Annotated in this window: 48 protein-coding genes and 1 other RNA gene; 27 read left to right on the plus strand and 22 right to left on the minus strand. The window is 42.2% G+C overall.

What is annotated here, in order from left to right; genetic code table 11:
* Positions 1 to 163: 163 nt before the first annotated feature.
* The 8 genes from purD to FTV14_RS11575 all read right to left on the minus strand — a co-directional run bounded on the left by purD (position 164) and on the right by FTV14_RS11575 (position 8,252).
* Entirely contained in the window at positions 164 to 1,447 is a 1,284-nt protein-coding gene (purD, locus tag FTV14_RS11540) for a phosphoribosylamine--glycine ligase (RefSeq protein ID WP_180053917.1), read from the minus strand.
* 147 nt (positions 1,448 to 1,594) lie between these two features.
* On the minus strand, positions 1,595 to 3,169 hold the full coding sequence (purH, locus tag FTV14_RS11545) for a bifunctional phosphoribosylaminoimidazolecarboxamide formyltransferase/IMP cyclohydrolase (RefSeq protein ID WP_004786185.1): 1,575 nt from the start codon (positions 3,167 to 3,169) through the stop codon (positions 1,595 to 1,597).
* A 94-nt stretch (positions 3,170 to 3,263) separates the two neighbouring features.
* Positions 3,264 to 3,533 carry a DNA-binding transcriptional regulator Fis gene (fis, locus tag FTV14_RS11550; RefSeq protein ID WP_001086304.1) on the minus strand — a complete coding sequence of 90 codons (270 nt, stop codon included), beginning with the start codon at positions 3,531 to 3,533 and terminating at the stop codon, positions 3,264 to 3,266.
* 401 nt (positions 3,534 to 3,934) lie between these two features.
* Positions 3,935 to 4,795: a DUF3426 domain-containing protein gene (locus FTV14_RS11555; RefSeq protein ID WP_104426212.1), complete on the minus strand. Its 861-nt coding sequence runs from the start codon at positions 4,793 to 4,795 to the stop codon at positions 3,935 to 3,937.
* Positions 4,796 to 4,812: 17 nt separating this feature from the next.
* Positions 4,813 to 5,718, minus strand: a complete 906-nt coding sequence (gene prmA / locus FTV14_RS11560) for a 50S ribosomal protein L11 methyltransferase (protein WP_159122777.1) — start codon at positions 5,716 to 5,718, stop codon at positions 4,813 to 4,815.
* A gap of 123 nt (positions 5,719 to 5,841) precedes the next feature.
* Complete coding sequence (locus tag FTV14_RS11565) at positions 5,842 to 6,741, minus strand: bile acid:sodium symporter family protein (RefSeq protein ID WP_180053918.1); 900 nt, start codon at positions 6,739 to 6,741, stop codon at positions 5,842 to 5,844.
* Positions 6,742 to 6,828: 87 nt separating this feature from the next.
* Entirely contained in the window at positions 6,829 to 7,716 is an 888-nt protein-coding gene (locus tag FTV14_RS11570) for a bile acid:sodium symporter family protein (protein ID WP_180017656.1), read from the minus strand.
* A gap of 146 nt (positions 7,717 to 7,862) precedes the next feature.
* A complete protein-coding gene (locus FTV14_RS11575) occupies positions 7,863 to 8,252 on the minus strand; it encodes a hypothetical protein (RefSeq protein WP_051065385.1) in 390 nt (129 codons plus the stop codon).
* Positions 8,253 to 8,501: 249 nt separating this feature from the next.
* On the opposite strand from FTV14_RS11575, the gene mnmG reads away from it, so the two are divergent.
* Positions 8,502 to 10,382 (plus strand): tRNA uridine-5-carboxymethylaminomethyl(34) synthesis enzyme MnmG, encoded by a 1,881-nt coding sequence (gene mnmG / locus FTV14_RS11580; protein ID WP_076753428.1) that lies wholly within the window; start codon positions 8,502 to 8,504, stop codon positions 10,380 to 10,382.
* Between the two features lie 44 nt (positions 10,383 to 10,426).
* Here the strand turns inward: mnmG and FTV14_RS11585 are convergent, their stop codons facing one another.
* On the minus strand, positions 10,427 to 12,250 hold the full coding sequence (locus tag FTV14_RS11585) for an SIR2 family protein (protein ID WP_180053919.1): 1,824 nt from the start codon (positions 12,248 to 12,250) through the stop codon (positions 10,427 to 10,429).
* 128 nt (positions 12,251 to 12,378) lie between these two features.
* Here FTV14_RS11585 and FTV14_RS11590 point away from each other — a divergent pair, with 128 nt between their 5' ends.
* Positions 12,379 to 12,705, plus strand: a complete 327-nt coding sequence (locus FTV14_RS11590) for a hypothetical protein (protein ID WP_004786177.1) — start codon at positions 12,379 to 12,381, stop codon at positions 12,703 to 12,705.
* 56 nt (positions 12,706 to 12,761) lie between these two features.
* On the opposite strand, the gene glnG is transcribed toward FTV14_RS11590, so the two are convergent.
* A complete protein-coding gene (gene glnG, locus FTV14_RS11595) occupies positions 12,762 to 14,243 on the minus strand; it encodes a nitrogen regulation protein NR(I) (RefSeq protein ID WP_034702648.1) in 1,482 nt (493 codons plus the stop codon).
* Entirely contained in the window at positions 14,230 to 15,339 is a 1,110-nt protein-coding gene (glnL, locus tag FTV14_RS11600; protein ID WP_125278343.1) for a nitrogen regulation protein NR(II), read from the minus strand. Before glnL ends, glnG begins: the two co-directional genes overlap by 14 nt.
* A gap of 350 nt (positions 15,340 to 15,689) precedes the next feature.
* Here glnL and rimO point away from each other — a divergent pair, with 350 nt between their 5' ends.
* The 12 genes from rimO to lpxA all read left to right on the plus strand — a co-directional run bounded on the left by rimO (position 15,690) and on the right by lpxA (position 28,053).
* Positions 15,690 to 17,033: a 30S ribosomal protein S12 methylthiotransferase RimO gene (gene rimO, locus FTV14_RS11605; RefSeq protein ID WP_180053920.1), complete on the plus strand. Its 1,344-nt coding sequence runs from the start codon at positions 15,690 to 15,692 to the stop codon at positions 17,031 to 17,033.
* A 46-nt stretch (positions 17,034 to 17,079) separates the two neighbouring features.
* Positions 17,080 to 17,808 (plus strand): UMP kinase, encoded by a 729-nt coding sequence (gene pyrH, locus FTV14_RS11610; protein WP_004786170.1) that lies wholly within the window; start codon positions 17,080 to 17,082, stop codon positions 17,806 to 17,808.
* A gap of 79 nt (positions 17,809 to 17,887) precedes the next feature.
* Positions 17,888 to 18,442: a ribosome recycling factor gene (gene frr, locus FTV14_RS11615; protein ID WP_005235283.1), complete on the plus strand. Its 555-nt coding sequence runs from the start codon at positions 17,888 to 17,890 to the stop codon at positions 18,440 to 18,442.
* A gap of 7 nt (positions 18,443 to 18,449) precedes the next feature.
* Positions 18,450 to 19,202 carry a polyprenyl diphosphate synthase gene (gene uppS / locus FTV14_RS11620; protein ID WP_180053921.1) on the plus strand — a complete coding sequence of 251 codons (753 nt, stop codon included), beginning with the start codon at positions 18,450 to 18,452 and terminating at the stop codon, positions 19,200 to 19,202.
* Between the two features lie 5 nt (positions 19,203 to 19,207).
* On the plus strand, positions 19,208 to 20,032 hold the full coding sequence (locus tag FTV14_RS11625; protein WP_034702638.1) for a phosphatidate cytidylyltransferase: 825 nt from the start codon (positions 19,208 to 19,210) through the stop codon (positions 20,030 to 20,032).
* Positions 20,033 to 21,229 carry a 1-deoxy-D-xylulose-5-phosphate reductoisomerase gene (gene ispC / locus FTV14_RS11630; protein ID WP_180014140.1) on the plus strand — a complete coding sequence of 399 codons (1,197 nt, stop codon included), beginning with the start codon at positions 20,033 to 20,035 and terminating at the stop codon, positions 21,227 to 21,229.
* Positions 21,230 to 21,232: 3 nt separating this feature from the next.
* Positions 21,233 to 22,588 (plus strand): RIP metalloprotease RseP, encoded by a 1,356-nt coding sequence (gene rseP / locus FTV14_RS11635; RefSeq protein WP_104426204.1) that lies wholly within the window; start codon positions 21,233 to 21,235, stop codon positions 22,586 to 22,588.
* Positions 22,589 to 22,671: 83 nt separating this feature from the next.
* A complete protein-coding gene (gene bamA, locus FTV14_RS11640; protein WP_373688485.1) occupies positions 22,672 to 25,131 on the plus strand; it encodes an outer membrane protein assembly factor BamA in 2,460 nt (819 codons plus the stop codon).
* Positions 25,132 to 25,211: 80 nt separating this feature from the next.
* Positions 25,212 to 25,703, plus strand: a complete 492-nt coding sequence (locus tag FTV14_RS11645) for an OmpH family outer membrane protein (RefSeq protein ID WP_034592588.1) — start codon at positions 25,212 to 25,214, stop codon at positions 25,701 to 25,703.
* A gap of 3 nt (positions 25,704 to 25,706) precedes the next feature.
* The gene (lpxD, locus tag FTV14_RS11650; protein WP_008305277.1) at positions 25,707 to 26,777 is read left to right on the plus strand and encodes a UDP-3-O-(3-hydroxymyristoyl)glucosamine N-acyltransferase; all 1,071 of its coding nucleotides are present in this window, start codon (positions 25,707 to 25,709) and stop codon (positions 26,775 to 26,777) included.
* A gap of 5 nt (positions 26,778 to 26,782) precedes the next feature.
* The gene (gene fabZ / locus FTV14_RS11655) at positions 26,783 to 27,268 is read left to right on the plus strand and encodes a 3-hydroxyacyl-ACP dehydratase FabZ (RefSeq protein ID WP_171064833.1); all 486 of its coding nucleotides are present in this window, start codon (positions 26,783 to 26,785) and stop codon (positions 27,266 to 27,268) included.
* Entirely contained in the window at positions 27,265 to 28,053 is a 789-nt protein-coding gene (gene lpxA, locus FTV14_RS11660; RefSeq protein WP_180014148.1) for an acyl-ACP--UDP-N-acetylglucosamine O-acyltransferase, read from the plus strand. Before fabZ ends, lpxA begins: the two co-directional genes overlap by 4 nt.
* Positions 28,054 to 28,122: 69 nt before the next feature.
* On the opposite strand, the gene FTV14_RS11665 is transcribed toward lpxA, so the two are convergent.
* Positions 28,123 to 28,926 carry a YbgF trimerization domain-containing protein gene (locus FTV14_RS11665; RefSeq protein ID WP_180053923.1) on the minus strand — a complete coding sequence of 268 codons (804 nt, stop codon included), beginning with the start codon at positions 28,924 to 28,926 and terminating at the stop codon, positions 28,123 to 28,125.
* Positions 28,927 to 29,221: 295 nt separating this feature from the next.
* On the opposite strand from FTV14_RS11665, the gene ffs reads away from it, so the two are divergent.
* Positions 29,222 to 29,318, plus strand: an RNA gene (ffs, locus tag FTV14_RS11670) — signal recognition particle sRNA small type.
* 309 nt (positions 29,319 to 29,627) lie between these two features.
* On the opposite strand, the gene FTV14_RS11675 is transcribed toward ffs, so the two are convergent.
* The 4 genes from FTV14_RS11675 to FTV14_RS11690 all read right to left on the minus strand — a co-directional run bounded on the left by FTV14_RS11675 (position 29,628) and on the right by FTV14_RS11690 (position 32,626).
* Entirely contained in the window at positions 29,628 to 30,242 is a 615-nt protein-coding gene (locus FTV14_RS11675; RefSeq protein WP_180053924.1) for a regulatory protein RecX, read from the minus strand.
* 75 nt (positions 30,243 to 30,317) lie between these two features.
* Complete coding sequence (gene recA, locus FTV14_RS11680; protein WP_004786150.1) at positions 30,318 to 31,361, minus strand: recombinase RecA; 1,044 nt, start codon at positions 31,359 to 31,361, stop codon at positions 30,318 to 30,320.
* A 145-nt stretch (positions 31,362 to 31,506) separates the two neighbouring features.
* Positions 31,507 to 31,947, minus strand: coding sequence for an RNA-binding S4 domain-containing protein (locus FTV14_RS11685; protein ID WP_125278333.1), 441 nt, complete (start codon positions 31,945 to 31,947; stop codon positions 31,507 to 31,509).
* On the minus strand, positions 31,940 to 32,626 hold the full coding sequence (locus FTV14_RS11690) for an HAD hydrolase-like protein (RefSeq protein ID WP_180053925.1): 687 nt from the start codon (positions 32,624 to 32,626) through the stop codon (positions 31,940 to 31,942). The genes FTV14_RS11685 and FTV14_RS11690 overlap by 8 nt, the downstream gene beginning before the upstream one ends.
* A 12-nt stretch (positions 32,627 to 32,638) precedes the next feature.
* Here FTV14_RS11690 and FTV14_RS11695 point away from each other — a divergent pair, with 12 nt between their 5' ends.
* From FTV14_RS11695 to FTV14_RS16075, 3 genes are all read left to right on the plus strand, one after another.
* Positions 32,639 to 33,490 (plus strand): 3'(2'),5'-bisphosphate nucleotidase CysQ, encoded by an 852-nt coding sequence (locus tag FTV14_RS11695; protein WP_180053926.1) that lies wholly within the window; start codon positions 32,639 to 32,641, stop codon positions 33,488 to 33,490.
* A gap of 60 nt (positions 33,491 to 33,550) precedes the next feature.
* Positions 33,551 to 34,300: a histidine phosphatase family protein gene (locus tag FTV14_RS11700; RefSeq protein WP_104426195.1), complete on the plus strand. Its 750-nt coding sequence runs from the start codon at positions 33,551 to 33,553 to the stop codon at positions 34,298 to 34,300.
* 120 nt (positions 34,301 to 34,420) lie between these two features.
* Positions 34,421 to 34,543: a hypothetical protein gene (locus FTV14_RS16075; RefSeq protein WP_004786141.1), complete on the plus strand. Its 123-nt coding sequence runs from the start codon at positions 34,421 to 34,423 to the stop codon at positions 34,541 to 34,543.
* Positions 34,544 to 34,680: 137 nt separating this feature from the next.
* On the opposite strand, the gene rpsT is transcribed toward FTV14_RS16075, so the two are convergent.
* Entirely contained in the window at positions 34,681 to 34,950 is a 270-nt protein-coding gene (gene rpsT / locus FTV14_RS11705) for a 30S ribosomal protein S20 (RefSeq protein ID WP_004786139.1), read from the minus strand.
* A gap of 213 nt (positions 34,951 to 35,163) precedes the next feature.
* Between rpsT and FTV14_RS11710 the strand changes: the two genes are divergently transcribed.
* The 5 genes from FTV14_RS11710 (at position 35,164) to FTV14_RS11730 (ending at position 40,078) form a co-directional block, all read left to right on the plus strand.
* Entirely contained in the window at positions 35,164 to 35,829 is a 666-nt protein-coding gene (locus tag FTV14_RS11710) for an NAD-dependent epimerase/dehydratase family protein (protein ID WP_005235308.1), read from the plus strand.
* Positions 35,830 to 35,841: 12 nt separating this feature from the next.
* Positions 35,842 to 36,351 carry a ribonuclease E activity regulator RraA gene (gene rraA / locus FTV14_RS11715; RefSeq protein ID WP_125278329.1) on the plus strand — a complete coding sequence of 170 codons (510 nt, stop codon included), beginning with the start codon at positions 35,842 to 35,844 and terminating at the stop codon, positions 36,349 to 36,351.
* A 101-nt stretch (positions 36,352 to 36,452) separates the two neighbouring features.
* Positions 36,453 to 37,250 (plus strand): glutathione S-transferase N-terminal domain-containing protein, encoded by a 798-nt coding sequence (locus FTV14_RS11720; protein WP_180053927.1) that lies wholly within the window; start codon positions 36,453 to 36,455, stop codon positions 37,248 to 37,250.
* Between the two features lie 222 nt (positions 37,251 to 37,472).
* Entirely contained in the window at positions 37,473 to 38,156 is a 684-nt protein-coding gene (locus tag FTV14_RS11725; RefSeq protein ID WP_034702603.1) for a response regulator transcription factor, read from the plus strand.
* 59 nt (positions 38,157 to 38,215) lie between these two features.
* Complete coding sequence (locus FTV14_RS11730) at positions 38,216 to 40,078, plus strand: ATP-binding protein (protein ID WP_180053928.1); 1,863 nt, start codon at positions 38,216 to 38,218, stop codon at positions 40,076 to 40,078.
* An 86-nt stretch (positions 40,079 to 40,164) separates the two neighbouring features.
* Here the strand turns inward: FTV14_RS11730 and FTV14_RS11735 are convergent, their stop codons facing one another.
* The 3 genes from FTV14_RS11735 to FTV14_RS11745 are packed head-to-tail and all read right to left on the minus strand — an operon-like array spanning position 40,165 to position 42,335.
* Complete coding sequence (locus FTV14_RS11735) at positions 40,165 to 41,334, minus strand: cupin domain-containing protein (RefSeq protein ID WP_180053929.1); 1,170 nt, start codon at positions 41,332 to 41,334, stop codon at positions 40,165 to 40,167.
* Positions 41,335 to 41,358: 24 nt separating this feature from the next.
* A complete protein-coding gene (locus tag FTV14_RS11740; RefSeq protein ID WP_034702599.1) occupies positions 41,359 to 41,952 on the minus strand; it encodes a nucleoside triphosphate pyrophosphatase in 594 nt (197 codons plus the stop codon).
* Positions 41,952 to 42,335, minus strand: coding sequence for a DUF2237 family protein (locus FTV14_RS11745; protein ID WP_034170328.1), 384 nt, complete (start codon positions 42,333 to 42,335; stop codon positions 41,952 to 41,954). The genes FTV14_RS11740 and FTV14_RS11745 overlap by 1 nt, the downstream gene beginning before the upstream one ends.
* A 141-nt stretch (positions 42,336 to 42,476) precedes the next feature.
* Between FTV14_RS11745 and FTV14_RS11750 the strand changes: the two genes are divergently transcribed.
* From FTV14_RS11750 to FTV14_RS11765, 4 genes are all read left to right on the plus strand, one after another.
* Complete coding sequence (locus FTV14_RS11750; RefSeq protein WP_034702596.1) at positions 42,477 to 43,664, plus strand: phosphoglycerate kinase; 1,188 nt, start codon at positions 42,477 to 42,479, stop codon at positions 43,662 to 43,664.
* Between the two features lie 149 nt (positions 43,665 to 43,813).
* On the plus strand, positions 43,814 to 44,092 hold the full coding sequence (locus tag FTV14_RS11755; RefSeq protein WP_180053930.1) for a hypothetical protein: 279 nt from the start codon (positions 43,814 to 43,816) through the stop codon (positions 44,090 to 44,092).
* 120 nt (positions 44,093 to 44,212) lie between these two features.
* The gene (gene fba, locus FTV14_RS11760; RefSeq protein ID WP_104426189.1) at positions 44,213 to 45,250 is read left to right on the plus strand and encodes a class II fructose-bisphosphate aldolase; all 1,038 of its coding nucleotides are present in this window, start codon (positions 44,213 to 44,215) and stop codon (positions 45,248 to 45,250) included.
* Positions 45,251 to 45,335: 85 nt separating this feature from the next.
* Entirely contained in the window at positions 45,336 to 46,190 is an 855-nt protein-coding gene (locus FTV14_RS11765) for a DMT family transporter (RefSeq protein ID WP_180053931.1), read from the plus strand.
* Here FTV14_RS11765 and FTV14_RS11770 read toward each other — a convergent pair.
* Positions 46,153 to 46,380, minus strand: a complete 228-nt coding sequence (locus tag FTV14_RS11770; protein ID WP_004786112.1) for a hypothetical protein — start codon at positions 46,378 to 46,380, stop codon at positions 46,153 to 46,155. The genes FTV14_RS11765 and FTV14_RS11770 overlap by 38 nt on opposite strands.
* Positions 46,381 to 46,487: 107 nt before the next feature.
* Positions 46,488 to 46,823, minus strand: a complete 336-nt coding sequence (locus tag FTV14_RS11775) for a nitroreductase family protein (RefSeq protein ID WP_373688486.1) — start codon at positions 46,821 to 46,823, stop codon at positions 46,488 to 46,490.
* Positions 46,824 to 46,893: the final 70 nt, after the last annotated feature.

The raw sequence follows: 46,893 nt of genomic DNA on the forward strand, positions 1-46,893 counted from the left end.
AGTGAAGGTAAAGAATGTTGAAGGGTGCAATCTAAATTTTCAGATAAAGTCATAAAAAAATGAGCGTATTTACATACACTCATTTTTACTACATTTTACTAATATTTGCTTAACTGACTGGCATTACGCACTCAGCGGGGTTTTTATTTAATCTAAATATAGATTAAGCATTTTCACGCGCAATTGCACGGTAACCAATATCTTTACGGTATTGAACGCCGTCGAATGTTACTTTTTCACAAAGCTCTAATGCTTTCGCTTGTGCTTCACCAATGGTATTACCCAAAGCAGTCACACAAAGTACACGACCGCCAGCAGTGACAATATCACCATTTTCATTGGCTTTGGTGCCTGCATGGAATACTTTGGCATCGGTCATTTCAGTATCTAGACCTGAAATCACATCGCCATTGCTAGAAGTTTCAGGATAGCCTTTAGATGCCAGTACGATCCCGACAGTTTTACGCTCATCCCATTCAGCTTCTGCAGGTAAATTACCTTCAAGACCTGCTTGGACTAAATCAACCAAAGATGATTTTAAACGCATCATGATTGGTTGAGTTTCTGGATCGCCAAAACGACAGTTGAACTCAATCACTTTTGGTTGGCCTTTGTCGTCAATCATCAAGCCTGCGTATAAGAAACCTGTGTATACGTGACCATCTTTTTTCATGCCTTCAACAGTCGGACGCATCACTTCATTCATGGCTTTTTCGAATACGTCAGCAGTCACAACAGGAGCAGGAGAGTATGCTCCCATACCGCCAGTGTTCGGACCTTGGTCGCCTTCAAAAATACGCTTATGGTCTTGTGAGGTCGCCATTGGCAGGATGTTGTCGCCATCAATCATACAAATGAAAGATGCTTCTTCACCAGCAAGGAATTCTTCAATGACTACACGAGAACCGGCATCGCCAAACTTGTTGCCAGCCAGCATGTCATCAATCGCATCAAATGCTTCTTGATTGGTCATGGCAACAATCACGCCTTTACCGGCAGCAAGACCATCAGCCTTGATCACGATTGGTGCACCATTTTTCTCTACAAATGCTTTTGCTGCGTCTACTTCAGTAAATACATCGTAGAAAGCAGTTGGAATGTTATGGCGTTTTAAGAAGTGCTTAGCGAATGCTTTAGAGCCTTCCAGCTGAGCAGCAAATTGAGTTGGACCCCAAACTTTCACGCCTGTTTCGCGGCAAGCATCAACCACACCATTCACAAGCGGTGCTTCAGGACCTACAATAATCATTTCAACTGCATTGTTTTTTGCAAAATTAATGATGGCAGGATTGTCGAGAATGTCCAAAGCGACATTTTCACATTTATTTTCAGTTGCGGTGCCTGCATTGCCCGGTGCAACAAATACTTTTGCTACTTGATCGTCTTGTGCGATTTTCCATGCAAGTGCATGTTCACGGCCGCCACCACCTAAAACTAAAATGTTCATCTTTAGAAAATTCCCTCGAAAATGAAATTCCACAAACCCAATGAGGTTTAAAAATCTTTTAACATCTTATAGCAAGATATTAAACAATCTACTGATGTAGCAAACCCTCCTTATGAAAAGGAGGGTTTGAAATTTAATACTTAAAAATTAGTGGCGGAAATGACGCATGCCAGTGAATACCATTGCAATACCAGCTTCGTCAGCTGCTGCAATTGTTTCTTCATCACGCATAGAACCACCCGGTTGGATAATGCATTTGATACCAGCTTTGGCAGCGTTATCAATACCATCACGGAATGGGAAGAATGCGTCAGACGCCATGACTGCACCTTCAACCACAAGACCTGCATGTTCAGCTTTGATTGCAGCAATACGAGCAGAGTTGACACGGCTCATTTGACCTGCGCCCACACCAATGGTTTGACGATTTTTCGCATAAACAATCGCGTTAGATTTCACGTATTTAGCAACTTTCCAAGCGAAGATCATGTCATCGATTTCTTGTTCAGTTGGAGCGCGTTTAGTCACAACTTTCAGGTCATCTTTAGTGATCATGCCCAAGTCTTGATCTTGAACCAATAAACCACCGTTTACGCGTTTGTAGTCAAGCTGTGGAGCACGTTCGTTAATTGCTGGAAGTTCACCACATACGAGTACACGTACGTTTTTCTTCGCGCCAGTCACTTCAAGTACGCCGTCAGCGATGCTTGGTGCAATGATCACTTCAACGAATTGACGATCCACAATTGCTTGTGCAGTTGCAACGTCTAATTCACGGTTGAATGCAATGATGCCACCGAATGCAGATTCAGGGTCAGTTGCATAAGCAAGATCATAAGCAGCTTTGATGCCGTCTAGAGAAACTGCAACACCACATGGGTTCGCATGTTTTACGATCACACAAGCAGGTTTCGCAAATGATTTCACACATTCAAGTGCAGCATCAGTATCCGCGATGTTGTTATAAGAAAGTTCTTTACCTTGTAGCTGCTTAGCAGTCGCAACAGAAGCTTCTTTCGCAGCAGGATCTACATAGAAAGCAGCAGACTGATGCGGGTTTTCACCGTAACGTAAGTCTTGAGCTTTGTTTAATTGAGTATTGAAAGTACGCGCAAATTTGTCTGCCTGACCTTCTTCTTTACCTACGCGAGCGCCTAAGTAAGATGCGATCATACCGTCATATTGAGCAGTATGTTCGAATGCTTTAACCGCAAGGTCAAAACGGGTTGCATAAGATAAAGCACCATCAGCTTTAAGCTCAGCAATTACAGTTGCATAGTCAGCAGCATTTACTACGATACCAACAGACGCGTGGTTTTTTGCAGCAGCACGAACCATTGTTGGACCACCGATGTCGATGTTTTCAATTGCATCAGCCAGTGAACAGTTTGGTTTCGCTACAGTTGCAGCAAATGGATACAGGTTAACAACGACAAGATCGATCGCATCGATGTTGTGTTCAGCCATCACAGCTTCGTCTAGACCACGACGAGCCAGGATGCCACCATGAATTTTCGGATGTAGCGTTTTTACACGGCCGTCCATCATCTCTGGGAAACCAGTGTGCTCCGAAACTTCTACTACAGCAACATTATTGTCTTTCAACAATTTGTATGTACCACCTGTAGATAAAATTTCTACCCCAAGAGCAGCAAGGTCTTGTGCAAATTCCACAATACCGGTTTTATCGGAAACAGAGATTAAAGCGCGTTTAATAGTCATGATCTTCGTCACAGTTACCAAGGAACAGATTAAATCTAAATAGCTAATTAACAGTCAAAAAAAATGCCTGCGGTAGCCGCAAGCATTTTATCATTTATTCACTCATTAAACCGTGAGCTTTTAACTTTTTACGTAAAGTACCGCGGTTTAGTCCGAGAATCTCGGCAGCGCGTGTCTGATTACCACGCGTATATTCTAGAACGACAGATAATAAAGGCTTCTCCATTTCTGCCAGCACCATGTCGTACACCTGAGAAGGTTGCTCGCCTTGCAGTTGTGCAAAGTAGTGGCGAACTGCGCGATCTACGTGAATACGAAGAGCGACATCAGATTGTGCAGTAAAAATAGGAGATTTGCTATTCATGCGAATTAATCCGAAAAATCAAATATCACTTGGGTAAAGCGATATATAAAAGTGGTCTAGAAATTGAAATGAACTCCATTTTAGATCCTAAAACTGGAGTTCTAAAACTTGGTCATTACATTGAGCTTGTAGCTTGCCACATCTCGACGATTTGGTCGAAAAATAAGCGTAACAATAGTTAAAGTTTTGTTACTGACCAAAATCAAAACAAAAAAATCTGCTCGATACGCAATAAGTTTTATAGCGCATTAGGCAAGACTGTATTTGTTGTGAAAAATTAGCGAGGAGTTTGCAGCACATAGCTTTCGTGGCGCGTATAATACCATTGTCTCGGGAAAAGTGAGCAAGAAAACTGCATTTTTTTTAACTTTTTTTTCGTTTTTTAATAGTTTTTATCAATATTAAGGTCGAATTATTTCCAAACTGTAATTATCGAAGTCTTTACGGTCGACAGGAAGCACAAATTCAAATTTAAATGGGCTGTTTTGGGGAATACGTTGAATCTTAACCAGGCTTTCGATCAGGTATTCCTGAGGTTTTAAATTATAAGTCGCCAAGACTACACCCTGATCTTTAAGGTGAACTCTTAAGTTTGGCATTTCCAGACTGCGCTTGTGGAAATTGATTAGCTCACCACTAAACTGGGTTTTATCTGTGGCAATCGCTTTGGCTTTGACCTTATTGGTATTGATCAGATTGTAATGTTCTTCCAGATTGGAACAGTTGAACACTTCACAGATATTGTTAAAAGCCACACTCATCACATGACTATTCTTAATATAGTGTGGATTGAACCAGAAGAATTGAAATAAAAGTAAGCCAAATAAGAACAGGTTTAGGCTGGTCCAGCCTAAATAATAAAGCGGGCCTTTATTGTGCTGTTTATCAGCCTGATCATCCCAGTTCATGCTAGGCAGTACTGCAATCGGTTCAGTACTGAAATAATTCAGGTTGTTCAGATAGGTCTTCAGATCAATATTTGAGTTTTCAACTTTTTCATCAAAGATGTTCAGTAAATAGTGCTGATCTGAAGAATTAGCTGAAGAAGTAGATTCGGTGAGGTTTCTATTAATATAAGAAACATGACTTGGCGTATGGGTAAGGGCGACCGAATTCTGTGCTTCGGTCACCAGATGCGATAAAGCATTAAAGGTCGTACTACATTTTGGGCAGCAAACCATGCCTTGGGCAATGGTTAATTGCGCAACCGTAACTTTATAGGTTGTAGAGCAGGTCGGGCAGTGGGTTCGCTTGTCACTCATAAATGTTTATAGACTCTTTAATTCTTATGGCGTTTCCCCGAGATACGGCACCAGTGTTCATCGCGTTTTTCTACTTCTAATATATCAAAATGTTTTGAGTAAATGCTAGTAACATCAGCAACTTGCTCTTCGATAACACCTGCGAGTGCGAACTCTGCCTCAGGTTTGACCAATTCTGCGAACTCAGGCTCAAGCATCATGAGTGGGCCAGCCAGAATATTGGCAACAAACACATCTGCTTTCTGCTCGCCAAGCTCTGTGTTGAACTCTTCCGGTAAACCAACATAAAGTCGATCCAATACGCCATTCAGTTCAGCATTCTGTTTGGTGGCTAAAACAGCTTGTGGGTCAATATCAGTTGCATAGGCATATTTGGCACCGAGTAACAGGGCCGCGACAGCCAGAATACCTGAACCACAGCCATAATCGATCACGATCTTGTCTTTTACATCGGTTTTGCCTAGCCATTGCAGGCAAAGGAAAGTAGATGCATGGTTACCTGTACCAAAAGCCAAACCTGGATCAAGCTTGATATTCACTGCATCTGCTTCAGGCGCTTGCATCCATTCTGGAACAATCCAGAATTTTTCAGAAATCTGGATTGGCTCGTAGGCATCCATCCAGGTGCGTTCCCAAGCTTGATCTTCCAGGAATTCATGCCGGATCGGTGCTTCAGGTAGTTGTGCGCGAATAAAGGTTTCCAATGCAGCTACATCGATTTCTTCTTCGTCATCTTCCTGAGCATAGATGCCAGTCACGATCACTTTATTCCAGAGTGGTGTTTCACCTGGAAGTGGTTCCAGCAAATCCTGGTTTTCAGCATCATCCAGAGTGACACTTACGGCGCCCAGTGAGCTAAGTAATGTTTCAGTAAAATCTACCTGAGCCTGATCAACTGTAATATGAATTTGTAACCACTTCACAGAAATAACCTTTATACATTTTTTCAAAAAGCTATTGTAACGGAAGTTCGGCTTGAAGGTGTGATCTTCTTGAGACGGAGTTAAATAAAAAGGATGCTTTCGCATCCTTTTTATGAAAACCGGTTAAAACGCATTTTCCTGAGTGGGAGAAATGCTAGGACGTGCAGTTACTGGAGCAAAGCGATTCAGTAATAATCCAAAAATAGCCGCGAAGATATACATGAAGATGGAATAGACCGCTGCAGGCATGGCAACTGCAGTACTGGACATGACAGTAAGTGCAATAGTCATGGCAAGCGTACTGTTATGAATACCGATCTCGAAGGCACTGGCACGTGCCTGAGCGGAATTGATATTCATCAGTCGTGGAACAAAATAGCCAATTATTAAGCTGAAGAGACAGAACAGGGCGGTTGCTAAACCCACCTGAGTCAGATATTCGGCAATATTAGCGCGTTCACTATAAATTGCTCCGGCGATAATCAGTACTAGAAAGAGGACTGCAAAAATGCGAAGAGGCTTGTTTAACTTTACTGTAAGTGCAGGCGCATAATGACGAATCAACATACCAATCGCGACTGGTATAATAATGATACCAAACACTTGCAGAATCTTTCCGAACTGCAAGCTGATCTGCTGACTGTCCTGCATAAAATGCATAATGGAAAAGTTCATAATTAAAGGCAAGGTAAATGCAGCAACCACCGAATTGATCGCAGTCAAGGTAATATTGAGGGCTAGATCGCCTTTAAACAGATAGCTGAACAGATTTGCGGTACTGCCACCTGGCGATGCGGCCAGCAACATCAGACCAACAGCTAGTAAAGGTGGTAAAGTCAGAACTTTACATAGAATGAAAGCAATGCTTACCAGTAGAATTAATTGACAAAACAAGGCAACCAGCACTGCTTTAGGGTGCTGGCTTACCCGGGCAAAATCTTTGAGCGTGAGTTCGAGTCCTAATCCCACCATGATGATGGCGAGTGCGAGGGGGAGGAATATTGTTATGATGCCAGAGTCCATCTGCATGCTCCTTATAGAAATTTATTTTAATAGTTTTAAATTTTCTATAAAAAGCATACAGCTTAAGCAGGCATTTGACTTAGGAAGTTACAAATCTGATAAACGACTCTTGCCACTATAGCTAAGCTTTTGCTGACTAATCATAAAACCAAAAATACCGGCAAAAACGTACATGACAATTGAATAAATACCCGCAGGGATGGCAATGGTGACATTATTGAGGACAGAAATCGCAATCGTCATTGATACAGTTGTGTTGTGAATGCCGACTTCAAAGGTACAGGCGCGTGCCATCTTGTCTGGGATATCCATTAATAAAGGCAGGCAATAACCGAGAAACAGGCTGGAAAAACATAATATGGAAGTAGCAATCCCGATACTGGCAAAATATTCGATGATGTTAAAGCGCTCTTGGAAAATGGCATAAATCAAGAGCATGCTTAAAAAAGCGATAGATAGCAGCCGCATTGGCATATGTACAATATCTGAAAGCTTTGGAAATTTTGCCCGAATCAGCATGCCGATCACAACCGGAATAATTGTAATCAGAAAAACCTGAGCCATTTTTTCAAGCGGTAAGCCGATGCCGGTATCCTGTCCTATAAAATAGTACAGGGACAGGTTCATAATAAAAGGTAAGGTGAAAATAGAAATAATCGTATTGATGGCGGTTAACGTGATATTAAGCGCCACATCACCTTTATAAAGATAGCTCAGCAGATTGGCAGTGGCACCTCCTGGAGAGGCAGCTAGCAGCATCATGCCTACAGCAAGCAATGGTGGCAGATCCAGTACCAGACAGATTAAAAAGGTTAAACCGGTTAAAATGACCAGTTGTGAGAATAAGACAATAAAAATCACCTTGGGATAACGACTAACATGCAGAAAATCCTTGACTGTTAACTGTAGTCCTAACCCCATCATCGTAATTGCCAAAGTAATCGGCAAAAACAAACTAAAAAACCCCGAATCCATGAAGTTTCCTTTTTATTATTCATTTTTTAGGTATGTTTTGAGTTTAGCGTAGATGAATAAATAAGCAATATAAAAACGGGTAAAATTTATGCATTTTACCCGTTAAGTTTCTGATTAAAAATATATTTAATCAGCTATATAGTGATTTACATCCCTGATTGAGATGGGGTTTGAGGCTGAGTTTGCATTTGTGACTGTGGACGTGGAGGGGTAAAGCCTAATGCACATTTACCATTGACCTGAGTGCCATTAATGGTTGCTGAAGTTTTGCCGCCTGAACTACAAGATGTATAAAGTTCAGGTTCATCGCCTTTGATATTGGTTGATGAGGAAGGGAAGAACTGTTGCTGACAGGTACCATTCCAGATAATGCCGCGGTAAGCAAAACTTACAGGAGCGCCCTCTGATTTACCTTTACAAACTTGCTGGTATTTTTGGGCATTATAAACCTTCTCGACTTTATCATTTGCTGAGGCTGCAAATGGAGCGAAACATAGACCGCAGAGCGCTGTTGCTAGGAAAATATTCTTATTCATCATGTATACCTTTGTTTGTAATGTGACCACTTTATAGATTAAAAACTAATCAATATTAAACAATATGAGTCGGGTAACTTTTTGAGTTTAGATGTTTAATTTATATAGTAAGTATGCAAAGTTTAATTACATTGCTTTATTGGCTGGCAGAGTAAATTCCGAAGGATAAATTCAAGTGATTTTGTCAACTTTGGAAGGAAGTTTGCTATAATGTTCAGCTATCCTTTTTCTATCTCTCTATTTACCACTATGCACTATCCTAAAGTATACGATGTCATTGTTATCGGTGGCGGTCACGCAGGTACGGAAGCAGCACTGGCTGCAGCACGTATGGGTCGACAGACATTACTCTTAACTCATAACATTGAGACTTTAGGGCAGATGAGCTGTAACCCGGCCATTGGCGGGATCGGTAAATCACATTTAGTGCGTGAAATTGATGCCTTGGGCGGTGCGATGGCGCTGGCTGCCGATAAAGGCGGTATTCAATTCCGTATTCTGAATTCACGTAAAGGCGCAGCAGTTCGTGCAACTCGTGCGCAGGCTGACCGTGTTCGTTATAAAGCGGCGATTCGTGAGACTTTAGAAAATCAAGCGAATCTGGATATCTTTCAGCAAGCAGCAGATGACCTGATTGTTGAAGGCGATACTGTTAAAGGTGTCGTGACCCAAATGGGTATTCGCTTTGATGCGAAAACTGTGGTGCTAACTGCAGGTACATTCTTGGGTGGTGTGATTCACATTGGCTTAAACAATGCTTCAGGTGGTCGTGCCGGCGATCCTCCTTCAATTTCATTGGCACATCGTTTACGTGAGTTAAACTTACCTGTAGGTCGTTTAAAAACAGGTACACCGCCACGTATTGATGCACGTTCAGTCGACTTCTCTGTCATGACACCGCAGCCGGGTGATTTCCCGTCTCCAACCATGTCATTTATGGGTGATGTGTCTATGCACCCTGAACAGGTGAATTGCTACATCACGCATACCAATGAACGTACTCATGAGATCATTCGTGGCGGTTTAGACCGTTCACCGATGTACACTGGTGTGATTGAAGGTGTAGGTCCACGCTATTGCCCATCGATTGAAGATAAGATTCATAAATTCGCTGATAAAGACTCCCATCAGGTCTTCCTTGAACCAGAAGGCCTGGATACACATGAGCTTTATCCAAATGGTATTTCTACTTCTTTACCATTTGATGTTCAGTTTGAATTGGTACGCTCAATCCGTGGTATGGAGAATGCGCACATTCTTCGTCCAGGTTATGCAATTGAATACGATTATTTCAACCCTCAAGCGTTGAAGTTCACTTTGGAAACCAAAGCGATCAATAACCTGTACTTTGCTGGTCAGATTAACGGTACAACCGGTTATGAAGAAGCGGGTGCTCAAGGCTTGCTTGCAGGCTTGAACGCAGCACGTCGTGCTTGGGATCAGGAACAATGGACACCGAAACGTGATGAAGCGTACATGGGTGTACTTGTGGATGACTTGATCACACTAGGTACTAAAGAACCGTACCGTATGTTTACTTCACGTGCGGAATACCGTTTGATGTTACGTGAAGACAATGCGGATCAACGTTTAACACCAATCGGTCGTGAAATGGGTCTGGTAGATGACGAACGTTGGGCAGCTTACTGTGAAAAAATGGAAGCTGTAGAGAAAGAAACAGGTCGTCTACAACATCTTTGGGCTGCACCAAACAACCCAATGGGTAAAAAATTCGTTGAGATGACAGGTGCGGATCTTTCTAAAGAATGTTCTGCAATTGATTTGTTAAAACGTCCAAACATCACCTTTGCTCAAATTGCAGAGCTCACAGGTTCTGAAGTTTCACCACAAGTCGGTGATCAAATTGAAATTGCGGTGAAATACGAAGGTTATATCAACCGTCAGCATCAAGACGTTGCGCAAATGAAACGTCTGGAAGAAACTCGTATTCCTGCTGATTTTGACTATGATGTCGTTTCAGGGCTTTCTCGCGAAATTACCTTGAAGCTGAAAGATATTCGTCCTGAAACACTTGCTCAGGCAAGCCGTATTCCAGGTGTAACACCAGCAGCCGTTCAATTGGTGATGATCACCATTCGTAAGAATGCTCAAGCTAAAAAATCTGCTTAAGATCATGAAGTAATAGAAAACCCGCTTAGTGCGGGTTTTTTATTCTATGATGCTTTTTGGGTTGCTTCTTCTTTTAATCGATTTAGAAGATCAATAAACCATGGTTCTTTACGAACATTATCCAAATCTTTATCCTGTGATAAATGTTGAAAATCTGGAAGTGTCTTGTGTTGTTCAGCATGTAATAAGCTAGATTTAGCTAGTTCGGTATTTTTTGAAATAGAATAATAACAAGCTAAATTGTATGTTTTGTTTGGTGATTGAATTAGTGCTGATTGTATTGCTTTGAAAGCTTTTTCTAATAGTTCTTCGCTTGGTTTAAAATGATAAAGCATTAATAATCTAGAGGTAAGATGATTCAGGTGTAATAAATGATCTGGGGCGATTTGTAAAGCTGTAATGTGATTCTGAATGGCTTGTTCAAGAAATTTGTAATCTTTACTAAGTTGGAAAAGTGTTTCTAAAGCGTTGCTATAGTTACCTAAATTGTCTAGATGATTTGGATCTAATTTTAAATCTTCTTCATATTTATTAAATGCCTGTGATAATTTGATTTCATTCTTTTGAATTGATGCTATGTTGGCGATAACTAAAGCATGCTGCCCTATGATAAATGCATTTTTGTAGCCCGTATTATATGCTCTTTCAAATAAGTTAAGAGATTTTTCTAAAATTTCTATATCTGTCTTGTTTTGACCTGTTTCTGCAAGGTTTAAAGCATAATTTAAAAGACACCCCATATGATTATCTTTGATAGATATGGCTTTTTTATAAAGGTCAAAGGAATCTTTATTGTCTTCTTTATTGTATAGTAGTTGAGCCTGTTTTGTATAAGCCCACATAATCTGATCAATCTCTTCGTCACCAAGATCTTCTGTAGATTCTTTACTTGGGTATTTGTGAATAAAAGCAGTATACAAGCTTTCAATTAAGGGTTTTTGAGATTGTTCTTTTAAGTAATCAGTGAGATTGGCAAGAATGTCCAATCCATCACCAAGAGGATATTCTTGAACATTTTCTAATTGTTGGTTGAGGAACTTGTAGGGGTTAGAAAAAAGTTCAGGCGGGAAGCAATCAAGTTCTTTGGCAATTTGTACTAGAAAATCATCTGCGAATGTGTTGCCAATATAGTGAGTAAGATTGCTATTTTTATTTAAAAAATTCTTAACTGATTCTGATTCTAGTTCTTCGATTGTATTTTTAGTACCAGTCCAAATTAATCGATGCTGTTCTGAGTACTTTTCTTCTAGTAAGGGGAAGAAAGCGTCTGCATTGCCACTGTAACCAATAAATAAACTTGGATTGGTATTTAAAGTAGCAGCAATAAATTCACCTAGCTTTTTAGTATGTTGTTCAGTTTCTTCATCAGTATTCAATTGAACAAATCCAGTGCCTTGTCCATGAAGGTGGACAATAGATGGATCATTGATTAAATGATAAAGATGTGGATTGGCAGTTGCAAAGTCATAGATTGAAGGATGTAATCCGAGTAAACTGCATGCTCTAGATAAAATGCTATCAAAGTTAAATGTAAGTACTCGCTGAATATAACCTGCTTGCATTAAACAAGCTAAAGCAATATGGGCCCAATTGATCTTATTATTATCAATGATATGTGGTTTAAGTAATTGACGCCTTTCTGCCTTATCTAAAGCAGACATATATTTTCCATAATTATATTTGTCTTTTTCAGGGTCTAATTTTTTAACTTGTATAGGAAACTTTTTACAAATTTCTTTTATTAAGCCTGTTGCAGAAGGTACATCTGCTTTAATAGAGCAACCAGCACCAGTGAAAAAAACATAAGGTTTTTCATTTTCTTTTGCTTTTTTTAAAAGCTGTGCAACTTCTTGAACGGAAAAACTCATATTGTTAAATTTTATAAAGTCGAAATATAATTTAATTTTACATGTTAAAGATTAAACATAAATAATTTTTTAAGTAGCATGTGAGAGTTTGATAAAATAATAAGAGTTTTCAAATTTAGAGCATTCAAATGCCATATCAACTTGTAGAACTCGACATCCAAGCCACCGATAATATTGCCTGCCCACATTGCCATCAAGAGATTATTAACTGGCAAGAAGAACAGTATGTTCAACCCTGTGAACATACCTTGTTTATTGCCATGGATATCGGCTTTGAATACATCACCGATGAATTTGAGCAAACTATGCGAAAAACAGTGGATGAACTGCATGCCAATGATGACATCGTCAACATGTTCGAAGAAATCACCACAAGTACTTATCCGAATTATCTGATTTTAAAATCGGATCTAGGCGCGGCAGGTTATTCGCGTTATATCGGTTTAACAGTGTAAGAATCTCATTACTATATATAAGCAATAAAAAAGCACCCAAGGGTGCTTTTTTAATTTCAGGCTTGGCCTTCGACTTCTTCGACTTCATCATCCTCCGCACTGTCCATGCCAAGCTCTTTCAGCTTACGGGTGAGGGTATTACGTCCCCAACCTAAAAGCTCCGCAGCATGACGCTTACGACCACGGGTTTGTTGTAGTGCAGCATTAATGAGTGTGCGTTCAAACATTGGTGTAGCCACATCTAACAGCTTCATTTCGCCGTTTTTCAGTTTCTGGATTGCCCATTGACCCAGTAATTCATCCCAGTGATGCGGCGCAATCTGATTCGGGTTTGGAATTGGAGCACCCGGGTCTTGCTGCTGAATTGGAATCTGTTTTAATTCAGGTGGCAGATCTTCTGGATAAACTTCACGGCCTGTGATCATCACGGTTAGCCAGCGACAGGTATTTTCAAGCTGACGAACGTTGCCTTGCCAAGGCAGCTTCTGCATATATTCCTGAGTTTCAGGACGCAAGATTTTAGGATTTACACCCAGTTCTTTACCTGCACGCGCAAGGAAGTGCTGTGCCAGCATTGGAATATCTTCAGAGCGATGCGCCAGTTTAGGTATATGAATACGGATTACGTTTAGACGGTGATACAAGTCTTCACGGAAGCGGCCATCATGTACCAGCTTTTCCAGGTCCTGATGCGTTGCAGCCACAATACGTACATCAACTTTAACCGGAATGTGACCACCAACGCGATAGAATTCACCATCTGCAAGGACACGTAATAAACGCGTTTGTGTTTCAAAAGGCATGTCGCCAATTTCATCCAGGAACAGCGTACCGCCGTTGGCCTGTTCAAAACGGCCTTGACGTTGCGTATTTGCACCGGTAAAAGCACCTTTTTCATGACCAAATAATTCAGTCTCTATCAGGTCTTTTGGAATAGCCGCCATGTTCAGTGCAATAAACGGTTTATTGCTACGCGGTGAATGGCGGTGTAGGGCATGCGCTACCAGTTCTTTACCTGTACCGGATTCACCATTAATCAGCACGGTAATGTGTGATTGAGACAAACGACCAATGGCACGGAAGACTTCCTGCATGGCAGGCGATTCACCAATGATCTCAGTCGATTGAATGGTTGGTGCAGATTTGGCAGATTCTTGCTGCTGTAATTTGGTGATATGTAAAATCGCACGATTGACCAGTGCCAATGCTTCATCAATATCAAATGGTTTTGGCAGGTATTCAAAAGCACCTGTTTGATAACTGGATACAGCAGATTCCAGATCCGAATGCGCCGTCATAATAATAACCGGCAAATCAGGATTGGTATTTTTCACCTTGCCTAAAAAGGTCAGACCATCAATACCTGGCATACGGATATCGGTTAGGATCACATCAGGTGCATCTACGCCCAACTGATCAAGTGCTGACTGGGCTTCTTCAAAACTAGTAACGTCGAAACCTTCTTCTTTAAATGTTTTTTCTAGTACCCAACGCATGGCACGATCGTCATCAATCACCCATATTTTATTTCGCGACATGATCTGACTCCCAAGGTAAAAATAAGCTAAATACGGTTTTTCCTGGAACTGACTGGCATTCAATCATTCCGTTATGTTGATGCATAATATTTTGAGCAATGCTGAGACCTAGTCCGGTACCTTTGGCACGGCTGGTCACAAGCGGGTAGAACACGGCTTCGATAATATCGTCTGGAACACCAGGACCATTATCTTCAATGTCGATTCGAACCACAGATCGGTGAATCACACCACTAATGGTATAAAGACGCTGAATCCGGGTTCTTAAAATAAGTTCCGGTTGATGCTCGACAAAGAAATCCTTGTTTTCTGTCATCGCCTGAACGGCATTCACGCAGATATTTAGCATGACCTGAATCAGCTGATCGCGATCTGCCAGAACTTCCGGCAGGGACAGGTCATAGTCCCGGGTAATTTTAATTTTCTTTTTAGTCTGGTTCACAATCAGTGAACGAACGCGTTCTAAAGGCTCATGTACATTAACCATTTCATAGCTGGGTAACTGGCGTGAACCGAGCATGCTATCTGCCAGATTTCTCAGGCGATCCACTTCACTAATAATAATGTCAGTGAACTCTTTATATTTTGGATCTTCAAGACTACGTGCCAGAAGCTGGGTTGCACCACGAATGCCACCGAGTGGATTCTTGATCTCATGTGCCACGCCACGAATCAACTGACGCGCGACTTGGTGCTGCTGAATATAGTTTTCTTCACGTGAGATTTTCAGCATACGGTCACGCTGATTCAGCTCGATCAGTAATAAAGGGTGATTTGGCTTGCCCGCATTGAGCAGGGAAACCGTATAGTCCACATGAATGTCTTTAAAGTTGACGATGATCGTCGCCTCACGGCGAGTATAAGGTTGGCCGGTATGCAGCGTGTTATAGAGTGATTCTTCAGTATTGAATTCATCTGTCGGCGCTTGCAGTATATTTAATACCGGCGTGCCTGATGCGCGTAACAGGCTGACATCAAACATAGCCTCGCAGGCTGTATTTAAGTAATAAATATTCAGATGACTATCAACCAGCATAATGGCAGTGGTCAGGTTGTCCACCAAAAGGCGATAGTCGATGGAAAGAGGCTGATCCATTAGCGGTGGTTTTCCTGTATTAAAATGGCGCAATGGCATCTTCATAAAGCAAAATAACAATTTCAAAGTTCAGATTTGAGGCAAAATAAGCAAGATGCACGCCAACTTTAGAACTCTTGTTAAAATTTTGCTGAAAAATGCACGAAATCTGACAGGGATGCCCAATCAAACTCAGGTATAACGGATTAAATTGAGGCTGTAAACCTAAAATGATTCATTTTGGTGCATAAGCTTTTATATTGAATATTTTATGGCGTTATTTTAGTGCGTGATGCAAAGAGTGGCCATTTCAACTATTTTTATGATGCGAAAAGACATACAATACGCGCATTCTAGTGGAGCGCAGATTCATGAAGTCCCCCAAAGTCGGTTTTGTATCTTTAGGTTGTCCTAAGGCATTGGTAGATTCTGAACGAATTTTAACTCAGTTAAAGACTGAAGGTTATGATGTCGCATCGGATTATGACGGTGCTGATTTAGTAGTAGTAAATACCTGTGGTTTTATTGAATCTGCAGTACAAGAGTCTTTAGATGCCATCGGTGAAGCGATGAGCGCGAATGGTCGTGTAATCGTAACAGGTTGTCTAGGAAAAGACGAAGATAAAATTCGCCAAATGCACCCGAACGTCCTGAAAGTGACAGGTGCAGCGGCCTATGAAGAAGTGATGGATGCGGTACATGAATATGTTCCTGAGCCGCCAAAACACAATCCATTTATTGATTTAGTTCCTGAGCAAGGCATTCGTCTTACTCCGAAACACTATGCGTACTTGAAAATATCAGAAGGCTGTAACCACCGTTGTACCTTCTGCATCATTCCAAGTATGCGTGGTGATCTGGTTTCCCGTCCAGTTGGTTCTGTGCTTGAAGAAGCTGCAGCACTGAAACGTTCAGGTGTCAAAGAAGTACTCGTGATCTCCCAAGATACTTCTGCTTATGGTGTCGACACCAAATACAAACTGGACTTCTGGAACGGCCAGCCAGTTAAAACCAAATTCTATGACATGTGTGAAGCATTGGGTCAATTGGGCATCTGGGTGCGTCTGCACTATGTCTATCCATATCCACACGTAGATGCCGTGATCGATTTGATGGCTCAAGGCAAAATCCTGCCTTATCTGGATATTCCATTCCAGCATGCCAGCCCAAGAATCCTGAATCTGATGAAACGTCCAGCGCACAGTGAAAATACACTGGAGCGTTTAAAAGTATGGCGTGAGAAATGTCCTGACCTAGTCATCCGTTCTACATTTGTGGTGGGTTTCCCGGGCGAAACGGAAGAAGATTTCCAGATGCTTCTGGACTGGCTGAAAGAAGCACAACTGGATCGCGTGGGCTGTTTTACTTATTCACCAGTTGAAGGTGCGACAGCGAATGATCTTCCAGACCATGTGCCGGAAGAGATCAAGCAAGAACGTTATGAACGTTTCATGCAGGTTCAGCAGGAAATTTCAGCAGCGAAGCTACAAAAACGTATTGGCCAGAAAATGACTGTGCTAGTCGATGATCTAGAAGAAGAATTCCCGGTTGCTGTAGCACGCTCATATGCGGATGCGCCTGAAATTGATGGTAATGTTTTTGTTGAAGATATCGACAAAAGTGTGATTAAGGCAGGGGATTTGCTTGAAGTCGAAATCACTGATGCAGATGAATATGATTTATTTGCCAAGCTGATCTCAATCAAGTCTGCTTAAGATTTTGAATTAAAAGAATTTATATTAAATAATTTGGAGTTTTATGATGTTGGATTCTAAAAAGCCACGATTTGGTCGCATCCTGCTAAAGCTATCTGGTGAAGCACTGGCAGGGAACAAAGACATGGGTATCGATGCACAAGTGCTCGATCAGATGTCACTTTCTATTGCGCATCTCGTGGGTTTGGGTGTACAAGTCGGTATCGTCGTGGGCGGTGGTAACCTGTACCGTGGTAGCCAGTTGCAAAAAGATGGTCTGGTAGGTCGTGTAACCGGTGACCAGATGGGTATGCTGGCAACTGTCATGAACGGTCTGGCATTACGTGATGCTTTGGTACGCCGTAATATCAAAACCCGTTTGATGTCTGCATTACCGATTGGTGCAGTGGTTGAATCTTATTCTAGCCGTGATGCGATTCGTCATCTGACTCAAGGTGAAGTGTGCGTATTTGTAGCAGGTACAGGTAATCCGTTCTTTACTACGGATACAGCAGCTTGTTTGCGTGGTATCGAGATTGAATCTGACCTGATCCTGAAAGCTACTAAGGTTGATGGTGTTTACAACAAAGATCCAAGCAAATACGAAGATGCCGTGAAATACGACACATTGACATTTGATCAGGTGTTGGACGAGAAGTTGGGCGTCATGGATTTAACTGCGATCTGCTTATGTCGTGACCACAATGTGCCACTTCAAGTATTTGACATGAACAAATCTGGCGCATTGCTTTCAGTGGTGATGGGTGAAAAAGAAGGAACTCACGTCACCAATTAATGACGTGAGCTACAAAGCCCTTTATACTACCTCCTAATTTAGTAAATACATCTTTTAAGAATTAAGTAAGGAAGATCATATGATTAACGATCTTAAAAAAGACGCAGAAGAGCGTATGAACAAGTCTCTTGACTCGTTAGAACATGGTTTCGCTAAAGTTCGTACCGGACGTGCGCATCCATCAATTTTGAACGGCGTCATGGTTCCTTACTACGGCTCTGATGTGCCATTGAATCAGGTTGCAAACGTAGGCGTGGAAGATTCACGTACATTGCTGGTTCAACCATTTGAACGTTCAATGGTTGCTGCGATTGATAAGGCGATCCGTGAGTCTGATCTTGGTTTGAACCCGATTACTGCTGATGCGATCCGTGTACCGATGGCTGCACTAACTGAAGAAACCCGTCGTGACATGCAGAAAGTTGCACGTAACGAAGCTGAAAATGCCAAAGTTGCGATCCGTAATATCCGTCGTGATGTATTGGGTGACATCAAAGCATTGTTGAAAGAAAAAGAAATTTCTGAAGATGATGAACGTCGTGCATCTGACGAAATTCAGAAAATCACAGACAAATTTGTTGCTGAAGTAGACAAACGCTTGGCTGCGAAAGAAGCTGAATTGATGAAGGTCTAATTCATCAATGACCGCTTCTGAAGAAAATTCCCGTCTTCCAAAACATGTTGCCATCATCATGGATGGCAACAATCGTTTTGCCAAAAAAAATCAGATGCAGAAAGGCGATGGACACCGTGAAGGAAAAACGGTTCTAGACCCGATTGTTGAACATTGTAGAAAAAGAAATATCCAGGCTTTAACGGTCTTTGCATTCTCCAGCGAAAACTGGAACCGTCCCCAATATGAGGTCGACCTGCTCATGAAGTTGTTGGAAGACACGATTCATGAACAGTTGCCACGTATGCAAAAATTTAATATTGCTTTACGTTTTATTGGTGATCGGTCGCGTTTATCTCCTGAACTGCAAGCATTGATGTTGCAAGCAGAACAAAGGACTGCTAATTTCGATAGTATGACGCTTACCATTGCAATCAGCTATGGTGGAATGTGGGACATGGCACAAGCTGCGAAGCAGATTGTTGCGGATGTTTTAACAAATAAATTAGATCTTGAAGCAATTGATACTGATGTGTTCGGTCAATATGTCAGTTTGAGTGACTTGCCGCCTGTTGATCTGCTGATTCGTACCGGTGGAGATTTCCGCCTGTCCAATTTCCTGCTCTGGCAGGCAGCATATGCAGAGCTGTATTTTACTGAGACCTTATGGCCAGAATTTACCGTAGAGGAATTCGATGACGCACTTGCTGTATTTGGCGGGCGCGAACGTCGTTTCGGTAAAACATCAGAGCAGATTCTTCAAGAAAGACTTGAGAATTAATACACATGTTTGAGCGGATTATAACCGCATTGGTGCTGGTTGCAGTCGTACTGAGCTGTATGTTTGCGACCAAATCACAATATCCAATGTTCGCATTGATGGTTGTGGCTGCCGGGGTGGCAGGCTATGAGTGGTTTAAACTCATGCCGCGAAAATGTAAAAATGTAATTAAGCCAGTGGCGTGGGGCTATGGTCTGTTGACTGCAGCCTTATCTGCACTGGCTTTATACTATTGGGATGTGGCCTTATTATTATGGTCGGCATCTATCCTGACCTGGTTGCTGAGTATCTACTGGGTTAAAACCTATCCTGATTATGATGGCTGGTACAATGTCAGCTTGCATGGCATCGGGATTGTGCTGGTTTCTGCTGCTGTTACAGCAATCTTCTCGGTTTGGCTAAACTCCCCATGGTGGTTGATGTACCTGTTTCTGCTGGTATGGGGTGCAGACAGTGGCGCTTACTTTGTTGGACGCAAATTCGGCAAGAAAAAACTCGCACCAAATGTCAGCCCAAACAAGTCGGTAGAAGGTCTATACGGCGGTATTCTTACCTCCATGCTCATCGTGGTTGTCGTCGCTTCACTTTATCTGGATATGACCTGGCCAGAGCTATGTCTGTTCCTGATCCTTTCTGTTATTACCGTGTTTAGTTCAGTGCTAGGTGACTTGTTTGAATCCATGATTAAGCGTCGTGCTGGAATCAAGGATTCGGGCCGTATTTTGCCGGGTCATGGTGGTGTACTAGATCGTATTGATTCTTTGCTTGCTGCAGCTCCTATCTTTGCAACAGGCATATATGTTTTAAAACTTATTGGCGTAGATTTATAAATGTCACAAGCTGTTTGTATACTGGGTGCTACAGGTTCAATTGGTCAAAGTACTTTAAAAATTTTGCAGCAACATCCTGAAGCTTACTCGGTTTTCGCTGTGACAGCGCAAAGTCGTATTACTGAGCTGGCAGAAATCTGTCAGCAGTACCGTCCTAAAGTGGCTGTAGTACCTGCAAATAAGGTCGATGAGCTTTCTCAGTTGCTACAAGTGCAGGGCTTATCAGATATCGAAATTCTTCAGGATGAAGCGGGCTTAATTTCAGTCGCAGAGCATGCGGATGTTGATATCGTGATGGCAGCAATAGTCGGGGCGGCAGGCCTGCTTCCTACATTGGCTGCAGTCAAAGCGGGTAAGCGTGTCCTGTTGGCCAATAAAGAAGCCTTGGTCATGTCCGGCGACATCATGATGCAAGCCGCGCGAGATTATGGTGCATTATTATTGCCAGTCGACTCTGAACATAATGCGATTTTCCAGTGCCTGCCTCAAAACTACTTTGATGCTGAACGTAATGGTCAACCTAAGCTCGGTGTTCATCAGATTTTACTGACTGCTTCTGGCGGTCCATTCCTGAATCATTCTCTTGAACAATTGCATGATGTGACGCCTGCTCAAGCCTGCAAACATCCAAACTGGTCAATGGGGCAAAAGATTTCCGTAGATTCCGCTACTTTAATGAATAAGGGACTGGAACTTATCGAAGCGTGTCATTTGTTTGCAGTTCAAGAACAATTTGTTACAGTTGTTGTGCATCCACAGAGTATTATTCATTCCATGGTGCAATATGTGGACGGGTCAACATTGGCACAAATGGGCAACCCGGATATGGGCACGCCAATTGCACATGCTTTGGCATGGCCACAACGGATCAGTACCCATATCCCGGCTCTGGATTTGTTTAAGCATTCACAACTGAATTTCCAGGAACCGGATGTGGTTCGTTTTCCGGCACTGAAATTAGCGCGTCAAGCCATGAAGAGTGGTGGAATTGCGCCTACAATTTTGAATGCGGCCAATGAAATTGCAGTTGCTGCATTTTTAAATCAGCAAATCAGATTTACCCAAATTCCTCAGGTGGTTGAAACTGTCCTGAACCAGATGGACAATCAACCAGCACACGATCTGGATACTATCCTGCATGCAGATCACACAGCACGAGGTTTATCACAGCAATATGTTGTGAATAAAGGAAGTTAAGACATGAACGCCTTGTTTATTATTGCAGCCGCAATCCTATTACTCGGTCCCTTAATTGCGATTCACGAGTTTGGTCACTACATTGTGGCACGTAAACTGGGCGTTAAAGTACTGGTCTATTCCATTGGTTTTGGACCAACCCTTCTAAAGTGGACTTCCAAAAAATCCGGTATCCAATATCAGCTTTCAGCTTTGCCTTTGGGTGGTTATGTCAAAATGCTGGACGAGCGTGAAGGCAGTGTGGCAGAAGAAGACTTGCCTAAAGCCTTTAACCGTCAGCATCCCTGGAAACGTATTGCCATCGTTGCTGCGGGTCCTCTCATTAACCTGCTTTTAGCCGTTGTCCTGTTTTGGGTGCTTTTTTTACCTGCACAAGAACAGCTTAATACTCGCGTAGGCAAGGTCTTACCAAACACACCGGCAGCCGCAGTACAGATGCAGCCGGGTGACAAGATTGTCGCTGTAGATGGTGCGCAAGTCGAAACTTGGGAAAAACTGAGTTATGCCTTGGTGGATCGTGTGGGTGAAACTGGTGTGGTCTCGATTCAGGCAGACCGTGCGGGTGAAAACAAGATATTCCAGTTACCAATTCAAGACTTTCTTAAAGATCAAAGTCAGTCACCCCTTGATACACTAGGTTTCTTGCCATATCGTCCGGAAATTCCGGCTGTGGTAAGTAAACTGAGTGAAGATGGTGCAGCCATTCGTCAGGGTCTTAAAGAAGGTGACAAGATTCTGGCCATTGATGGTGTACAGATGAAAGACTGGTTCGATGTGGTACAGGTTGTACAGGCATCACCAGAAAAATTACTTAAGATAGATGTATTACGTGGTAATCAGGTCGTGCATCTTCAAGTCATGCCGCAAGGCAAACGTGACAATATGGGGAATGTAACCGGTATGCTCGGAGTTCAAAGTGATCCGGGTAAGGTGACAATTCCTGCTGAATATAAACAGACTATTCACTATACGCCTGTTGAGGCGATGGTGATGGCCTTTGACAAGACAGCACATCTGTCTTCAATGATTCTGAACTCGATCGTCAAAATGGTACGTGGTCTGATTGGTCTGGATAATCTTTCTGGCCCGATTACCATTGCCAAAGTGGCAGGACAAAGCGCGGAAATGGGTTGGGAAACTTTTATTTCCTTTATGGCGCTAATGAGTGTAAGTTTAGGGATATTAAACTTATTGCCAATCCCAATGCTTGATGGCGGACATCTGGTTTATTATTTTATCGAATTAATTCGTGGTAAACCTGTTTCTGAACAAATACAATTGGTTGGATTAAAAATTGGTATGGTACTGCTCGGCAGTATGATGCTTTTGGCATTATTTAATGACTTTATGCGTTTATAATAACGTAAATGGAATAATTAACAGCGGAAAAGACTGGCATGCAGCACACACATTTATTTATGCCTTTGGCACTCGTTAGTGCAATGGCAGTAGCACAACAAGTATATGCGGCAGAAGACTTCATTGTACAAGATATAAAATTTGATGGATTGGTACGTTTAACTCCAGAAAATGTGTACGGCTTGGTGCCAATCAACAGTGGTGACCGGGTGAATGATCCGATCATTGCCAATGCGATTCGTAGCCTGTATGCATCTGGACTATTTGATGACATCAAAGCCGTTCAACAGGGCAATACCTTGGTATTCCAGGTCGTAGAACGTCCGGTAATTTCGAAAATTGAGCTGAAAGGCAATAAGCTGATTCCAAAGGAAGCGCTGGAAGAAGGCCTGAAAAAAATGGGTCTGGCTGAAGGTGAGGTACTGAAGAAATCTGCACTGCAAACAGTCGAAACCGAGCTGGAACAGCAATATATGCAGCAAGGTCGTTATGATGCCGATATTACGGTAACAACGACACCGCGACCAAATAACCGCGTTGAAGTGCTGATTGATTTTGTTGAAGGTAAAGCCGCTAAAGTTTTTGATATCAATATTATCGGCAATACTGTCTTTAAAGAATCAGATATCAAGCAGGCTTTCGCTGTTAAAGAAAGTGGCTGGAGCTCGGTCATTTCACGTAATGACCGTTATGCACGTGAAAAAATGGCTGCGAGCCTGGAAGCTTTACGTGCGATGTATCTGAACCGTGGTTACATCAACTTCAATATTACCAATTCAAGTCTGAACCTGAGTGAAGATAAAAAGAATGTCTTTATTGAAGTTTCAGTGAGTGAAGGCGAACAGTTTAAGTTTGGACAAACCAAATTCCTAGGCGATGCGCTTTATAAACCTGAAGAGCTACAAGCTTTGCAGTTGTATAAAGAAGGTGATACCTACTCTCAGGAACGAGTGAATGCGGTCAAGCAGCTATTGCTACGTAAATATGGTAATGCTGGTTATTACTATGCTGAAGTAAATGTTGTACCTCAAATCAATAACGAAACTAAACAGGTTGATCTGAACTACTATATTAATCCGGGTCAACAAGTCACTGTGCGTCGGATCAACTTCACAGGTAATTCTAAAACTGCCGATGAAGTATTGCGTCGTGAAATGCGCCAGATGGAAAGTGCGCTGGCAAGCAATGAGAAGATTGACCTGTCTAAAGTGCGTTTAGAACGTACTGGTTTCTTTAAAACAGTTGATATTAAGCCTGTTCGTATTCCTGGATCACCAGATCAAATTGATTTGAATGTGGCAGTTGAAGAGCAGCATTCAGGTACAAGTACTCTAGCTGTTGGTTTCTCTCAAAGTGGTGGTGTAACGTTCCAGGCTGGTCTAAGTCAGACTAACTTCCTGGGTACAGGGAACAGCGTTTCGATTGATCTGTCACGTTCCGAAACTCAAGATTATTATAACTTGAGTGTAATGGACCCGTACTTCACGATTGATGGTGTACGGCGCGGTTATAATCTTTACTACCGTAAAACAAAGTTGGATGATGACTATAACGTAAACAACTATGTTACAGACAGCTTGGGTGGTGGTATTAACTTTGGTTATCCAATTGATGAGAACCAGAGTGTAAGCCTGGGTCTGAATATAGACCAGACTGAAGTGACCACAGGGCCATATGTATCTACATATGTGGCTGACTATTTGGAACGTAATGGTGGTAAAGAAACCAAGCGTGGTGACTTCTGCCCAGGTCAGGTTGAATCTGCAACAGGCAACTGTGTAGATGCAAATGGTGCTCCACTTGATACTATTTCATATGGTCAAGAGTTTAAAGGCGATTTCTTGACCTATAACCTGAATCTGGGTTGGTCTTATAACACCTTGAACCGTCCAATGTTCCCGACTACAGGTATGTCACATCGTGTCAATGCAGAAATTGCCTTGCCAGGTAGTGATGTGGAATATCAAAAGCTCACCTATGACGCACAGGCTTTCTTCCCATTAGGCAAAGACTTTGTTCTGCGTGGTTATGGCCGTTTAGGCTATGGTAATGACCTGCCTTTCTATAAGAACTTCTATGCCGGTGGTTATGGTTCGGTACGTGGTTATGAAAACAGTACCTTAGGTCCTAAATATCCAGGCGTATATTTCTCTGACATCGGCCGAACTGATCCATCCCCAGAAGAAGTGGGCGGTAATGCTTTAGTTCAGTTTGGTACTGAGTTAGTTCTGCCTGTTCCATTTAAGGGAGATTGGGCGCGTCAGGTTCGTCCGGTACTCTTTGCTGAAGGTGCTCAAGTATTTGATACTCAGTGTGATGTATCTAATGATAATATTTTCGTGAATGGCAGCTCGATTAGTGGTAAACAGTACTGTAAAGATAACTTTGGTTTCGATGCAGGCAATATGCGTTATAGCGTAGGTGCTGGTTTCACCTGGATTACCATGATTGGTCCATTATCACTGAGCTATGCATACCCGTTGAATGATAAAGACGGTGATGAAACTCAAAATGTTCAGTTTGAAATTGGGCGTACTTTCTAAGAACACTTTGATCTTAAATATAAATTTTGCTCATGAAGCCATCAGGTTTTGTGAGCAAAATTTTTTGAATGGGTAAAAACATGAAAAAAATGATGATGGCAATGGGTATTGCTTTAGCGGGATTAACTTCATTGTCACATGCAGATGATTACGGAATTGTTGATCTGGAAAAAGTAGTACAAAACAGTATCTATTTAAAGCAGCAAAATGCCACTCTGGAAAATGAAATCAAGCCGCAAACCGCACAGATTGCACAGTTTCAAAAAGACCTTGCTGCAATCAAGCAAAAAGGCCAGGCTGCAAAAACACCAGCAGAACGTGAAAAAATAGCCAAAGAATTTGAAGGTAAAGCGACTCAACTGGCAGGGGTGCAGCAACAGGTACAGGCAACCGTGCAAACGCGTATGCAAAGTGTAAATAAAGCTTTTGAAGGAAATTTGAAGCGTGCTGCTGAACAATTACGCCAAGAAAACAAGCTAGATGTGGTTTTAAATAAAAATTCCGTACTTGCTTATGACGCGAAGTATGATTTAACTGATAAAATGATTCAAAAGGTTAATGCAATTAAATAATCGATGAATCATCAAAAACTTCAGTTAGCTGACCTCGCTCGTCTTGTCCAAGGTGAGTATGTAGGTCAGGCAGATTTATGTTTGAGAGGTTTGGCAAGTCTTGAAAATGCAACCTCTCATGACCTTGCATTTGTCAATGCAGATAAATATCTGGAACAGGCAGCTCAGAGTAAGGCGGGCGCTTTAATTGTGACTGCTGAATTAAAAGAGCAGCTAACTTCCCAGCAGAACTTCATTGTAGTGGCCAACCCTTATCTGGCTTTTGCAATTCTGACTCACGTTTTTGAGAAAAAACATACGACTCAGGGAATTGAAAGTACCGCACAAATTCATCCATCTGCCATCATTGCTGACAGTGCCTATATTGGTCACTATGCCGTTATTGGTGAGAATTGTGTGGTGGGTGAAAATACGATTATCCAGTCCCACGTTCAGATCGACGACCAGGTTGAAATTGGCCGGGACTGTTTTATTGATGCACATGTGACTTTAACAGGTGCTACGAAAATCGGTAATCGTGTTCGGATCCATGCCAATACCGTAATTGGTAGTGAAGGTTTTGGTTTTGCACCTTATCAAGGGAAATGGCATCGAATTGCCCAATTGGGTTCAGTCCGTATTGCAGATGATGTCCGGATCGGCTCAAACTGTAGTATTGACCGGGGTGCACTGGATGACACAATTCTGGAACAAGGTGTCATTATTGATAATCTTGTGCAAATCGCCCATAACGTTAAGATTGGTGAAAACACTGCGATTGCAGCCAAATGCGGGATTGCCGGCAGTACCACGATTGGCAAAAACTGTATTCTCGCAGGGGCCTGTGGGGTAGCAGGACACCTACATATCACGGATAATGTGACCTTGACAGGAATGTCAATGGTGACAAATAACATTACTGAAGAAGGTACTTATTCTTCAGGCATGGGATTGTTGCCAAATCAGCAATGGAAACGCACAGTGGTTCGCTTAAGACAATTAGCAGATGTGCCATTGACCCAGTTAGTGAAACGATTGGATCATATGCAATCTCAAATTGAGTCCATTGAATCAACATTTAAGTTGCGTAAATAATTATGATGACAGAGTCGAATTTGCCTACATTCACGAAGCCTGAATTGCCAATGAATATTCAAAAGATTCGTGAATATTTGCCCCATCGCTATCCATTTCTGCTGGTCGATCGCGTTGTCGATATTACTGAAAATGGCATTGTTGGTTATAAAAACGTCTCAATTAATGAAGAGTTTCTGCAAGGCCATTTTCCGAACTATCCAATCATGCCAGGCGTATTGATTGTTGAGGCATTAGCACAGATCTCAGGTATCCTTGGTTTTGTCATGAATAATGAAACTCCCAAAGAAGGTTCATTATTCCTTTTTGCTGGCGCTGAGAAGGTTCGATTTAAAAAACAAGTGGTTGCTGGCGACCAATTAGTACTTAAATCTGAATTAGTGATGCAAAAACGTGGCATTTATAAATATAATTGTATTGCCACAGTAGATGGCATTGTCGCAACAACCGCGGAAATTATGGTTTCCCATCTGAAAGTCGAGCAGGCATGAGCAATAATCCCCTAATTCATCCAACTGCCATCATTGACGCATCTGCAGTAATTGCTGCAGATGTACAGATTGGCCCTTACTGTATTATTGGGCCAAATGTCACGATTGGTGCTGGTACCAAACTGCATTCACATGTCGTGGTGGGTGGTTTTACACGTATTGGTGAACATAATGAAATTTTTCAGTTCGCCAGCGTCGGTGAAGTCTGCCAGGATCTGAAATATGCAGGTGAGGAAACCTGGCTGGAAATTGGTGATTATAACAAGATTCGTGAACACTGCAGTCTGCACCGTGGTACGGTTCAGGACAAAGGTATTACTAAAATTGGCAGTCATAACCTGTTAATGGTAAATACCCATATTGCACATGACTGTATGGTTGGTGATCATAATATTTTCGCAAATAATGTCGGTGTGGCGGGTCACGTACACGTAGGCGATTATGTCGTGATTGGTGGTAACTCAGGTATTCACCAGTTCTGTAAAATTGACTCTTACAGCATGATTGGGGGCGCTTCACTGATTCTGAAAGATGTTCCTGCCTATGTGATGGTATCGGGTAATCCGGCACATGCATTTGCCATGAATGTGGAAGGCATGCGTCGTAAAGGCTGGTCAAAAGACGTGATTAACGGTTTACGTGAATCCTTTAAGCTGATTTACAAATCTAGCTTAACGACTCAGGAAGCTATTGAGAAAATCCGTAACGAGATTCTTCCAGAAGTTTCTGAAGCACAACGTCTGATTGATTCACTCGAACAATCAAAGCGTGGCATTGTGCGCTAAGCTAAAGAAATGAAAGTAGAATTAAAAAAAAGACACCTTCGTGGTGTCTTTTTTTATGGGACTTTTTATTTACTTCAAAAATTTAACTTCTTCAGCTTTCGGATAGTTCTTGAGTAGTTTCGCTTTATATTGCGAAGCAAGAGTAGTGTTCTTTTCTACATCCTTACTAATATTATAAAGCTGATAAAGGGCAGTAGAGGCTTTTGCAGAATTTGGATAGCGGTCAACCACAATCAGATAATTCTTCTTTGCTTCATTAAAATTCGGCGGATCAATCGACAGGTTAAATTCGGCTAACCAGAAGTGAGCATTGCTGATATAGACGCTATTCGGATTATTCTTGATGAAATTTTGCATGGGCGCAATGGCTTTAGCTGCACCACCATTTTTATAGGCATCTAGTGCAATGGTATAAGCCGCTTTTTCCTGCTCACTCGGCTGTTGCGTTGTGGATGCCTGATGAGTGGTAGCTGGAGCATTAGAGCTTAAACTGGGAGAAATATCCTGTTGGTTATCCTCCGTGGAGGTATCTTCAGCAGGTTCAATTTTTTGCTGCAATAGTTCCAGACGTTGATCCAGATCGGCATAGCGGTTGGTTAATTCGCTCTTTAATCTCTCGATTTCATTTTCTTGTTCTTCGATTTTTCCACGTAAACTGCGTAGATCATTTTCAAGCTGCTGGTTTTTTTGCATGAGCTGCCAGCTGGTATTGGTCTGAGGTGCATCTGCACCTGTAGCAATGGCAGATTGAGTGCTGATATTATTTGATTGAGCACCTTGGCTGAGTCCACGTGATTCGATAGGAATCGCAGCAAAAAGAGAGGTTGTACAGAGTGCAGTGAGGGCACACAATACCTGTTTCTTAAACATCATATAAGTTCCATGATTCTTGGCGAGATTATGTATCCGCAGCTCATTTATTCTAAAAGAGATAACCTGTTTATAGCTTCACATTTAAAACGGCATTTTTAGAAATTGCAACAAGGTTTTACAAAGATCATGTGAATTTCGATATTCATGAATTAATTGTGAAGAATATTAAAAAATCAGCATAATGGGGTATATTGTTTTTAAAATAATCAAACGGATAGCTTATGCCGAAAATTTGAAATACAGCCCTTGCAACTTCAATAAAAATCTCTATACTCTATTCCTGTAATGGTAGCCCTGCCGGTTACTTCGCAATTGTACTCTATGAACCCCGCCAGGACCGGAAGGTAGCAACGGTAGTAGATCTATGATGTGCCGGAGCTTTGCTGGTAGGGTTGCCACCAGATTTATAATTATAAAATTTCTCTATATTATTTTTTTATTTTTCAATCTTAATTTCTATTGTTTTCTATTCCTTTTAATCTTTACTTTCAATCTTCTATTCACAGCTGCTTTCGTGGATGCCATATTGTTTGGAATATTGAAATTCAATCTTTTGAATAGACTATCTTAATTTGAGTTTTTGAAAGCTTTTTGTTGTTCGGGATTAATTGTAAATTAAGGGAAACTATTTAAGTTAAGCAGGATGGCAAAGAGGAAAATAAAAAAATAGCCTAAGCATATTTTTCACAAATACAAAAGAATTAATCTTCGGCTTTGCGGCTAATCGCTTTCATGATCGCATCCATTTCAAAACCACGATACATTAGAAAACGGATCTGTTTGGCTTTAAGTTTTGGGTCTTTCGTCACTTCTGGACCATATTTTCTAAGCTTCAGTTCATAAGCCTGTTGTACCCAGTCCGTTTCTTTTAGTTCTTCACTGATCAGGGCAGTATCAATTTTTTTGCTTTTCAGCTTCATTTTAATCTGATTGGGACCTTTGCCTTTACGCTTTTGGCTCGATAACATGATTTCAGCGACACGTTGATCACTTTGATAGTTTTCTCTAGATAGCTCTTCAACCAAAGTGACCACTTCATTTCGATCTTCTGCATAAAGCGCCAGTTTCTCAATGAGTTCAGCTTTGGAGTATTCTTTGCGAGTTAGTACAGCAAAGGCATAAGAACGCAAACGGGTGCCGGTTAGACCGGGTTTCTTCTGCTCTTTATCGGAGTTACCAAATAAGCTGTCTTCCGGATCAAATTCTGGCAAAGTCTGTGGCTCAACAGGTGCAGGAGTGACTGAGTCTTCAGCATCACCAAACTGCTGTTTAATCGCGTCATAGTCCAAAAGTTTGCTGAATTTTGCGTCTGACATATTGATCTCGATAAAAATATCTATTCCATAATAACAAAAACGCCCCGTAGGGCGCTCTGTTATGACGTTCAAGGATTATGCATCCAGAAAGTCTGCTGGTTCTTCTTCGTCTTTATCTTCGACTACTTTGCCTGTAGTAAGCAGTTGCTCACGGATCAGTTTTTCAATAGTATCCGCCAGCTCTTTGTGTTCTTCCAGATAACGGATGGTATTGTTCTTACCTTGGCCAATCTTGTCGCCTTGATATGAATACCATGCACCCGCTTTCTGAACAATTTCTTGCTGTACTGCAAGGTCAATCAGTTCACCAAGATGGTTAACACCTTTACCATACAGAATCTGGAACAGAGCTTCTCTGAATGGAGGCGCCATTTTATTTTTCACAACTTTGACTTTGGTTTCAGAACCTACAATCTCGTCGCCTTCTTTCACCTGACCGATACGGCGGATATCCAGACGTACAGAAGCATAGAATTTTAGTGCATTACCACCAGTAGTTGTTTCCGGGCTACCGAACATTACACCAATCTTCATACGGATCTGGTTAATGAAGATCACCATACAGTTTGAACGCTTGGCATTACCGGTAATTTTACGCAGTGCCTGGCTCATCAAACGTGCTTGCAGACCCATATGTGAGTCACCCATTTCGCCTTCAATCTCGGCGCGAGGGGTCAATGCAGCAACAGAGTCGACTACGATCAGGTCAATCGCACCAGAACGTACCAGCATATCAGCGATTTCAAGTGCCTGTTCACCGTTGTCTGGCTGAGAAACCAGCAGGTTATCAATATCTACACCGAGTTTACGGGCATATTGAGGATCAAGCGCGTGCTCGGCATCGATGAATGCACATGTACCGCCAGCTTTTTGACATTCAGCAATCGCTTGCAATGTCATTGTGGTCTTACCTGAGGATTCAGGACCATAAATCTCGATAATACGGCCTTTCGGTAAACCACCAATACCGAGTGCAATATCAAGCGTTAAAGAACCTGTAGATACAGCTTCAACTGCTTGCACGGTATTGTCACCAAGACGCATCACTGTGTTTTTACCAAACTGTTTTTCAATCTGGCTTAAGGCAGCGTTGAGCGCCTTGTTTTTATTCTCATCCATCTTACAACCTCAATACGATGTCACAAACTTAGTACTCAAGTGGATGTCTTACATTAGAGCTTCGTTCCACAGGAATATAGTGACAGAAATTTCCCTTGTGTTCTATAAAATCCAGCAGTGTTACGACACATGCTGACGCTTGAATTTAATCATCATTATATGACCAATGTTGATCAAAGTTCTGACTATTTTCATTCTTGAATCGACTGATGTCTCGACGATCTTTTTTGCTTGGTCGATGATCGGGACGCGCTAGATTATGCAACTTTCTTTGCGATGCAATCAATTCCCGGCGAGCGATACTGACTTCAGTTTCTTCATACAGTTTCTGTGCCACAGGTGCAGGACCACGAACATCAGAAAGTTCTTTTACAACTACGGTTTTTTTCTCGATACCTTGCTGAATCGTCAACTCCATACCCACACGGACTTCGCGAGATACTTTTACACGCTCACCATTATGATGGACTTTACCGCCCTCAATAGCATTCTTGGCAATGGAACGGGTTTTAAAAAAACGTGCTGCCCACAGCCATTTATCTATACGCATGCCTACCGCATCTTCGGGTAAAGACGATTTACGCATATTGCTTGTTTACCTCAGACTGATTTAAATGAGTGATTAACTCTGTTAATTGGTGCAGCATCGGGTAATTGCAAGTCTGGCGCGCAACTTTACTGGAAGATGGTTGCTGGATGCAGAACAGGTTCTGGATGCCATAAGCCTTGGCGCCATTCAGGACTTTTTCGGTATCATCAATAAAATAGACCTGCTCAGGATCAAAGGGGTGCAAAGCATTCAGACCTTGCCAGAATTCTACAAATTCCTTGGCATGTCCAATGCTTTCCGAGCTGACAATGACATTGAAATAATCTTTGAGATTCAGATGATCCAGTTTGAAGGCGAGTCCTGCACAGTCGGCATTGGTGGCAAGCCAGATGGGATAGCCATTATTTTTAAGATAATCGAGTAATTCGAGGCAATAAGGGCGTAAGCTAACCTTATCTTTATGCTCGATTTGCATGGCCAGAACGTCGACTTCGACTTTAGCCGTCCAGAAGCAAGAAGAGTACCAGTTTAGGGTATGATTATGTTGCTGATAGAATGCATAAAGCGTTTCTCGGCTCTGTTCCAGACTACAGCCATGTGTTTCGGCATAACGGATCGGTAATAACTCGTTCCAGATGAAATCATCGTAGGCAAGATCAAGTAAAGTTCCGTCCATATCAAAAATGACAGGCGGTTTTTCTGAGCAATTCGACATATAAGGTTTTCTATGTTTAAAGCGACAATAGCACCACAAGATCCGATGATTTTGCAGTTTGTGCCCATTTTGACACAGGCCTGTGAAATTTTGCGAGAAGAATATCAGCGTTATTGTTCAGGTGCTGCGTTTGATATTGTCAAGAAAAGTGATGATTCTCCTGTGACCCAGGCAGACTATCGGGTGAATAGTTATTTAACCCAAGCTTTAGCGGAAATCTCAGAATTGCCTTTATTGTCAGAAGAGGGGCAGCAGGATCAGCGTCATGCCTGGACAGATTTCTGGTTACTAGATCCTCTGGATGGCACCAAAGAGTTTTTGCATCAGCGCCCAGAATTCACGATTAATCTCAGTCTGGTCAGAGGCAGTCTGACTACTTTTGCCATTTTGGCGGTTCCTGCACAGCAGCTAATTTATTTCTGTCCTGAAGAAGGCTTGCCGATTAAATACGATATTCAGAATCAGGCATGGTTTGGCTATGAGTCAGCTACCGATCATCAGGATGTCTTTGTCGGTCTGAGTCAGAGCAGTCAGCAGAAGCCAAAATATATCGAGTATCTGCAAAGTCTGGCTAAACTTAGCGCGTACACCGAGTTCAAGGCAGGAAGTGCCTATAAATTCTGCATGATCCTTGAAGACCGGGTAGATATTTATCCTCGTTTCCATCCAACCTCTGAGTGGGATACCAGTGCCGGTCAATGCATGCTCGAGCGGATTGGCGGAGGGTTGGTTGATCTGGAAGGTCGGCCATTCATCTACAATCAGCGCAAGACCTTACTGAATGGCGGGTTTATAGCCTATAAGAATGAAGCAATGAAAGCACTGGCTTTACGGGCACTGGCGGACATGCAAGACAATGATTGAGCTCATAGCCGTTCATGGTATAGTGAGGAAGATTCCGTTGATAGATCAGTTGGCAAGATTGTGGCATTAAAACTGCTTCCACCAAGTATGCTCAGTGCAATAGATTTATTGCCTGATACCAAGACACCTGTGACTCTGTTTACGCGGCATTCTCTGCGTGAAGATGTCGCTGGTCAGGGACTGGCAGGTTACGATTTGCAGTTGACGCCGCAAGGACGTGATCTGGCGCAGGAATGGGGTGCCTATCTGGTTAATCAGACAGATCGGCATATCCAGCATTGTATATCGAGTCCGATTCAGCGCTGTGTAGATACCGCAGCATTGATGATCGAGGGGGCAGATGCAACGGATAAAGCACCGCATACCCATAAGATTGAAATCGTTGAACAGGGTTTGCTGGTTGAGCCAGGCAGCTTTGTACTGGATATTCAAAAAGCAGGGCCATATTTCAAAAAACAGGGGGCATTGGGCTTTATCAATAGCTTCGTCAATAATGCCTTGCCCGGAATGAAACATCCCATTAATGGCGTAGTGGATGTACTGGAATTAATTTACAACACTCATCCGAAAACGCTGTATGGACTCAGTCTGGCGGTCAGTCATGACACCATTCTGGCAGCGATGATTGCAGTGATGTCTGGGCATCAGGAAGTCAGTCGTGAAGACTGGCCGAAAATGATGGAAGGTCTGTTTGTCTGGTTTGAGGGCGATGTATTTGAGGAATCTAAACTAAAATGGATCTGGCGGGGCAAAGTGCATGAGCTGGATATTTCCCAATTTCAGAATACCGAATTAAAGGTCAATAAATAATTCAAAGGCTCAATCATTTAGGTTGAGCTTTTTACATTTATCGTATGAAAGTGAAATAGAGTAATGATGAAATATCACTATGCTGATATTTAAACCAATTTTGGAAGCATAGGAGTTATCATGAAAATAATCACAATTTTAAGTCTGGTCGTTATGCTGGGATTAACTGCTTGTCAGCGTGATACAGACAATGCACAGCAAGACCAGACCACAACACCTCATTCTATGGATAAGGATGAATAATTTATTCTATTTTTGTTTGAATAGAAGATTTCTATAACTAGGATTAGATAACTTTCTGGTATTCATAATTCTTTGTTGAATTAGTATTAAATTTCAGGCACAAAAAAAGCCCTAAAAGGGCTTCTTTTGATTTGCGATTAGTTAGAAGCTAATGCTTTAACTTGCGCGTTCAAACGGCTCTTATGACGAGCTGCTTTATTTTTATGGATGATACCTTTGTCAGCCATACGGTCGATTACTGGAACAGCTTTTTTGTAAGCTTCAGTAGCAACAGCATAGTCGCCAGCAGCAATAGCAGCTACTGTACGTTTAAGATATGTACGAACCATAGAACGCAAGCTTGCGTTGTGTTTGCGTGCTTTAACGTTTTGACGAGCACGTTTTTTTGCTTGAGCAGAGTTTGCCACTCGTGCACTCCTTGAAATAGATTGGTCTGGGCGGGCTGAAACTCAACTGAAAACCACATCAGAAGAACTATCACCAGCCCGTAAACAAGTGCCATATTTTGAGGAAACTATGGGCTTAAGTCAAGTCTTGACATGCTTTGACAACATTTTAGTTGCAGAAAAATTCTAAAGAAAACGTTAGATTAGTATCTAAGCAGGGAGATCGTACAAAAAATGACTAAAACCATTACATATCCTATCGTGATTGGCGCTACAGGCTTGGTCGGAAAGACTTTGGTACAACAGCTGGTAAATGAACCTAGTTGTAAGCGTATTAGCGTCATCGTGCGTAAACATCAACCAGAATTTGAACAGTGGCACAAGGTCAAGCAGGTGGTCGTTGAGGATTTCTTAATGCTCAATGATCAGGATGTCAGTGGCCATACTCATGCCTTTAGCTGTCTGGGTACCACGCTAAAGAAAGCCGGCTCCAAAGAAGCTTTTTATAATACCGATTACACCATCAACGCCCATTTTGCCGAACTGGTGCAGCAAACGGATGCTCATTATCTGTTGATTAGTGCGATGGGTGCCAATTCAAAATCCAGACTGTTCTATAACCGGGTAAAGGGTGAATTAGAGGATTATATCCAGAGCTTGTCTCTGGAGCGTATCAGCTTGTTCCGTCCGTCTTTATTGATTGGCGAGCGGGATCATCAGCGTTTACTGGAAGACGCGGCACAGAACCTGTTTGACAAGTTTTCGCATTTCATCCCCGATTCTTTTAAATACAAGCCAGTGACAGCAGAGCAGGTGGCTCATACTATGGTATATGCAGCGCTGAATCAGACTGTGAAATTTGAAATTTATGATAATTTAGCCATACAAAAAATGAAATGAGGGTAAAAAATCGTGTCCAGCGTACCATTTGTAACTTGTGACCTGCTTGATGACAATCCGGATAAAAACTTGCAGGTGGTCACCCCATGCCTGGATGGCAAATTCTTTAGAAGCTATGGTGCACGTAAAAGCTTTGGCGGCCAGATTGTGACCGTAAAATGTTTTGAAGATAACTCTCGAGTAAAAGAGTTATTGGCGACAGATGGTACCGGCAAGGTTCTGGTTGTAGATGGTGGTGCTTCGATGCGTTGTGCATTGATGGGTGACCTGATTGCTGAGTCTGCGGTGAAAAACCACTGGAATGGTGTAATTATCTACGGCTGTGTCCGTGATGTCGATGCGATTGCTGAGCTTGATCTTGGTGTACATGCTTTAGCTTCTATTCCTCAAAAGAGCAACCGTAAGGGGATTGGTGAGGTAGATGTGCCGCTTTATTTTGGTGGCGTGACCTTTAAATCAGGCGAGTATGTCTATGCTGATAACAACGGCATTGTCCTGTCCAAAGAGCAACTGGTGGACTAATTCCGGTTATTGAAAATATACAAAAACAAGCTATACCGTGAAAGTCAGGCAGTTTAGATTGCTGCTTTCACGGTTTGAAAATAATAAAGAGGACAGACGATATGTTAGGCCATCAGATTAAAGTAGCACAGGCATTGGCATCCGCATTTCTGGAAGGTGGACGTGGTACGACCGGGACACCATTTCCGAATCAGCCTGAAAAGCCTCTCAAGCTTTATGAATATGAAGGATCACCATTTTGTCGTCGTGTCCGTGAGGTCATGACTTTACTGAACCTCGATTATGAGGTGTATCCGTGCCCACGAGGCGGTAAACGCTTTCGTCCCGAAGTGAAACAGCAAGGTGGCAAACTTCAGTTTCCATTTTTAGTAGATGAAAATACCGGAGATAAGCTATACGAATCTCAGGATATTATTCATCACTTGTTTAAGCATTATGGCAAGACAGGTAAGACTCCAGCTAAATATTCAAATTATCCAAAAGTGCCGGTTGCTGCCATTGCAGGGACTATGGTGAATGGGCTACGTGGTGGCATGGCTAAACCGTTGTCGAAGAATACTCCTGCACCTGAACAGCTTCTTGAACTGTGGGGCTTTGAAGCCAGTCCATATACCCGTATTGTCCGTGGCGTATTGTCTGAACTGGAAATCCCTTACATCTATCATAATGTGGCAAAAGAACGTTGGCAGGATCAAGGTCTGGCAAAACTGCGTTTAAAACCGGGGAAATATGAACCTTTACCGGGTGGTAAGCGTGAACAGGTCTTAAAAGTAATGGGAGATAATATTCAGGTTCCTTATCTCGTTGACCCAAATACCAATACAAAAATGTTTGAGTCCAAAGATATTGTGGAGTATTTGAAGCAGCAATATGGTCCTGAGAAGAAAAGCAAAAAATAAACTGCTCCTAATATTTGGAAGATAAAAAATTGCCATCTGAAAATAGATGGCATTTTTATGGTTTATAAATTTAAATTTTCCAAGAACAAGAACTCTGCTTTCAAAATTATTCATACTTAGAGCTACTCACAATAAAGTTAAAAAAACTCATGATTTTTCTTCTTTTTTTGTTTATATTTTAATTTCAATGGGGTAATAAGAATAACGATAAGGGGTGTGCTTATGACAGCACAAGACGCCGTACTACCGGTACCTGTATTAATTGTTGAAGACGAATATGTCATTCAGTGCCGTTTAAAAAATATTTTGAAGGATCTGGGATATAGTGATGAGGTATTGCTGTTCGCCAATAATGTCAGGGAAGCCGAATATCTTCTGCAACAAGAACCGTTCTGTTTAGCACTGATTGATCTTGGACTGCCAGATGGAAATGGCATTTCCATTATTGAAAAAATACATGAGCTCGGTTCACAAACCTTAATACTAGTGGTATCTGCCTGGAGCACTCAGGATAGCTTGTTAAAAGCAATTAAGGCGGGAGCAACCGGTTATGTACTCAAGGAACGCGATGATACAGAAGTAAGTCTGGCAATTCGTAGTATTTTGCGTGGCGGTGCACCCATTGATCCTTTTATTGCACGGGAAATTCTCAAGCAGATTTCCAGTTCAGAGCCATCTTCCTCTTTGGAGCAGATCGTACTTGATCCTGAACAGGAAAGTTTGACTCAACGGGAAAAAGAAATTCTTTCATTGGTGGCACAGGGACTCAGCAATCGTGAAATTGCTGATGAACTCTGCGTGTCACGTTATACCGTAGAGAGTCATATCAAGCATATTTACCGCAAGCTCTCTGTCAGCAAGCGAACCAAAGCAGTCAGCACAGCACGGCATTTAGGTATTCTTTAGTGCGAATGCTGTCTGTTAGCAAGATGTTTGGGCAAAGACTAAGGCTCTTCGCTCTATTAATGATAGGGAGCTGGCTGAGCCTATTCTCTTGCATCAGCTTGGCACAGAATAATTTTCAGATTAACGAGCTTTGTCAGGTGAACATTGAACAGCAACAAAAAGTTCAAGTCCCAAGTCATCTCGAAATTCCGGATGCGGGCTGGCAACCTGTAACATTACCGGATAACTGGAAAAATAACTGGCCGAAATATAATGGGGGTGCCTGGTATAAAATTCGCTGGGGTTGGTCTTGTCAGGACAATATACGTCTCGCTGAACCCATTGTTTTTGGTATTGATTATCTGAACTCTGCTGGAGCTGTTTTCCTGAATGATGATCTGCTGTGGTCGGATCAAAACCTGCAAGAGCCTTTGTCTAAAAGCTGGAATGTACCACGTTACTGGATTTTGCCCATTGCGGGCTTGAAGCAGACAGACAATGAACTGCTGATTTATGTACGAGGCTATAGTTTCCAGGGTGCAGGGCTTGGCAGAATTGAATTTCATAATGTCATGGCCAACGACCAGCATTATTCAAAAAAGATATGGGATCGCCGTACGCTCTTTCAGATCAATATGATTCTATCCGGTACGATTGGAGTCATTAGCCTGATTATCTGGCTATTCCGACATTCAGAAACCACTTTTGGCTGGCTGGCGTTGAGTTCATTATTGTGGATTCTGTTTATCTCCAATGTATTAACCACAGAGAATTTTCCTTTTCCCTCCAGTATATGGGCCGGTAAAGCCAATCTGATTTTCTTTATCCTCTATATGCACTGTTTTTGTCTGTATCTAATTCGGTTCTTGAAGCAGAAATTTCAGCGTTTGGAGCGGGGACTTATCGGGGTGACTGCTTTATTCAGTCTATTCATCATAGTCAGTTCTTTAGATCATTTAGAAGCAGTGCTAAGTGTTGCTTTTGTCTGCTATGTGCTGCTTTATATTAGTTGTGTCATCTATGTTAGCTACTGGGCAATTAAAACTCGAAATGGCGAATATCTGTTTCTGATGCTTTGTCTGTGGGGAATTTTGCTGTGTGTCATTATAGATCTGATCATTCTGGGTCAAACGGCGGTTAGTGAATTCTCACCTTTATCACCTTATACATCACCGATTATTATCCTGTTTGTCGTGCTAATTATGGGGACACGACTGAATCGTAATATTAAAAAAATCGAAAAATTTAATACGCAGCTGGAATCCAAAGTACGGCAAGTCAGTGCAGATCTAAATAAAAGCCTGAGTGATCAGCATAAGCTGGAACTGGATAATGTGCGTTTGCAGGAACGGATTAATCTGTCACATGAACTGCATGATGGACTAGGTGGCTCGATTGTGCGTTCCATGATTCTGGTGGATCAAAGTACCGAAAACATTTCCAATCGACAGTTTTTATCTATGCTGAAGCTGCTTAGGGATGACCTGCGTCAAATCATCGATAGCGGTTCTTCTATTGACAATAAAGTGCCTGAAACGCCAGTGATCTGGATTGCGCCAGTACGTTACCGATTTACTCAATTGCTGGAAGAAATGGATATCGCCGTAGAATGGTCATTTCCTAAAGTCTGGCAGCGTGAACCTACGGCTTTACAATGTCTGACCCTGATCCGTGTGGTAGAAGAAAGCTTGACCAATATTATCAAGCATAGTCAGGCCACAAAAGTGAGTGTGAGTATGGAATATACACAACCACATCAACTGACTTTAAAAATTCAGGACAATGGTATCGGTTTTAATCCGGAGATGGTGCAGAAAAATGGCATGAGCATTGGTATGCGCAGTATGAAAATGCGTATTGAACGCATGGGTGGAATGCTGGATATTCAGTCTGCGAAAGGCGATACTTGCGTACACGTGGTGATGGAACTCTATCAGCCTTAATCATCTCAAAATTATACATACATAAAAAAGGAGGATCATATGATCCTCCTTTTTTTTATAGATTTAAATGACCAAGATATAAAAACTTACTCTTCTTCAGCCGGTGGCACTAGCATCAGTACAGAATCATTCAATAGCTCAGCAACATCCTCCAGCATATCTTCATCAGCGAAATCTTCATCCAATAAGACACGCGCACCATCAGCAATCTGCTTCAGTTTTGAAGTAAATGCTTCAGAAATACAGATTCCCTCACCATTGGCCCAGAATAAGGTTTCACCATCTTCTTCTGTATAGAGTAAGCGTGAAGCGGGTTCAAGCATCAGGCTATAGCCCTGATCAAGTGCTTCTTCCAGATCACCTGTACCAATTTCTTCAGCTTCCGGAATATTCTCTTCATATTTTGGTTCTGACATCAGGCTCATGATGGCATCTTCAAGCACATTGGAGTTATGCAACTGCTCCATGATTTTGCCTTTCAGATATTCAAGTTCATTGCCTGTGACTTCACCCGCAGCACTGATATGATCGCGAATGATGTCAGTCAATGGATTGCGTAAGACTTCATTTTCCGAAAATTTATCGCCTACACGGTCCATCATGTCACTGACATTTGGCATACGGAAACCAAAAGAGAAAGTCAGACAGTCATCTTCTGCTACGCCGTAATGAGACAGACCGGGTGGAATATACAGCAAATCACCGGGTGCAAGAACTTCATCAAAATGCACATCCATTTCTGGCAATAATTTTAATGGCTGCCCCGGTACAAGTTCGGTCTCGGCATCACACATTTGCCCCAGTTGCCAGCGGCGATGACCATAGCCTTGAACCAGAAAAACATCATAAAAGTCGAAATGTTGACCGACTGAACCGCCTTGAGGTGCATAAGACACCATGATGTCATCACGACGCCATTGAGGGATAAAGGCAAACTTTTTCCAGAGTTCAGACAGGTCGAAAGAATAGTGATCCACAGCCTGAACCAGTAAAGTCCAAAGCTTAGGCATCTTCTGGAAGTCAGCTTTTAATAAAGGAGATGTCTTGACCGACCACTGATTTGGATCACGATCTTTCTGCTTGATCAGACGTGCAGTGACATTTTCTTCAAGTGCTAGCTCCATCACATCATCAGGCTCTAGCAGGCCTGCGATTTCAGGCATGGCATTACGTACCAGCAGCGGTTTTTTTTGCCAGTATTCGGCAAGGAATTGTTCAGCGGTAATACCGCCTAAAACGTCTAGAGGTAGGGACATAAATAAAGCCTAAAATAAAGGAGATTAAGGAACTAAAATCTTTAGCTCACGCAGAATATTGCATAGCTGAATCATCGGCATACCCATCAGGGTAGTTTGATCCTGACCGATCATGGTTTCAAACAGACTAATCCCAAGGCTTTCACATTTAAAACTACCGGCACAATGCAGGGGCTGTTCGATCTCTACATAGCGCTCAATTTCCGCTTGAGACAGTTTGCGGAATTTGACTTTGTAATGTTCTACCAGCGTACGTTCAAAACCGGTAGATTTCTGCTGAACGCTGAGCGCCGTACTGAAATACACAATCTTGTCCGAATTGGCCTGCAGCTGGCGAATGGCCTTTTCTATTGTTAAAGGCTTACCCATAAAGATATCTGGTGCGCCTTCACGCCAGGCTACCTGATCAGAACCAATTACAATCGCATCAGGATGTAGCTCAGCGATATGACGAGCTTTTTCAAAAGCCAGGCGTTTGGCTAATTCATCCGCATGATTTTCACCTTGGGGTGATTCATCTATGTCCGGGACGACCGATACGTAATCAAGACGTAGACGGTTCATCAGTTCTTTACGGGTCTGGCTTGAAGAAGCCAAGATGATTTTTGCGGTATTCATTAGACAGCGTATTCTTCTAAAATATGGAGAGGAACGTAAGCAAGGACAGCTTTGTGACAGGCTTGCAGCTTGATCGGTGGCGCTTGTCCAGCTTCATAAGCTTCTACCCAGCGTGTAACGCAGATACACCAGAAATCACCAGGTTGCAGTCCAGGAAATCCCAGTTCTGGTAATGGTGTAATCAGGTCATTGCCCACTTTCTGGGAAAAATTCAGAAATTCAGAGGTCATCTGTGCACAGACAGTGTGCTGTCCCAGATCGGTAGGTGCGGTATGACAAAAGCCATTACGGAAATATCCAGTAATGGGATCAAAACAACAGCTCGCCAAAGGCTCGCCCAGAACATTAAGACGGTTAAGATTAGGATCAGGATGTATCGACATAGGTACTGAATCTGGAAGAAGCTTTTTTCTATCATAACAAAACTTTGGCATTCATAATGTTTTCTGCAAAAGATGCTAACCTTTTTCTGCATAATCATTTAAAATCGCCTCGTTTTTAATATCTATAAAGAGAGCTCTACAATGAACTTTCAGCGTATGACTGACCTTGACCTGACGGGTAAACGTGTTCTGATCCGTGAAGATTTAAATGTACCGGTTAAAAATGGTGTAATCACTAGCGATGCGCGTCTACGTGCTGCATTACCAACAATTAAAGCTGCAGTAGAAAAGGGCGCGGCTGTCATGGTGTATTCACACCTTGGTCGTCCAGTTGAAGGTGAGCCGAAGGCTGAACAGTCTCTTGCGCCTGTAGCAGCTTATCTGACTGAAGCATTGGGTCAGGAAGTAAAACTTTTCACAGACTATCTGGACGGTGTTGAAGTTCAGCCGGGTCAAGTGGTTTTACTGGAAAACTGCCGCTTCAACGTAGGTGAAAAGAAGAATAATCCTGAACTTGCAGCAAAATATGCAGCACTTTGCGACGTATTTGTGATGGATGCATTTGGTACTGCACACCGTGCAGAAGCATCAACTGAAGGTGTCGCTCGTTTAGCTAAAGTAGCAGCAGCAGGTCCTTTATTGGCAGCTGAACTGGATGCATTGGGTCGTGCATTGAAAACGCCTGAAAAACCAATGGTTGCGATCGTTGCGGGTTCTAAGGTTTCTACCAAGCTTGATGTTTTGACTTCATTGTCTGATATCTGTGATCAATTGATCGTTGGTGGTGGTATCGCAAATACGTTCCTTGCAGCTGCTGGTTACAATGTAGGTAAATCACTGTGTGAAAATGACCTGATCGATACAGCGAAAGCGATTGCCGCAAAAGTTTCAGTTCCGCTTCCAACTGATGTTGTGGTTGCTGATGCCTCTGAAATCAACTTTGATGACTTCTTGGGTTCATTAGCTGCAGCGAAAGCGACTGTGAAGAAAGTTGAAGATGTTGCAGACAATGACATGATCCTTGACGTGGGTCCAGAAACTGCAAAAGCATTTGCTGAAATCCTGAAAACGTCTAAAACCATCCTTTGGAATGGTCCAGTCGGCGTATTCGAAGTAGATCAGTTCGGTGAAGGTACTAAAGCACTGTCTTTAGCAATTGCTGAATCTGAAGGCTTCTCGATTGCTGGTGGTGGCGATACTTTAGCTGCAATCGACAAATACGAAGTTGCTGACAAAATTGGCTACATCTCGACTGGTGGCGGTGCATTCCTTGAATTCGTTGAAGGCAAAACACTTCCTGCAGTTGCGGTATTGTTAGAACGTGCTTAATCGCATGTCCTAATGTAAAAAGCTGGCTTGATGCCAGCTTTTTTATTTTTATCGCTTATTTATTCCAGATCTGTTCATCACTGATTCATTAAAGTGCAATAAAGCTGTCATAAGATGCAGACAATAGAGTATGGAGATGAGATCTTTTGATGAAACCGCACCTCACTTTAGCTGCATTGCTGGCAGCATCTTTTATTTTTACTGCCTGTACCCAGCAGGAAAATACACCAGCCGAGGACGTAGAAAATACAACAGCTGTAAATGAAGAGTTCATTAGTCCGGAACAGCAGGCCGCAATTGATGCAATTGATAAACCGGTTCTGGATGAAAAAAATACAGATGTTCTAGCTGAAATTGCTAATGCACCTGCAGATGCTGCGACTATAGATCAATCTGTATCAGGCGCTTCCGAGCCTATGACACCATAACTCAGACTATGCAAGTAAAAATCCCTGCTTTTGCAGGGATTTTTTATAAAATATTGTATTTTTTGGCTGTATTGCAATAGTTGAACATGTAGAATATGGCCCATTACCTGGGAGGATATTATGGCTCTTATTTCGATGCGCCAGCTCTTGGATCACGCCGGCGAACATGCTTACGGCGTACCAGCGTTTAACGTAAACAACTTAGAACAAATGCGCGCAATCATGCTCGCAGCAGATGCAACGAATTCACCTGTAATCGTGCAGGCATCTGCAGGTGCTCGCAAATATGCAGGTGCACCATTCTTACGTCACCTTATCTTGGCTGCAGTTGAAGAATGGCCACATATTCCAGTGGTAATGCACCAGGATCATGGTACTAGCCCTGACGTATGTCAACGTTCTATCCAGTTAGGCTTTACTTCAGTCATGATGGACGGCTCACTCGGTGAAGACGGTAAAACACCAACTTCATACGAATACAATGTTGATGTGACTCGCCGTACTGTACAAATGGCACACGCATGTGGCGTTTCAGTAGAAGGTGAGATCGGCTGTCTGGGTAGCCTTGAAACAGGTATGGCAGGCGAAGAAGATGGTGTAGGCGCTGAAGGCGTACTTGACCATTCTCAACTGCTAACTTCAGTTGAAGAAGCTCGTCAATTCGTTGCAGATACCAATGTTGACGCATTAGCCATTGCAGTGGGTACTTCTCACGGTGCATACAAGTTTACTCGTCCACCTACAGGCGATATTCTTGCAATTGACCGCATTAAAGAAATTCATGAAGCACTGCCAAATACTCACCTTGTAATGCATGGTTCTAGCTCTGTGCCACAAGAATGGCTGGCTGTGATTAACCAGTATGGCGGCGACATCAAAGAAACTTATGGTGTTCCTGTTGAGCAACTGGTTGAAGCGATCAAACACGGTGTTCGTAAAATCAACATCGATACTGACTTGCGTTTAGCGTCTACAGGTGCAATGCGCCGTATGATGGCTGAAAAACCAAGCGAATTCGATCCACGTAAATTCTTCAGCGCAACTGTAGATGCAATGAAGCAAATCTGTATCGACCGTTACGAAGCATTTGGTACTGCAGGTAATGCAGACAAGATTCGTCCAATCTCTTTAGAGAAAATGGTTGAGCGTTATAAATAATTCCTTGTGAATAATTTATAAGAAGAGCCCACAGCGAATGTGGGCTTTTTTATATTTAAATAAAGATGAAGAATAAGAGCAGCATATGGAACTGATTTTTATTGCAGCATTATGTAGTGTTGCAGTCTCGATACTCTTAAAAATTGCTAAAAATAGAGGCTTGAGCCCCATCCACATGATTAGCTGGAATTATGTCACAGCCAGCTTATTGTGTTTTTTCTGGTTCAAGCCAGACATCCAGCATATTTCCATGAGTCAGACTCCATGGCTACTGATTCTGGCGCTTGGCGTTTTATTACCGAGTGTCTTCCTGTTTCTGGCCAAGTCGTTACAAACAGCAGGGATCTTAAAAACTGAAATTGCCCAGCGATTATCGGTTGTACTATCACTGGCCGCTGCTTATTTCATTTTTCAGGAACAATTTAACCAGCTCAAGATGCTGGGTATAGTCTTAGGCATAAGTTCCGTACTGTGCATTCTATTCTCACACCGTCAGGCATCAGAAAGCTCCAGGCAGGGAATGTTTTTTCTGGGTCTGGTGTGGTTTGGTTATGCACTGATTGATGTCTTGTTGAAATATACCACCAGCCTTGGTCTACAATTTGCTGTGGCACTGAACTTGATGTTTATCTGCGCCATGATTCTGTCGATGATCTATCTGCTGCTGCAATATCGTCATCTGGGTTCTGGCAAGGATATTGGTTTCGGTCTGTTATTGGGTGCGTTGAACTTTGCCAATATTGCTTTTTACGTCAAAGCACACATGATGCTCAAAGATACGCCAGCGATTGTATTTGCGGGCATGAATATTCTGGTGGTGATTTTTGGTGTGATTGCAGGATTGCTCATCTTTAAAGAACGACTCAAACCTGCAAGTGCGATCGGGCTGATTCTAGGCGTGATTAGTGTTGTTTGCCTAGCATATGCAATGTCTGTTTAACATAGGAAGATGCAAACTCAAGCGGATAACGTAACAGGTCTTCTTTTTCAGCCCGTCCAAGCAATAAGCCTGCCTGTTTGCAGTCTGGACAATGTGGATAACGATGCTGGGCATTAGCATAGTGATGTAAGTAAATTTTATCGCAGTGTTTGCATTCGAATTTTAAAGAGCTGGATGGTAAAACAGACATGGGTACCTCTAATTGTTATTCTAGTTAGATGTTTGGAGAATAAAGCAAAAATTAGGCCCGAATTGACAAGAAAAGGGGCACTAGACCCCTTTTATAACATAAAATGCTTACAGTTTGGTGAAAATATCTTCAGCTTGCAGACGAGATTTAGGCAATTTGGCATTGAAATCATTTTCACTGCGATAACCTAAAGTAAGCAGTACTGATGGAATCAGGCCTTGTTCAGCTAACTGTAATTCCTCACTCAGAATGTCTTCATCAAAACCACCGATCGGTGTGGCATCAATACCTTCACTTCCTGCAGCCAGTAAGATCTGTCCCAATGCAATAAAGGTCTGGTTTTCTGCCCAGCGCTGAATATCGCCTTTTTCATTACGATAATAATGTAACCTGAGTTCGATATAAAAAAAGAGTAGAAAAAAAGCCCTGTTTTTGTAACATATTGGTTCTCAAGACAAAATGTTATAAAACAAGGCTTCTCAATGGATCATATTACCGAATTATTTTGTATTT

The organism is Acinetobacter sp. YH12236, from assembly GCF_013417645.1.
Lineage (GTDB): Bacteria > Pseudomonadota > Gammaproteobacteria > Pseudomonadales > Moraxellaceae > Acinetobacter.

Bases quoted from the DNA above. Each gene is read 5' to 3' on its own strand.
- FTV14_RS11750 (WP_034702596.1), top strand. From the start codon at position 42,477: ATGAACTTTCAGCGTATGACTGACCTTGACCTGACGGGTAAACGTGTT.
- FTV14_RS11575 (WP_051065385.1), bottom strand. From the start codon at position 8,252: ATGAATAAGAATATTTTCCTAGCAACAGCGCTCTGCGGTCTATGTTTC.
- FTV14_RS11625 (WP_034702638.1), top strand. From the start codon at position 19,208: ATGTTTGAGCGGATTATAACCGCATTGGTGCTGGTTGCAGTCGTACTG.
- FTV14_RS11590 (WP_004786177.1), top strand. From the start codon at position 12,379: ATGCCATATCAACTTGTAGAACTCGACATCCAAGCCACCGATAATATT.
- glnL (WP_125278343.1), bottom strand. From the start codon at position 15,339: ATGGATCAGCCTCTTTCCATCGACTATCGCCTTTTGGTGGACAACCTG.
- FTV14_RS11665 (WP_180053923.1), bottom strand. From the start codon at position 28,926: ATGATGTTTAAGAAACAGGTATTGTGTGCCCTCACTGCACTCTGTACA.
- FTV14_RS11745 (WP_034170328.1), bottom strand. From the start codon at position 42,335: ATGTCGATACATCCTGATCCTAATCTTAACCGTCTTAATGTTCTGGGC.
- FTV14_RS11565 (WP_180053918.1), bottom strand. From the start codon at position 6,741: ATGGACTCTGGCATCATAACAATATTCCTCCCCCTCGCACTCGCCATC.
- lpxD (WP_008305277.1), top strand. From the start codon at position 25,707: ATGAATCATCAAAAACTTCAGTTAGCTGACCTCGCTCGTCTTGTCCAA.
- FTV14_RS11685 (WP_125278333.1), bottom strand. From the start codon at position 31,947: ATGCGTAAATCGTCTTTACCCGAAGATGCGGTAGGCATGCGTATAGAT.
- uppS (WP_180053921.1), top strand. From the start codon at position 18,450: ATGACCGCTTCTGAAGAAAATTCCCGTCTTCCAAAACATGTTGCCATC.
- recA (WP_004786150.1), bottom strand. From the start codon at position 31,361: ATGGATGAGAATAAAAACAAGGCGCTCAACGCTGCCTTAAGCCAGATT.
- FTV14_RS11720 (WP_180053927.1), top strand. From the start codon at position 36,453: ATGTTAGGCCATCAGATTAAAGTAGCACAGGCATTGGCATCCGCATTT.
- fis (WP_001086304.1), bottom strand. From the start codon at position 3,533: ATGAATAGCAAATCTCCTATTTTTACTGCACAATCTGATGTCGCTCTT.
- FTV14_RS11755 (WP_180053930.1), top strand. From the start codon at position 43,814: ATGAAACCGCACCTCACTTTAGCTGCATTGCTGGCAGCATCTTTTATT.
- FTV14_RS11690 (WP_180053925.1), bottom strand. From the start codon at position 32,626: ATGTCGAATTGCTCAGAAAAACCGCCTGTCATTTTTGATATGGACGGA.
- FTV14_RS11570 (WP_180017656.1), bottom strand. From the start codon at position 7,716: ATGGATTCGGGGTTTTTTAGTTTGTTTTTGCCGATTACTTTGGCAATT.
- fabZ (WP_171064833.1), top strand. From the start codon at position 26,783: ATGACAGAGTCGAATTTGCCTACATTCACGAAGCCTGAATTGCCAATG.
- FTV14_RS11735 (WP_180053929.1), bottom strand. From the start codon at position 41,334: ATGTCCCTACCTCTAGACGTTTTAGGCGGTATTACCGCTGAACAATTC.
- frr (WP_005235283.1), top strand. From the start codon at position 17,888: ATGATTAACGATCTTAAAAAAGACGCAGAAGAGCGTATGAACAAGTCT.
- FTV14_RS11695 (WP_180053926.1), top strand. From the start codon at position 32,639: ATGTTTAAAGCGACAATAGCACCACAAGATCCGATGATTTTGCAGTTT.
- FTV14_RS11740 (WP_034702599.1), bottom strand. From the start codon at position 41,952: ATGAATACCGCAAAAATCATCTTGGCTTCTTCAAGCCAGACCCGTAAA.
- lpxA (WP_180014148.1), top strand. From the start codon at position 27,265: ATGAGCAATAATCCCCTAATTCATCCAACTGCCATCATTGACGCATCT.
- FTV14_RS11765 (WP_180053931.1), top strand. From the start codon at position 45,336: ATGGAACTGATTTTTATTGCAGCATTATGTAGTGTTGCAGTCTCGATA.
- FTV14_RS11645 (WP_034592588.1), top strand. From the start codon at position 25,212: ATGAAAAAAATGATGATGGCAATGGGTATTGCTTTAGCGGGATTAACT.
- FTV14_RS11725 (WP_034702603.1), top strand. From the start codon at position 37,473: ATGACAGCACAAGACGCCGTACTACCGGTACCTGTATTAATTGTTGAA.
- FTV14_RS11710 (WP_005235308.1), top strand. From the start codon at position 35,164: ATGACTAAAACCATTACATATCCTATCGTGATTGGCGCTACAGGCTTG.
- ispC (WP_180014140.1), top strand. From the start codon at position 20,033: ATGTCACAAGCTGTTTGTATACTGGGTGCTACAGGTTCAATTGGTCAA.
- FTV14_RS16075 (WP_004786141.1), top strand. From the start codon at position 34,421: ATGAAAATAATCACAATTTTAAGTCTGGTCGTTATGCTGGGATTAACT.
- FTV14_RS11585 (WP_180053919.1), bottom strand. From the start codon at position 12,250: ATGAGTTTTTCCGTTCAAGAAGTTGCACAGCTTTTAAAAAAAGCAAAA.
- pyrH (WP_004786170.1), top strand. From the start codon at position 17,080: ATGTTGGATTCTAAAAAGCCACGATTTGGTCGCATCCTGCTAAAGCTA.
- FTV14_RS11675 (WP_180053924.1), bottom strand. From the start codon at position 30,242: ATGTCAGACGCAAAATTCAGCAAACTTTTGGACTATGACGCGATTAAA.
- purH (WP_004786185.1), bottom strand. From the start codon at position 3,169: ATGACTATTAAACGCGCTTTAATCTCTGTTTCCGATAAAACCGGTATT.
- rimO (WP_180053920.1), top strand. From the start codon at position 15,690: ATGAAGTCCCCCAAAGTCGGTTTTGTATCTTTAGGTTGTCCTAAGGCA.
- FTV14_RS11555 (WP_104426212.1), bottom strand. From the start codon at position 4,795: ATGAGTGACAAGCGAACCCACTGCCCGACCTGCTCTACAACCTATAAA.
- glnG (WP_034702648.1), bottom strand. From the start codon at position 14,243: ATGTCGCGAAATAAAATATGGGTGATTGATGACGATCGTGCCATGCGT.
- bamA (WP_373688485.1), top strand. From the start codon at position 22,672: ATGGCAGTAGCACAACAAGTATATGCGGCAGAAGACTTCATTGTACAA.
- mnmG (WP_076753428.1), top strand. From the start codon at position 8,502: ATGCACTATCCTAAAGTATACGATGTCATTGTTATCGGTGGCGGTCAC.
- purD (WP_180053917.1), bottom strand. From the start codon at position 1,447: ATGAACATTTTAGTTTTAGGTGGTGGCGGCCGTGAACATGCACTTGCA.
- rseP (WP_104426204.1), top strand. From the start codon at position 21,233: ATGAACGCCTTGTTTATTATTGCAGCCGCAATCCTATTACTCGGTCCC.
- fba (WP_104426189.1), top strand. From the start codon at position 44,213: ATGGCTCTTATTTCGATGCGCCAGCTCTTGGATCACGCCGGCGAACAT.
- FTV14_RS11730 (WP_180053928.1), top strand. From the start codon at position 38,216: ATGATAGGGAGCTGGCTGAGCCTATTCTCTTGCATCAGCTTGGCACAG.
- FTV14_RS11770 (WP_004786112.1), bottom strand. From the start codon at position 46,380: ATGTCTGTTTTACCATCCAGCTCTTTAAAATTCGAATGCAAACACTGC.